50 protein-coding genes, 6 pseudogenes and 2 CRISPR repeat arrays (1 of these 58 running past the window's edge) are annotated in these 56,759 nt (G+C 67.5%); of the genes and pseudogenes, 22 read left to right on the top strand and 34 right to left on the bottom strand.

The features are described 5' to 3' along the window. Positions 1–131 carry the 5' portion of a serine--tRNA ligase gene (serS, locus tag ACO1BR_RS24860; RefSeq protein WP_426797310.1) on the bottom strand. 1,168 nt of this gene lie to the left of the window's left edge, so 131 of the gene's 1,299 nt are visible here — the first part of the coding sequence; the start codon lies at positions 129–131; the stop codon falls past the left edge of the window. A gap of 491 nt (positions 132–622) precedes the next feature. After that, a complete protein-coding gene (locus ACO1BR_RS24855; protein WP_426797309.1) occupies positions 623–1,057 on the bottom strand; it encodes an NUDIX hydrolase in 435 nt (144 codons plus the stop codon). 162 nt (positions 1,058–1,219) lie between these two features. Here ACO1BR_RS24855 and ACO1BR_RS24850 point away from each other — a divergent pair, with 162 nt between their 5' ends. Further along, a complete protein-coding gene (locus ACO1BR_RS24850) occupies positions 1,220–2,317 on the top strand; it encodes a hypothetical protein (RefSeq protein WP_426797308.1) in 1,098 nt (365 codons plus the stop codon). 47 nt (positions 2,318–2,364) lie between these two features. Here ACO1BR_RS24850 and ACO1BR_RS24845 read toward each other — a convergent pair whose 3' ends face one another. Both ACO1BR_RS24845 and ACO1BR_RS24840 read right to left on the bottom strand, forming a co-directional pair. Then, positions 2,365–3,123: a methyltransferase domain-containing protein gene (locus ACO1BR_RS24845; protein WP_426797307.1), complete on the bottom strand. Its 759-nt coding sequence runs from the start codon at positions 3,121–3,123 to the stop codon at positions 2,365–2,367. Positions 3,124–3,209: 86 nt separating this feature from the next. Continuing rightward, positions 3,210–3,590: a transposase gene (locus tag ACO1BR_RS24840; protein ID WP_426797306.1), complete on the bottom strand. Its 381-nt coding sequence runs from the start codon at positions 3,588–3,590 to the stop codon at positions 3,210–3,212. Between the two features lie 185 nt (positions 3,591–3,775). Between ACO1BR_RS24840 and ACO1BR_RS24835 the strand changes: the two genes are divergently transcribed. After that, the gene (locus ACO1BR_RS24835) at positions 3,776–4,291 is read left to right on the top strand and encodes an N-acetyltransferase family protein (protein ID WP_426797305.1); all 516 of its coding nucleotides are present in this window, start codon (positions 3,776–3,778) and stop codon (positions 4,289–4,291) included. A 158-nt stretch (positions 4,292–4,449) separates the two neighbouring features. Next, a complete protein-coding gene (locus tag ACO1BR_RS24830; RefSeq protein ID WP_426797304.1) occupies positions 4,450–4,824 on the top strand; it encodes a hypothetical protein in 375 nt (124 codons plus the stop codon). A gap of 71 nt (positions 4,825–4,895) precedes the next feature. Here the strand turns inward: ACO1BR_RS24830 and ACO1BR_RS24825 are convergent. After that, a pseudogene (locus ACO1BR_RS24825) lies at positions 4,896–5,069 on the bottom strand (hypothetical protein); the annotation flags it as partial. A 500-nt stretch (positions 5,070–5,569) separates the two neighbouring features. Here ACO1BR_RS24825 and ACO1BR_RS24820 point away from each other — a divergent pair. Next, positions 5,570–6,022: a DUF4870 domain-containing protein gene (locus ACO1BR_RS24820; RefSeq protein WP_426797303.1), complete on the top strand. Its 453-nt coding sequence runs from the start codon at positions 5,570–5,572 to the stop codon at positions 6,020–6,022. A gap of 133 nt (positions 6,023–6,155) precedes the next feature. Here the strand turns inward: ACO1BR_RS24820 and ACO1BR_RS24815 are convergent, their stop codons facing one another. Together ACO1BR_RS24815 and ACO1BR_RS24810 are read right to left on the bottom strand one after the other, a co-directional pair. Continuing rightward, the gene (locus ACO1BR_RS24815; protein ID WP_426797302.1) at positions 6,156–6,479 is read right to left on the bottom strand and encodes a histone-like nucleoid-structuring protein Lsr2; all 324 of its coding nucleotides are present in this window, start codon (positions 6,477–6,479) and stop codon (positions 6,156–6,158) included. Between the two features lie 360 nt (positions 6,480–6,839). Beyond that, entirely contained in the window at positions 6,840–7,316 is a 477-nt protein-coding gene (locus ACO1BR_RS24810) for an N-acetyltransferase family protein (protein WP_426797301.1), read from the bottom strand. A gap of 275 nt (positions 7,317–7,591) precedes the next feature. Here ACO1BR_RS24810 and ACO1BR_RS24805 point away from each other — a divergent pair, with 275 nt between their 5' ends. The 9 genes from ACO1BR_RS24805 to cas2e all read left to right on the top strand — a co-directional run bounded on the left by ACO1BR_RS24805 (position 7,592) and on the right by cas2e (position 19,106). Continuing rightward, complete coding sequence (locus tag ACO1BR_RS24805) at positions 7,592–7,798, top strand: DUF397 domain-containing protein (protein ID WP_426797300.1); 207 nt, start codon at positions 7,592–7,594, stop codon at positions 7,796–7,798. 468 nt (positions 7,799–8,266) lie between these two features. Further along, positions 8,267–9,700: direct repeats of the CRISPR family, unit length 29 nt; unit sequence CGGAACACCCCCGCGTCGGCGGGGAGAAC. A gap of 180 nt (positions 9,701–9,880) precedes the next feature. Further along, positions 9,881–12,739 (top strand): CRISPR-associated helicase Cas3', encoded by a 2,859-nt coding sequence (cas3, locus tag ACO1BR_RS24800; RefSeq protein WP_426797299.1) that lies wholly within the window; start codon positions 9,881–9,883, stop codon positions 12,737–12,739. Positions 12,740–12,980: 241 nt separating this feature from the next. After that, positions 12,981–14,564 carry a type I-E CRISPR-associated protein Cse1/CasA gene (gene casA, locus ACO1BR_RS24795; RefSeq protein ID WP_426797298.1) on the top strand — a complete coding sequence of 528 codons (1,584 nt, stop codon included), beginning with the start codon at positions 12,981–12,983 and terminating at the stop codon, positions 14,562–14,564. A gap of 30 nt (positions 14,565–14,594) precedes the next feature. Further along, positions 14,595–15,245 (top strand): type I-E CRISPR-associated protein Cse2/CasB, encoded by a 651-nt coding sequence (gene casB, locus ACO1BR_RS24790; protein WP_426797297.1) that lies wholly within the window; start codon positions 14,595–14,597, stop codon positions 15,243–15,245. Further along, the gene (cas7e, locus tag ACO1BR_RS24785; protein ID WP_426797296.1) at positions 15,245–16,372 is read left to right on the top strand and encodes a type I-E CRISPR-associated protein Cas7/Cse4/CasC; all 1,128 of its coding nucleotides are present in this window, start codon (positions 15,245–15,247) and stop codon (positions 16,370–16,372) included. The genes casB and cas7e overlap by 1 nt, the downstream gene beginning before the upstream one ends. Further along, positions 16,369–17,142, top strand: coding sequence for a type I-E CRISPR-associated protein Cas5/CasD (gene cas5e, locus ACO1BR_RS24780; protein ID WP_426797295.1), 774 nt, complete (start codon positions 16,369–16,371; stop codon positions 17,140–17,142). The genes cas7e and cas5e overlap by 4 nt, the downstream gene beginning before the upstream one ends. Then, on the top strand, positions 17,139–17,789 hold the full coding sequence (gene cas6e, locus ACO1BR_RS24775) for a type I-E CRISPR-associated protein Cas6/Cse3/CasE (RefSeq protein WP_426797294.1): 651 nt from the start codon (positions 17,139–17,141) through the stop codon (positions 17,787–17,789). Before cas5e ends, cas6e begins: the two co-directional genes overlap by 4 nt. 56 nt (positions 17,790–17,845) lie before the next feature. Continuing rightward, the gene (gene cas1e, locus ACO1BR_RS24770) at positions 17,846–18,775 is read left to right on the top strand and encodes a type I-E CRISPR-associated endonuclease Cas1e (protein ID WP_426797379.1); all 930 of its coding nucleotides are present in this window, start codon (positions 17,846–17,848) and stop codon (positions 18,773–18,775) included. Between the two features lies 1 nt (position 18,776). Continuing rightward, positions 18,777–19,106, top strand: coding sequence for a type I-E CRISPR-associated endoribonuclease Cas2e (cas2e, locus tag ACO1BR_RS24765; RefSeq protein ID WP_426797293.1), 330 nt, complete (start codon positions 18,777–18,779; stop codon positions 19,104–19,106). Positions 19,107–19,123: 17 nt separating this feature from the next. Continuing rightward, positions 19,124–20,983: direct repeats of the CRISPR family, unit length 29 nt; unit sequence GTGCTCCCCGCCGACGCGGGGGTGTTCCG. A 450-nt stretch (positions 20,984–21,433) separates the two neighbouring features. Here the strand turns inward: cas2e and ACO1BR_RS24760 are convergent. From ACO1BR_RS24760 to ACO1BR_RS24740, 5 genes are all read right to left on the bottom strand, one after another. Next, positions 21,434–21,754, bottom strand: coding sequence for a hypothetical protein (locus tag ACO1BR_RS24760; protein WP_426797292.1), 321 nt, complete (start codon positions 21,752–21,754; stop codon positions 21,434–21,436). A 55-nt stretch (positions 21,755–21,809) separates the two neighbouring features. Next, positions 21,810–22,019, bottom strand: a complete 210-nt coding sequence (locus ACO1BR_RS24755; protein WP_426797291.1) for a hypothetical protein — start codon at positions 22,017–22,019, stop codon at positions 21,810–21,812. Continuing rightward, a complete protein-coding gene (locus ACO1BR_RS24750; protein ID WP_426797290.1) occupies positions 22,016–23,065 on the bottom strand; it encodes a major capsid protein in 1,050 nt (349 codons plus the stop codon). The genes ACO1BR_RS24755 and ACO1BR_RS24750 overlap by 4 nt, the downstream gene beginning before the upstream one ends. After that, positions 23,062–23,493 (bottom strand): head decoration protein, encoded by a 432-nt coding sequence (locus tag ACO1BR_RS24745; protein WP_426797289.1) that lies wholly within the window; start codon positions 23,491–23,493, stop codon positions 23,062–23,064. Before ACO1BR_RS24745 ends, ACO1BR_RS24750 begins: the two co-directional genes overlap by 4 nt. A 108-nt stretch (positions 23,494–23,601) precedes the next feature. Beyond that, positions 23,602–24,267, bottom strand: coding sequence for a hypothetical protein (locus ACO1BR_RS24740; RefSeq protein ID WP_426797288.1), 666 nt, complete (start codon positions 24,265–24,267; stop codon positions 23,602–23,604). 272 nt (positions 24,268–24,539) lie between these two features. On the opposite strand from ACO1BR_RS24740, the gene ACO1BR_RS24735 reads away from it, so the two are divergent. Beyond that, positions 24,540–24,968 (top strand): YcxB family protein, encoded by a 429-nt coding sequence (locus ACO1BR_RS24735; protein WP_426797287.1) that lies wholly within the window; start codon positions 24,540–24,542, stop codon positions 24,966–24,968. 99 nt (positions 24,969–25,067) lie between these two features. Further along, on the top strand, positions 25,068–25,502 hold the full coding sequence (locus ACO1BR_RS24730; protein WP_426797286.1) for a hypothetical protein: 435 nt from the start codon (positions 25,068–25,070) through the stop codon (positions 25,500–25,502). Here ACO1BR_RS24730 and ACO1BR_RS24725 read toward each other — a convergent pair. The 4 genes from ACO1BR_RS24725 to ACO1BR_RS24710 form a co-directional block, all read right to left on the bottom strand. Further along, entirely contained in the window at positions 25,453–27,108 is a 1,656-nt protein-coding gene (locus ACO1BR_RS24725) for a hypothetical protein (RefSeq protein ID WP_426797285.1), read from the bottom strand. The two genes, ACO1BR_RS24730 and ACO1BR_RS24725, sit on opposite strands and share 50 nt — an antisense overlap. Positions 27,109–27,457: 349 nt before the next feature. Continuing rightward, positions 27,458–27,928, bottom strand: a complete 471-nt coding sequence (locus ACO1BR_RS24720; RefSeq protein WP_426797378.1) for a DIP1984 family protein — start codon at positions 27,926–27,928, stop codon at positions 27,458–27,460. Between the two features lie 208 nt (positions 27,929–28,136). Then, positions 28,137–29,678: a terminase large subunit domain-containing protein gene (locus ACO1BR_RS24715; protein ID WP_426797284.1), complete on the bottom strand. Its 1,542-nt coding sequence runs from the start codon at positions 29,676–29,678 to the stop codon at positions 28,137–28,139. Then, entirely contained in the window at positions 29,665–30,207 is a 543-nt protein-coding gene (locus tag ACO1BR_RS24710; protein ID WP_426797283.1) for a hypothetical protein, read from the bottom strand. Before ACO1BR_RS24710 ends, ACO1BR_RS24715 begins: the two co-directional genes overlap by 14 nt. Before the next feature lie 33 nt (positions 30,208–30,240). Here ACO1BR_RS24710 and ACO1BR_RS24705 point away from each other — a divergent pair, with 33 nt between their 5' ends. Beyond that, the gene (locus tag ACO1BR_RS24705) at positions 30,241–30,564 is read left to right on the top strand and encodes a transposase (protein WP_426797282.1); all 324 of its coding nucleotides are present in this window, start codon (positions 30,241–30,243) and stop codon (positions 30,562–30,564) included. A 383-nt stretch (positions 30,565–30,947) separates the two neighbouring features. On the opposite strand, the gene ACO1BR_RS24700 is transcribed toward ACO1BR_RS24705, so the two are convergent. Both ACO1BR_RS24700 and ACO1BR_RS24695 read right to left on the bottom strand, forming a co-directional pair. Beyond that, positions 30,948–32,285, bottom strand: coding sequence for a sensor histidine kinase (locus tag ACO1BR_RS24700; protein ID WP_426797281.1), 1,338 nt, complete (start codon positions 32,283–32,285; stop codon positions 30,948–30,950). Then, positions 32,282–32,950 (bottom strand): response regulator transcription factor, encoded by a 669-nt coding sequence (locus ACO1BR_RS24695; protein WP_426797280.1) that lies wholly within the window; start codon positions 32,948–32,950, stop codon positions 32,282–32,284. Before ACO1BR_RS24695 ends, ACO1BR_RS24700 begins: the two co-directional genes overlap by 4 nt. A gap of 364 nt (positions 32,951–33,314) precedes the next feature. Between ACO1BR_RS24695 and ACO1BR_RS24690 the strand changes: the two genes are divergently transcribed. Further along, positions 33,315–34,274 carry a polysaccharide lyase gene (locus tag ACO1BR_RS24690; RefSeq protein ID WP_426797279.1) on the top strand — a complete coding sequence of 320 codons (960 nt, stop codon included), beginning with the start codon at positions 33,315–33,317 and terminating at the stop codon, positions 34,272–34,274. 175 nt (positions 34,275–34,449) lie between these two features. After that, a pseudogene (locus ACO1BR_RS24685) lies at positions 34,450–34,692 on the top strand (ISNCY family transposase); the annotation flags it as partial. A gap of 59 nt (positions 34,693–34,751) precedes the next feature. Here ACO1BR_RS24685 and ACO1BR_RS24680 read toward each other — a convergent pair. The 4 genes and pseudogenes from ACO1BR_RS24680 to ACO1BR_RS24665 form a co-directional block, all read right to left on the bottom strand. Beyond that, the gene (locus ACO1BR_RS24680) at positions 34,752–35,081 is read right to left on the bottom strand and encodes a hypothetical protein (protein WP_426797278.1); all 330 of its coding nucleotides are present in this window, start codon (positions 35,079–35,081) and stop codon (positions 34,752–34,754) included. A 104-nt stretch (positions 35,082–35,185) separates the two neighbouring features. After that, positions 35,186–35,924, bottom strand: a pseudogene (locus tag ACO1BR_RS24675) (IS701 family transposase). A 183-nt stretch (positions 35,925–36,107) separates the two neighbouring features. After that, on the bottom strand, positions 36,108–36,485 hold the full coding sequence (locus ACO1BR_RS24670; RefSeq protein WP_426797277.1) for a VOC family protein: 378 nt from the start codon (positions 36,483–36,485) through the stop codon (positions 36,108–36,110). Between the two features lie 234 nt (positions 36,486–36,719). Beyond that, positions 36,720–37,610: pseudogene (locus ACO1BR_RS24665) on the bottom strand (IS701 family transposase); the annotation flags it as partial. A 167-nt stretch (positions 37,611–37,777) separates the two neighbouring features. Here ACO1BR_RS24665 and ACO1BR_RS24660 point away from each other — a divergent pair. After that, positions 37,778–38,958, top strand: a protein-coding gene (locus ACO1BR_RS24660) for an IS3 family transposase (protein ID WP_426797276.1) whose coding sequence is annotated in 2 segments (ribosomal slippage) — positions 37,778–38,045 and positions 38,045–38,958 — 1,182 coding nt in all. Because the reading frame shifts where the segments join, the coding sequence is not laid out codon by codon here. A 187-nt stretch (positions 38,959–39,145) separates the two neighbouring features. Here ACO1BR_RS24660 and ACO1BR_RS24655 read toward each other — a convergent pair. Further along, positions 39,146–40,591: pseudogene (locus ACO1BR_RS24655) on the bottom strand (ISAzo13 family transposase); the annotation flags it as partial. A gap of 52 nt (positions 40,592–40,643) precedes the next feature. After that, a pseudogene (locus tag ACO1BR_RS24650) lies at positions 40,644–40,967 on the bottom strand (transposase); the annotation flags it as partial. A gap of 294 nt (positions 40,968–41,261) precedes the next feature. Here ACO1BR_RS24650 and ACO1BR_RS24645 point away from each other — a divergent pair. Continuing rightward, positions 41,262–41,879, top strand: a complete 618-nt coding sequence (locus ACO1BR_RS24645; RefSeq protein WP_426797275.1) for an SMI1/KNR4 family protein — start codon at positions 41,262–41,264, stop codon at positions 41,877–41,879. Between the two features lie 54 nt (positions 41,880–41,933). Here ACO1BR_RS24645 and ACO1BR_RS24640 read toward each other — a convergent pair whose 3' ends face one another. From ACO1BR_RS24640 to ACO1BR_RS24605, 8 genes are all read right to left on the bottom strand, one after another. Next, positions 41,934–43,331, bottom strand: coding sequence for a NucA/NucB deoxyribonuclease domain-containing protein (locus ACO1BR_RS24640; protein WP_426797274.1), 1,398 nt, complete (start codon positions 43,329–43,331; stop codon positions 41,934–41,936). 472 nt (positions 43,332–43,803) lie between these two features. Further along, complete coding sequence (locus tag ACO1BR_RS24635; protein ID WP_426797273.1) at positions 43,804–44,325, bottom strand: hypothetical protein; 522 nt, start codon at positions 44,323–44,325, stop codon at positions 43,804–43,806. Positions 44,326–44,329: 4 nt separating this feature from the next. After that, entirely contained in the window at positions 44,330–45,769 is a 1,440-nt protein-coding gene (locus ACO1BR_RS24630; protein ID WP_426797272.1) for a ParB N-terminal domain-containing protein, read from the bottom strand. Continuing rightward, on the bottom strand, positions 45,766–46,431 hold the full coding sequence (locus ACO1BR_RS24625) for a ParB/RepB/Spo0J family partition protein (protein WP_426797271.1): 666 nt from the start codon (positions 46,429–46,431) through the stop codon (positions 45,766–45,768). Before ACO1BR_RS24625 ends, ACO1BR_RS24630 begins: the two co-directional genes overlap by 4 nt. 228 nt (positions 46,432–46,659) lie before the next feature. After that, positions 46,660–47,259 (bottom strand): hypothetical protein, encoded by a 600-nt coding sequence (locus ACO1BR_RS24620; RefSeq protein WP_426797270.1) that lies wholly within the window; start codon positions 47,257–47,259, stop codon positions 46,660–46,662. Between the two features lie 333 nt (positions 47,260–47,592). Next, complete coding sequence (locus tag ACO1BR_RS24615) at positions 47,593–49,167, bottom strand: ISKra4 family transposase (protein ID WP_426797269.1); 1,575 nt, start codon at positions 49,165–49,167, stop codon at positions 47,593–47,595. Positions 49,168–49,233: 66 nt separating this feature from the next. Continuing rightward, positions 49,234–49,734: a hypothetical protein gene (locus tag ACO1BR_RS24610; protein ID WP_426797268.1), complete on the bottom strand. Its 501-nt coding sequence runs from the start codon at positions 49,732–49,734 to the stop codon at positions 49,234–49,236. A 245-nt stretch (positions 49,735–49,979) separates the two neighbouring features. Then, positions 49,980–51,599, bottom strand: a complete 1,620-nt coding sequence (locus ACO1BR_RS24605; RefSeq protein ID WP_426797267.1) for an amidohydrolase — start codon at positions 51,597–51,599, stop codon at positions 49,980–49,982. A gap of 143 nt (positions 51,600–51,742) precedes the next feature. Here ACO1BR_RS24605 and ACO1BR_RS24600 point away from each other — a divergent pair, with 143 nt between their 5' ends. Next, positions 51,743–52,702, top strand: coding sequence for an Lrp/AsnC family transcriptional regulator (locus ACO1BR_RS24600; protein ID WP_426797266.1), 960 nt, complete (start codon positions 51,743–51,745; stop codon positions 52,700–52,702). Positions 52,703–52,860: 158 nt separating this feature from the next. Here the strand turns inward: ACO1BR_RS24600 and ACO1BR_RS24595 are convergent, their stop codons facing one another. Further along, complete coding sequence (locus ACO1BR_RS24595) at positions 52,861–53,313, bottom strand: MerR family transcriptional regulator (RefSeq protein WP_426797265.1); 453 nt, start codon at positions 53,311–53,313, stop codon at positions 52,861–52,863. A 98-nt stretch (positions 53,314–53,411) separates the two neighbouring features. Between ACO1BR_RS24595 and ACO1BR_RS24590 the strand changes: the two genes are divergently transcribed. Then, positions 53,412–54,629 carry an MFS transporter gene (locus ACO1BR_RS24590; protein WP_426797264.1) on the top strand — a complete coding sequence of 406 codons (1,218 nt, stop codon included), beginning with the start codon at positions 53,412–53,414 and terminating at the stop codon, positions 54,627–54,629. A 554-nt stretch (positions 54,630–55,183) separates the two neighbouring features. Here ACO1BR_RS24590 and ACO1BR_RS24585 read toward each other — a convergent pair. Further along, entirely contained in the window at positions 55,184–55,945 is a 762-nt protein-coding gene (locus tag ACO1BR_RS24585; protein ID WP_426797263.1) for a hypothetical protein, read from the bottom strand. Positions 55,946–56,759: the final 814 nt, after the last annotated feature.

Here is a 56,759-nt window from a genome sequence, read left to right as displayed (position 1 = left end):
ACCTCGCCTCGGACCTGACGCAGCTCGGTGTCCAAGGCGAGGAACGCGTCGATGTCCACGTGCACGGCACGTTTGGCCAGCGCCTTTTGTACGTACTCGGGGTTGGTGCGGATGAGCGTGATGTCCAGCATCGGCTGGAACTCCAATCGACCAGGCCCACAGGTGGGCGTGATCCCTTGGGGGCGCGGGCGAGAAGGGGCAACTCGCGGTGCCACCGCGCCTTCGCCACCACCAGCGTGGCGGCCTCGTTCGGAACCCTGTGACGGGGGTCGGCCGGCGAGGCATGGGGCCACCCGTTGTGGCCGTTCCTCCTCGCACTCGGGAGGGGATTCACTCCGGGGCGCGAGGCCGCCGTCACAGCATCTGGCGGCTCTCTCGGCTCGCGGGATCCGGGTTACTTGGCTCCGTCATCGCGTTGCAGCCGAGAGTAGGGGGCGGCTCTCACGCGGGCCAGCGATTTATCGGCCGCCACACCTTCGGCCTCTGTGCGATGCAGGACGCGTAAGGTCGGTCAAGGGGTCAGGCGATTCCGCGTCGTCGCACGGCAGCAGGAGGGGGGATCAGCTCGGCGACCCAGCCATGTGGTGCCCGATCTGCATGGTTCAGCGTTCAGCTATAGGGATCAGTCGTACAGGCGTCCCAGCAGGGCGCCCTGACCGGACTGCAGGATGTGAGCGGCCTCCAGGGGGATCCAGAAGCACTCGAAGTGCGTGGGCTCCTGTTCCCCGTCGTGATCCTCCTGGCTCATCCACCGCTCCGGGGTCGGCTCGGTCAGCTTCAGGTGGAAGACGTGGCGGTGCTGGAGCTCGAACCGGTACGGGCTGAGGTCGTACTCGGTCTCGCCGAGCTTCCCCACGATCTTGAAGTCCTTCAGGCCGGTTTCCTCCCTGGCCTCGCGCAGCGCCGCCGCCTCCGGCGTCTCGCCCTCGCGGATGCTGCCGGCCGGTACCTGGATGCCGACCTCCTCGTAGCTGTAGTCGGTGTGCCGGAAGACCAGCAGCTTTTCGTCGCGCACGACGTAGCACAGCACCTTGTCCTTGGTGACCTTCTCGGGCACGGGAACACCCCTCTTCATTCGTCGGAACCGGTCGCGCACTCGGCGGCGCCCGTCACGAGTAGACGCTGATCACTTCAACGGAAGCCAGCAAACCGCATGAACAGGTTCATATAGGCTGCTCGCTCTGCCTCTTGCCACCCGCATTGATCTGGGGAGTTCCCTGTGACCGTAGCGACCGCTGGGTCCGAACCGGCCGTCCCGCCCGTCGACGAGACGTCGGGAGAAGAGAGTTTCTGGGACGAGAGGGTGTCGTCCGGTTATGAGGCCGCGGCGGGTGCTGCAGACGACCTGGTCGTGCGGGATGCCCGCGAGTTCGGGGCGTACGCGCGGACCGGCGGCTGGGCGTTCGCGCTGAAGGTCGCGCGTAGCGTGCGGCCCGGCGGGCAGGCTGCGGGGGAGACTCCGAAGGTCTCCGCGAAGGAGTTCGCCGCGCTGGCCGGGTGCTCGCCGGAGCGCGTGATGCGGTTCTACAAGGCGTGGGACATGGCCGCCGACGACGGTGTCGTCCCCCAGTTCGAGGCGCTGGCCCCTGGTGAGGACGTCGAGCTGCCGGATGCCGATGTGTGGCTCTCGTACTACAGCTCCCGCAACAGCGCCACGTCCGTCCGCGGTACCGCGATCACCGCTGCGGCCGAGGCCGAGGGGATCCGGCCGACCAAGGCCCTGGAGGTCGCGGAGAACCCCACCGCGCTGCGTGCCGCGATCCTCGCCGACCCCTCTACCGCCGAGGCCGCCCGGGCCGCGCTGCTGGACCGGCTCAAGGAGGACCCGGCTCTGCAGGCCGAGCTGGCTCGCGACGTTGTCCGGACCGACGAGTTGAAGAAGGCGGTGGCCACCGAGAGCCGGGCGGCCGACCGCATCGGATACGTGCGCCAGATCGCGGAGAACGGCCAGATCAAAACCCCGGCCGGGCAGACCATCGACGCCCCCGTCGAACTCCGTGCGGAGGCTGAGCGGCACCTGTCCCTCCTCGATGAACTGGACGAGGGCGAGGAGGTCGGTGAGTGGGTCACCGAGGCGTACGACACGGTCAAGGGCCTCGTGGTCCAGGCCGTCGAGGCCGACCCCGAACTGCGCGTCCAGGAACGCCGCACCAAGTTCTATAGCAGTCTGCAGAAGGCGACGAAGGTGTTTGAGGAGCTGACCTTCGACGACGCCGACGACATCTACGAGGACGACATGGTCCAGCGGCTGGAAGAGCTCCAGCAGGCCATCGCCACCTGCATCACCGCCCTCCGCAAGGCGGCCCCCGAACGCTGAGGGGCCGCTTTGTACCCAACGGTTGGGCACAGAGTGGGCCAGAACCGTCAGATACGGCTGGCTGCAACCACCACTGCTGTCTCGGCGAAGAAGAAGCGCCCTTCCACACTGGCCTGCTGGACGGACGTGAACCACTCCTCAACCTCGACAGTGTCCACTCGGCCGCAACCCCGGAGCGCGGTGGAACGCAGTGCGCCCCGTATGTCGCCGACCCGGCGCGCCGCATGGCCCGTGAACTCGGTCGAATGCGTCACCAGTACTTCTACGCTCGTCCGGTTCAGCGGCGACCCTTCCACCAGGCCAGGGAGCTTTCGCCCGATCCGCCCATCTGAACTGTCCATCCACGGCGGCGCATCGTCAGCGAAGGCGTGCAGGATCTTCCTGTCCAGCTCAGCAGGAGGACCGGAGATCATGAGTGAGTCGAAGTCCGAGTGGGAGAACACCGCTCGCCCGCCTGGCCGGAGCACCCGCCACACCTCCTCCAGGAGCAGAGGCGGCGCGGGCAGGCATTCCAGAAGGTTGGAGGAGATGACCACGTCCACACTGGAGTCTTCGAGCGGCAGCGGCTCCCGCAGGTCTGCGGCAGCCAACTTCACTGGCCCAGCGTGGTGCTTCAGCCGCGCCCGAGCCTTCGCCAACGACTCGCCTGCGCGGTCATATCCGATGAGCTGTGCTTGCGGATAGCGTTTGGAGAAGGCGTCAAGGGCCGGGCCGGCGCCACAACCAAGGTCCACGACCGAGCCCTGCTCAGGAATCTCCGCCAAGTTTACGAACCGGTCGTGCAACATGTCGTTCGTCTCGGACATGCACGGCCTCCTCGGGCGCGGCAAGACAGTGAATGCTCACATTAGGGGCCGGGCTCTTTCTTTGCCTCCGCTTATTGATCCGAAACTCAAAGGGTTCTATTCGAGGACGTAGCGGACGTGCGGGCCGCCGAAGTAGCTGCGGACGATGTGTGGCTGACGTTGGCGCCGGTGGAAGAACCGGCGGGTATCGGCAGCGAGTTGGGCCTGGTCGCGGGCCCGGCTGTGTATCGGAAGGCTGCGTTTGAGGTCGCGTTGACCAGTTCGTCGGGGTTCAGCTCCGGCGAGTATGACGGCAGGAAGTGCAGCTCGATCCGGCCGGGGTGGTCAGCCAGCCAGGCGCGGACCTTGCCGGAGCGGTGCGCGGAGTGACCGTCCACGACGAGGTGCACCTTGCGGTCGAAGTGGCCGGCGAGCCGTTCCAGGAAGCGGCACATGACGTCGGCGTCGAAGGTCTCGGTGAACACCATGAGTCTCCGCCAACTTGAATTCGCAGTTCAAGGGGCTGGTGTGACCGGTTCTGGGGGTGCTTACGCTGGTCGTGGGCGGCAGCCTGCGGAGTAGATCGTCCGTCAGGAGGTACTTTCGATCCTGACGGCCCGGCAGTGGGGTAAAGCAGTTCGTTCCGATGTGCCTGTGGCCTTACCGTGGCGCGATGGTGCATGTGCGGGAGATGGACGGGGCTGACATCGAGGTCGTCTCGACGATCCGTGTCCAGGGATGGCAGGCGGCGTACGCCGGCATCGTTCCCCAGGCGTACTTGGATGCAATGACGGTCGAATGTGATGCCAGCCAGCGGCGGCAGTTGTTTTCTCACCCCCGCCGGAAGTCACGAGACCTTGTGGCGCTCGATGATCGTGGCCCGGTGGGGTGGATCTGCTTCGGGCCGTGTCGGAGTGAGATATCTGGCCTGGGGCAGGTAGGTGAGGTCTACGCCCTGTACGTTTCGCCAGATCTGGTCGGCCAAGGCATCGGCCGGAGGCTCCTGGGTGAGGCTCACGCTCAGATGAAGAGGCAGGGCTTCGAGGCGTCGGCTTTGTGGGTTCTCTGTGACAACCAACGAGCCCGGCGCTTCTACGAGCGGGCCGGCTATCAAGCCGACGGTGCGACTCAAGACGACGTCTACGACGAGATCACGCTCTCTGAGCTCCGCTACCAGCGCGTGCTCTGAGTTCAGTGACGATGGGTGCATCCTGGTCAGTTCGAAGTCTCTTGTCCCGGCGGCCGGTGCGGAGTTTGCCGCCGTGGGTGATGCGCCTGGTCATGACTCAGCGGCCGGCTTGCCGGTTCTCGCTCGATGTGGCCGGGCGGCCTTCTACGATCCTGTGCATGCTGGATCCCGAGCTGCTGGCACGGATCACCGCGCGGCGCGCGGAACTGGACGAACTCGAAGAACAGCTGGCCAAGCAGCTGGCGGAGGTACGGGCCGAACGGGACGAGCTCGCCGTCGCCGAACGGGTCCTTGAGCGGATGAGCGAACAGCTCGCCGACGAACGCGCCTCGGCCGCGCCGATGCCCGGGCAGGCGGTGATGCTGATCCCGCACCGCACGTCAGAGGTGGAGGAGGCCGTGCTCCCGCTGGACTACCAGCGCATCCTCGCCGCCGTGCGGCAAGCCGCCGGACCGGTCATGGCCCGACAGGTCGGCGAAGTGCTGGGAGTGGACATCAGCGTGCGGGCCAAGCTGGTCCTATCGAGAACCTGATGCTCGCCGACTCGGCGCCCACGCGACTGGGCCACCAGCGCGGCACGCCCACCGGCCAGCCACTTCGCCCACCAGTTGTCCACCGCCTTGAGCGAGACATGGAACACGGCGGCGACAACCTCGCGAGTCCGGCCCGCCACCAACGCCGCCACCGCCCGCAGCCGAAGGGCCTCCTGCGCCGCCGACGACAACTTCCTTGCATCCCCCGCCAGTTCACTCACACAGGGATCGACGACCCAGAACATCTACCGTTTCGGATCCAATAGGTAGGTGGACGTGGGCCGGGCCGCCGGTACGACAGTGCGGCGCGCAAGGGGGAAGGGTACGTCCCGACGGCGGCGCAGATCGGCGTGGGGCAAGCTCACCCAGGCCACTGCTGCTGACCACATTGGGCTGGGTGTCCGAGGAAGAAGCGAGCCGGGTGCTCAAGACGAAGCGCCCCCCCAGATGGTTCGGGCTCGTCGGGCGGAGCATTGACGGCCTCCGCCCTGCGTCGGGGCGTACAACTCTGCTGTCCACCGGTGATGTCCGACTCATCCCGTAGAGTCACCCTGAGCAGCAAATTCGCACACCCGTACTGCAATGAGAATTATGGGGGGATCGACGCATGGTCGAGTTCCACAAGCCCGACGAGTCGCAGCCTCAGCCTCCCCACGGCGCGACGCCTGGAAATGACGCAGGTCCTGGCCTGTACGGATCAGGACCGGGATGGGGGCCGGGCGGGCATCCCGGCTACCCGTACCCGATGCAGCCGCCGTCGACCGCAGCCATGTGGACCCATCTCTCCGCGCTACTCACCGTCACCGTCGGCGCGGGTTTCTGCTGCGGCCTCGGCGGGATCCTCGGCTGGATCGCCCCGATGACCATCCGCAACAATCCCCGCAACCTGCAGGACCCGCTCGTCCGCCATCACGGCGCCCAGGCGATGAACTTCGGCATCACCCAGGGCATCGTGGTGGTCTTGGGCTTCATCATGTACCTCAGCGGTGTCATGACCCTCTCTTTCGCCACCGTAGACCAGCACTCCGAGCCGGTCGTCCCGCTCGCCCTCCCGATCGTGCTGCTGAGCGTGCTCGCCCTGCTGGGAGCGTTCGTCATCACCGGCATCGTTTTCGCCATCATCGGCACCGTCAAGGCCAGCCGCGGGCAGATGTGGTCCTACCCGAAGTTCGTCGCCTGGCCGATGGTCAAGGCGTAAGGCGAATCCGGGGAGGCTGGTCTTCGGCACGATCGAAGACCAGCCGCTCCGGAGGAAAACCATCCTCGATTTGCCAACCAATGTGAAGAAGCCCCTCATGCGACATGAGGAGCTTCCGTCTTATTTAGGGAGATTAGCGAGCCTTCTGGTACGCCTCGCGAATGTCAGCCGGGACACGACCGCGGTCATTGACCTGGTAGCCATTCTCCTTCGCCCACGCCCTGATCGCCGCGGTGTCGTCACCACCGGCAGCGGCCTTCCGGGGCTTACGAGCCCTTCCGGTCTTGCGGCCGGCCTTAAGGAAGGGGCCAACGGCCTCAAGCAGCTTGTCGTAGCTGTCCGCGCCGAGGTCGATCTCGTACGCCACGCCATCGAGAGCAATGGTGTGCGTTGCAGCCTCTGAGGACTCTTCGCCCGTGAGGTCGTCTGTGTAGATGATGACGGTCTTCTGTGCCATGGCTCAAAGTGTAAAGGGTTCTGTTGTTTTCCATCTCCGCAGTTGATCGCACGGAAACTTTCGGTAGAGGTCAAGTGTCAGTCGGGAGTGTGTTCAGGCGGTCGAGGAACTCGCGTACAGGATGGTGTGATGCGCGTTGATTCGACCCGAGAGGTCCTTCAGCTGTTCCAGGGCGCGCGAGTGAACTCCCCTGACTTTCAGGCCACTCGACCCGTAGTCTGCAGCGCCGAGTTCGCCGCCGATGCCGTGGGCCCGCTACTGATTTTGAACTCGTGTTGTCTGTCGACCGTGCGGTTCTGACAAGGTCCACGAGCCCGATCGCTGTTGCCGGCCCTGACACGGGCTGGGCAAGCCTCGAAGTCAGAGCCGTTGATCCAGGAGCATGTTCATCGGGCTGAAGCCCGCAGCTTGGTAGAACGCACGAGCGCCCTCGTTGAAGTGCCAGACGTCCGTGACGAGGCGTCGGCAGCCTGCCGCGCGTCCCACTTCGCGTACGGCTTCGAGGAGTGCCGCGCCGACACCACTACGGGCAGTATCGGGGGTTACGGCGATTTGATCCAAAGACATAATGAAGTCTGAATGTTTCAGAGCACTGCCGGGCCGGTTTTTGACTCGGGCGAGGGCGTACCCGAGGGCTTTGCCTTCCGTCCCGTCGGCGAGGAGCACGGTGACTGATGGATCGGCTATCTGAGTTCGGAAGAAGGCTTCGACGGCATCCAGTTCCGGGGAGTCACGGAACGGGTCGGGACGGTGTCTCTGGTGCAGGTCATGAACGATGTGGTTGAGGGTCGCGAGCAGGGCAACGTCGTCTGAAGAAGCGGTTCGAATCTGGACCACGTCGCTATCCTGAAGTGTTACCCCCGCCACTGTCACACGATTTGGGCCTAGCGGGCAGGCGGGGTATGGCCTAGCGTTCCGGAGCACCCCCGCGTCGGTGGGGAGGACTACCGCGACGCGTACGCGGAAGACGAACAGGACAGAACACCCCCCGCGTCGGCGGGCACCCTTGGTGATTCCCCCACCTTGGCGACCTGCCTGACTGCGCACTGGTCGCACGGGGCGCGGAATGCCCCCTCCATGGTCTACCAGCGATACGACAGGGAGAATCGGATATGATCAACCACCGGCCGCCGCTGGGCACGTGGCGGAAGAGCCCGTACAGCCTCAACGAGAATTCCTACTGCGTAGAGGTCGCCGACTTCCCGCAGTGCATCGGCGTTTGGGACTCCAAGGACCACTCGGTACCGGCGCTATCGTTCCCCGTGACGTCATGGTCGGGTTTCATCTCGGCGGTGAAGGCAGGGGAGTCCGCTGGCTAGCGGACCCCGCGTCGGCGGGGAGAACGGCACCGCACCCCGTTCGAGATCGCCCGCGTGCGGAACACCCCGCGTCGGCTCGGAGAACGCAGAACGCCTGCGGCACATCGCCAACCCCGGCGGAACACCCCATGTCAGCGGGGAGAACCAGGACCCCAACACCTTCGTCTGGCCACTGAACGGAACACTCCCCCCGCGTCGGCGGGGAGGACGGCGAACGGGGCGGCGACTTCGCCGACGATGCCGGAGCACCCCTGCATCGGCGGGGACAACCACAACAAGGGCGGCCACTCGATCCACAACCACGGAACACCCCCGCGTCGGCAGGGAGACACGGTGCCGGCCACCGCGATGGTGTCCCAGTCCGGAGCACCCCCACGTCGGCGGGTAGGACGGCGACCTGACCGTCTACGGGGCACACAGCAACGGACCACCCCCGCGTCGGCGGGGACACGTGGGGCCCGGACACGGGCGGCACACCCCCGCGTCGGCGGGGAGAACACGGGAAATCCGTCCTGTTCCGCGAGTACCTGCGGAACACCCCCGCGTCGGCGGGGAGAACGCTCGCCACATCTCGTCCATGGGCAGCACCAACGGAACACCCCCGCGTCGGCGGGGAGAACACCAGGCATTGGGTGGAAAGGGCCTGCGTAACCGGAACACCCCCGCGTCGGCGGGGAGAACGCTGCCCTGTCCTCCACATTCGGAGCATGGCACGGAACACCCCCGCGTCGGCGGGGAGAACACGGGAAATCCGTCCTGTTCCGCGAGTACCTGCGCAACACCCCCGCGTCGGCGGGGAGAATGCCGGGTCCGCGTTCGAAAAAATCGTCGGCGACGGAACACCCCCGCGTCGGCGGGGAGAACGGGCGAGCCCTCGACAACTACGAGGCAGAGGACGGAACACCCCCGCGTCGGCGGAGAGAACAGCATGGCGCGGACGTGGGAGGCAGGGGCGGGCGGAACACCCCCGCGTCGGCGGGGAGAACCATTCGGTTTGTACCTCTCCCTGAACACGTCGCGGAACACCCCCGCGTCGGCGGGGAGAACACGAGCGGGCCACCAAGGGCTCCCGGATGCTCACGGAACACCCCCGCGTCGGCGGGGAGAACGCCACGGCGATCAGTCCCGCCGTCAATGACGTTGGAACACCCCCGCGTCGGCGGGGAGAACATGGTCACGGTCACGGAAGGAAAGCCCGTCTCCGGAACACCCCCGCGTCGGCGGGGAGAACCTCACGGTCGGTCAGAGCATCACCCGGATCGACGGAACACCCCCGCGTCGGCGGGGAGAACATGCGGGTGCCGGCCTCGATCAGGCGGCGGAGCGGAACACCCCCGCGTCGGCGGGGAGAACATCAGGCGCGGCGGGATGTGCTTCATGGTCACCGGAACACCCCCGCGTCGGCGGGGAGAACGTGTTCGCGTTCACGTGTCCTCCTTCCGGGGCCGGAACACCCCCGCGTCGGCGGGGAGAACGGACGTCCACGTACTCCAGCCATGCCGGTGATCGGAACACCCCCGCGTCGGCGGGGAGAACAGTGGTTCCCCACCCCTGTCCATCCTCGTCACCGGAACACCCCCGCGTCGGCGGGGAGAACGCGGCTGTACGGACCCATGGGGAGTGGTTCGACGGAACACCCCCGCGTCGGCGGGGAGAACCCCGCCGTGCCACATGCCGGGCCGGAGGATGTCGGAACACCCCCGCGTCGGCGGGGAGAACTCCGGGCCGAGGCGCACATCGGGACCCGCTTGCGGAACACCCCCGCGTCGGCGGGGAGAACCACCAGCCCCTCCCCACCGTAGCCAGCCAATGCGGAACACCCCCGCGTCGGCGGGGAGAACCTACCTCCCGGAGGCACCACCCGGGGTCGGTTCGGAACACCCCCGCGTCGGCGGGGAGAACACTTCGTGACCTGGCCTTCAGCGGTCGCTTTGCGCCTTCTTTGCTGATCTCGACTGCGCTGGGGCTGCCGGTTGCTGTACCACGACAGGACTGTAGCTGGTTGCGTTCTTTGGGAACTGTCAGTGGCTCGTGGTTGGGTCGTCGAGGCATGGGTGTTTGAAGGCGGGAGGGATTGAAGTGATGGCCGAGCCAGCTGTGGAAGTGGATGAGTCGGCATGGGGTAAGGCGCGTGGTCTCGACCCGGCGCTCCCGCCGTATCCGTTGGTGCGACATCTGCTGGACGCTGCGGCCATGGCGTTGTTTTTGTGGGATCGGTACCTCTCGGAGAGCCAACGGCGTTCCATCGCTGCTGGGTTGGGGATGGGAGACGATCTCGGTCGGGCACGGGCGGTGGCAGCGTTGTGCGCTGGGCTGCACGACGTGGGGAAACTGTCGGGCTTCCAGCTGTGTGACGTGCGTGCCCGTGATCGGCTGAGTGACGCACTTCGCCGGGATCAGGGGCGCATTGGAGTAGAGCGGATGCCGCATGAGGTGGCGGGGATGCACGCTGCTGCGGCGGTCCTGGCTGCCTTGGGACTTCAGGACGGCGATGGCTCTGTGAACGGGGCGGTGCGTCGGGTGGCGGAGATCATCGGCGGGCACCATGGCCGGTTCCACGAGTTCGTGGACCTGCACCCAGGGAACGCGGATCTGCTAGGCGGTGTGACCTGGGCGAGGCAGCGGGAGGCGCACGCCGGGGTGGTGTTCGAGACGCTGGGGGCGCCGGAGCTGCCGGAACGGGTGGATGCGCCGGCGGCGGTGTTGGTGACCGGCTTGGTGATTTTGGCGGACTGGCTGGTCAGCCAGGAGAGTTACCTGCGGTCGAGGCAGCGGGATTTGAGCCCGTCGCTGACCACCCATTTCGAGCGGTCCTGTATGGATGCCGAGGGGTTGGTGCGTGAGGCGGGGCTGCTGCCGGTGGAGCTGGAACGCAAGGACTTCGCCGAGGCGTATGGGATCGCGGGGGAACCGAATCCGCTGCAGCGGTCGGTGGCGGAGGAGCTCCCTGTCGGAGTCGACCGTGGACGCCAGGGGGGTGATGGGCGGCGTGGCGGCATTCTGCTGGTGACTGCGGCGCCTGGGGACGGCAAGAGCGAAGCAGCTCTGGAGGCGGAGCGTGTGCTGGCCGACCGGTTCGGGACGCGTGGGTTCGCGTTCTTGCTGCCGACGATGGCGACCAGTGACCAGATGTACTTGCGGGTGGCGGGTGTTGTGGCTCGGCAGGCTGAGGAGGAGGCCGGGCTGACGCTCACGCACAGTATGGCTTGGCTGAACAGCGCCTACGCGGAGGACGAGTCGGGTGGGCTGCGGGTATTGACGTGTGAAGGGGAGGAAGAGGGTGCGGACGGCCGAACGCGGCGCGAGGTGGACATGCGTCCGCGGCGCTGGCTGCGCGGCGCCAAACGGCCGCTGCTGGCCCAGTTCGCGGTAGGCACGGTGGATCAGGCGCTGATGGCGGCGTTGCCGGTACGGCACAACGCGCTGCGGCTGCTGGCATTGTCCGGCAAGACGTTCATCTTGGACGAGGCGCACGCTTACGACCCGTACATGCAGGTGTTGTTGGGCCGGTTGCTGAACTGGCTTGGCTGGTATGGGGTGCCGGTGGTGTTGCTGTCGGCGACGCTGCCCGCGTCGGTGAGCGACCGGTTGATCAAGGAGTACTTGAAGGGGGCCGGGCTGTCGAAGCGGGAACTGAGGGACCGCACCTTCAAAGCCCCGTATCCAGGTTGGCTGTATGTGGACGCGGCGAATGGGGAGTGCACCCGGATTTCGGACGTGCGGCAAAAGGAGCAGGCTGCCGCGCGTCGTATGGAGCTTGCCGTGCAGGTGGAACCGGTCCTCCACGGCACGGCAGGCGGCGAGCGGAACCGGTTGGCGGTGATCGAGCGGCTTCTGGAACCCCTGGCCGGGGACGCCGGCGGATGCGCGCTGGTGGTGTGCAACACCGTGGCAGAAGCCCAGCAGACCTACCACCGACTGCGCACGTTCCTACAAGCCCGCGGGCAGAATGCGGATGAGGTGCAGTTGCTTCACGCCCGTTTCCCCGGCGACGACCGCGAGCAACGCACCCAGAGCGTCACTGCTGGGCTGGGACGTCCCGGACCCCGGCCACTTCGCCGGATCGTGGTGGCGACCCAGGTCGTCGAACAGTCACTCGACCTGGATGCGGACGTGGTGATCAGTGATCTGGCCCCGCTGGCGCTGCTGCTGCAGCGGGCGGGCCGCTGCTGGCGACACGAGGCGTGGTGGGCCGAGCACGGGCGCCCGCATGGCCGCAGCCGGCCAGCTTGGGCGATGCAGCCCCGGCTGATCGTGCTGGACCCGTTGGCCACTGGCCGGGGCGTGCCGGGCCAGTGGGGCGAGGTGTATGACGAGTTCCCACTCCGCGCGACCTCCGAGGTGCTGGCGCGGCGGGGAGCGGAGCCCATCATGATCCCGGAGGATGTGCAGGGTCTTGTCGAAGAGGTGCACGGCGACCGGGCGGACCGGTTCGACTGGGATGACCCGTCGAAGTCCGCGGCCTACACCGCCTACCGGGGCAAGGAGCTGGCGGAGAGGAGTGTCGGGGGCGTCGTCGTCATTCCTCGGACAGGAAGTGTGCCGGGGCTGCACAAGCTGCACCACCTGCACGGTGCTGAGGAGGAGTGGGAAGCGGCGACCCGGCTCGGCGCCGACGCCGTGCGCCTGCTGTGCGTCTACGTGCACGACAACGGCACCACCACCCTGGACCCGGAAGGTATCTGCCCGTTGCCGGGGTTGGATAGTTCCCTTACGCCCACGGATGTGCGGGCAGCGATGGGGCGCACCATCCCGGTCAACGCGGAATGGTTCCAGGGGGAACGGGAGGCGCACCGCACTCCGGACCAGTGGGCCGAACACCCCTTGCTCGGCGACCTGGTGATGCTGCGGCAGTCGATGGTCGACGGCCAGGCGAGGCCCGTCCGAGTCGGCGTCAAAAGCTTGCATCTGGATGCGGAGCTGGGGCTGGTCAGACAATGACGGATTTGCCCCCCCGGGCGACGATCCCCCACCTGTACCGGGCGCCGAATTCTCACCGGCAGACCTCAACACGCCTAATTCGAAGACAATTTCGGGTTTTTGGCTTCGGGTCAGCGTTGTCAGTGGTGCCTGATTCACTGTGCTCAGGGCTTCGCTCTTCACCGCGAGCGTGAAGTACGGGGCTTGGTCATGTCGTCGTGCAGCGAGGCGACCAGGACAGATGACAAATAGGGAGGGACGTATGGCCGATGGGTTCGACCTGCGGGACGAGCCGTGGATCCCGGTCCGGTTAGCGACGGGGGAAGCCACGCGCGTGGGTCTGCGGGGGCTGTTTCATCAGGCGCACGAGATCGTGGACCTGGAGTTACCCGTGCCGCCGGCGGCGTCTGGGCTGCTACGCATCCTCGCGGCGATGACCGCACGCATTGCCCGGGACGATCACGGTGTGCCCCTAGGTGACGAGGATGCGGCGGAAGAGGTTGTCACGTGGCTGGAGGTCCGTGACCGGGTCCTGGACCGCGGCCGGTTCGGCTCTCAGGCTGTGGACGCCTACTTCGATGACGAAGTGCAGCCGGGCCGCTTCGACTTGTTCGATCCGGTACGGCCCTTCTTGCAGGATCCGCGCCTAGCCGTGGAGTGTGTGGATGGGCGCGGTCACCCCAATCCGTCGGGGGTGAACAAACTGGTCTTCGGGCGCCCCACTGGGGTCAACGGTGCTGTGCTGTTCGGGCACTTCACGGACAGTAAGCCAGTGGCATTGCCGGCGGCCGAGGCGGCGTGGCACCTGATTGCCCAGCTCTATTACGGCCCGGCCGGGCAGTGCACCCCGCGCCGGATCACCGAGGTGAAGCCCGGCAACGGCGATGCGGGACCGCTGCGCAAAGCAGTCTCGTATCACCCCTGGGGGCCGGACCTGTTCGCCAGCCTCGTGCTGGGCATCCCGGTGCCGGACGACGCCACCGACGCGGACGAGGGGGACGAGTGTCCCTGGGAAGGAGCGGATCTACCTGATCCGCTCGGGCCGCCCGCTGCACCGACATGGCCGGGACGGCTGCTGACCGGCCGGTTTCGGCACGCCGTGCTGCTGGTGCCGTCGACGGACCGCAGCGAGGTCATCGACGCCTACATCACCTGGTCCACCCACGAGCCCCGGCAGACGGCACGCGACCCGTACCTCGTCCTCGACCGGGACAAAGAAGGGCACTTGCAGGCGCGTGAGGCAGAAGGTGCACGGGCGTTGTGGCGGGACGTGGACGCACTGCTGCTGAAGGACACCAGCCACCGGTCGCTGCGGCCGCACAGCCTCAACAGTCTGCCGCCGCGGCTGCGCCCCCACCTGTCGGTCCGGGCGTACGGGTTCGACCAGGACGGCCAGCAGAAGGACACCACCTGGTTTGAGGCCACCACCCCGCCCATCCTGCAGTGGCAGGAGGAGGCTGATGCCCGGATGGCTCGCCATATGGCCCGCTGCCACCGGGCCGCTGAGGACGTCGGCTCCCGCCTGGAATACGCCGCACGCCTCGCCTGGAAACTTGCCACCGACACCAGCGCCGCTTCTGCGACCAAGGTCAAGCTCGATGGCAAAAAGCCCGGCCCATGGGCCACAGCGGCGATGAGCCGCTACTGGCCCGCAGCTGAGCGGGAGTTCTGGCGTCTGGCAGACCCCGCCCGGTGCGACACACCGCCGCTGGCGCCGTTGGTGAAAGCTGCTCTGGCGGCGCTTGACGACGCCATCGGCCCGGTCAACCGCGCCGACATCCGGGTGGCCCGCGCCCGTACCCGCGCCCGTTCGGCCGTCCGCGCCCTCCTGCGCGCCGCTGCGTAGCCACCACCTCACCGTTTTCAGGGATGTGCCATGACTTCCACCTCCGCGCAAACGGCGGCGGCTGCTCCCATTCAGCCGCGAGCCTCAGACACATTCGTCGCCTACGTCCTGTCGCTGTGCGAGAACAAGCGGGTCCAGTCAGACCTCCGCACTGGTCTGAGCCTGCGCGTCGAACGCTGCAACTACCTGCACCGTTACCTCGTACGGCGCCTTGCGGACCGCCTGCACGCCGACGCCAAGCGTGCCCACTATGCGGTGGCCGCGCTCATCGCTGCCCGTCCCCGATCTGCCCGTGAGGCTGATGCGGAGCGTGCCGGTCAGGTGGAGGCCGTGCGGGAGTGGCGCGCGCGGCCGAATCTGGGAGCCAGTGTGGCCGCCGCGGTGAACGCCGGCGTCATCAAGCCCGATTCGGCCGAAGGCGACCTGCACCTGTTCAGCCGTCAAAGCAGCGACGCCCTCCATGTGCGGCTGCCTGCGCTGACCCGGCACCTGCAATCCGGCGGTATTGCCCTGGACTGGGCGGTCCTGCTGGAGGACCTCACCTGGTGGGACCGCAACCGCGACCGCATCGCGACCCGCTGGCTGGAGAGCTACTTCCGCACCCTCAACCACGCCGATGACGGCGATGGCACCGACGCCGCTTCGACCGCCACAACCGACTTGCACGAGGAGAACATCTGATGTCCCTGTTCCTGGACCTGTCCGCCACCCAGTCGGTGCCGGCCGCCAACCTCAACCGGGATGATCTCGGCTCGCCCAAGACCGTCCGCTACGGCAACGCACCTCGCATTCGGGTCTCCAGCCAGTCCTGGAAGCGGGTGATCCGCCACGGCGTCGAGCAGGACCTCGGTGAGAAAGCCGCCCGTACCCGCCTGGTGCCGGTCAAGGTCCGCGAAGCCCTCAAGCGCGCCGGATGGCCCGCCGACCTCGCCGACTTCGCGGGCGCTCAGGTCGCCGCCAGCGCCGGCAAGAAGGGCATCGGCACGGAGAAGGACGGCCACACCTCGGTCTTGCTCTTCCTGCCCGAAAGCGGACTGGAGGAACTCGTCGCCATCTGTGTCGAGCACCGCGACAGCCTGGAGAAGAACGCCGACAAGAAGAAGCCCGGCCAGGTGCTCCCGGCCGACCGCATCGAGGAGATCCTCAAGCGCCGCACCGCCTCGATCAGTCTGCTGGGCCGCATGCTCGCCGAACTGCCCGGCGCCAACGTCGACGGCGCCGCCCAGGTCGCCCACGCCTTCACCACCCACGCCGCCGAGCCGCAGCGCGACTACTTCACCGCCGTCGACGACTGGCTCGGTGAGGCCGACACCGGCAGCGGCCACCTGGACACCAGCGAGTTCAGCGCCGGCGTCTTCTACCGCTACGCCACCGTCAACATCACCGACCTGCTCACCAACCTCGACGGCGACGACAAGGCGGCCCGCACCGTGCTGGGATCCTTCGCCGAGCACTTCCTGCTATCCCTGCCCCAAGCGAAGAAGAACAGCACCGCCCCGCACACCGTGCCCGACCTCGCCCACCTCGCCGTCCGCACCCAACGCCCCCTCTCCCTGGCCGCAGCCTTCGAAACACCCGTCAAGCACAGCGACGGCGGCTTCGCCCGCGCCTCACGAGCGGCCCTCGCGGCATACGCGCACGACCTCAACCGCCTCACAGGTAACCGCCACCGCCCCTTCCACGGCCACGCCGCCCTCGCCGACGACACCGTGGACCTGACCCCCCTCGGCCCGGCCTACGACTCCTTCTACGACCTCATCGACGCCGCCGTGGACGCCGCCCTGCCCACCACCGGGGAGCAGGCGTGACCGGGCTGCTGCTGCGACTGGCCGGCCCCCTGCAGTCCTGGGGCGAACGCTCGATGTTCACCGCGGACCGGGACACCGCGCCGTTCCCCACCCGCTCCGCGCTCATCGGCATGTTCGCGGCAGCACAGGGCATCACCCGACACGACACGGCAGCCCTGCATCGGTATGCCGCACTGGAGTTCACCGTCCGCATCGACCGGCCCGGCGTCCGCCTCATCGACTACCACACCGTGGGAGGCGGCCAGCCCAAAGAGAAAACCGCCGCCACCAGCGGCGGCAGCCACAAGGGCACCGCGGTCGTAACCCGCCGCCACTACCTGGCCGACGCAGTGTTCGTCATCGCCGTCTCTGGCCCCGACCAGGCCACCGCCGACCTGGCCACAGCCCTACACCAGCCACACTGGGCGCCGTACCTGGGCCGACGCTCCTGCACCCCCGACGAACCCCTCCTGCTGCGCACCAATGTGACAGACCCGGTCGACGAACTGCTCCACCATGTGCCGCTCAGCCCGGACCCGGAACGACCCGCCCCACAAGACGGCACTGTCCCGGTCACCTTCCTGTGGGAGCGCGCGCCCACCTCTCCCGCACCGGGTGCCGACACCCTCACCGTCCACGACGTTCCGCACAGCTTCGCACCCCACGACCGCAGCCACGGGAAACGCCGCCTCCACCGCACGGTGGAAAGGCTCCCCACCTCACTGGCGGTCGGCTCTCACCCCCTGCACCAACGACTGATCGACTACGCCACAAAGAAGGTTCCCGCATGAGTCTTGGCGCGGCACTCGCCCGCATCCACCTCAACCCCCACAGCCGCGACGTCCAGCGAGACCTACGCGACGCCACCCAGATGCACCGCACCCTCATGCGCATGGCCCCCGACGGCCTCGGCCAGAGCCCTCGCCAGACGGCAGGGCTGCTCTACCGCCTCGACGAGACCGACACCACCAGCACCCTCCTCGTACAGGCCACCACCCTTGACCCCGCACGCCTGCCCGACGAATACGGGCACGCCAACGTCAAAGACCTGACCCCGATGTTCAATGCCCTCAAAAAGGGAATCTCGGTCCGCTACCGCATCGTCCTCAACCCAACCAAACGCGAACGCCTCCCCCTGGAACAGAAAAACAAACGCGGCAAGATCATCCCGCTCTCTGGCCAAGACGCCGACCGGTGGTGGACACGCCGCGCCGCCGACGCCGGCCTACACATCCACTCCCTGCTCCCCACCCCAGTCACAGCTGTACGGCCCCGAGCCAAAGAAGCCCCACCCATGCGACACAACCTGCTGCGCTACGACGGAACCGCCACCGTCACCGACCCCGACGCCCTCACGCACGCCGTGCTGACAGGCATCGGACGCGCAAAACCCTACGGTGCCGGCCTGCTCAGTCTCGCCCCGGCGGCCGCTGCGTGAGCACACCCCACGGGGGTGGCGAGGCCCGCAAGCGACTCGCCGCCCCCACCCTCGCCATGCTCCCGCGCATCGCGGACTCCCTGTCCTTCCTCTACCTCGACAAAGTCCGCATCGTCCAAGACGACACCGGCGTCTGCGCCCAGATCCAAACCGACGAAAACCGCACCGACACCGTCTACATCCCCACCGCCGCGCTCACTTGCCTTCTCCTCGGCCCCGGCGTGTCCATCACCACCCGCGCCCTATCCACCCTCGCCCGACACGGAACCAGCGTGGTGTGCACCGGCGCAGGCGGCGTCCGCACCTACGCCGGCATCCTCCCCGACTCCCTCACCACCCACTGGCTCGAACAACAAGTGACCGCCTGGTCCGACCCACACCAGCGACTGGCCACCGCCACCCGCATGTACGAAATGCGCTTCGGCGACGACACCGTCCCCGACGGCACAACCCTCGCCCAACTACGAGGCATGGAAGGCCAACGCATGAAGGCCCTCTACAAACTCCTCGCCCAGCAACACGGAATCGGCCGCTTCCGACGCAACTACCACCCCGACCAATGGCACCAGCAAGACCCAGTCAACCTCGCCCTGTCCGCAGCCAACACCTGCCTGTACGGCATCATCCACGCCGCGCTGCTGGCCCTGGGCTGCTCACCAGCCCTCGGCTTCGTCCACACCGGCAAACAGCACGCCTTCGTCTACGACATCGCCGACCTCTACAAAGCCGAAACAACCCTCCCCGTCGCCTTTTCCCTTCACCAATCAACCAACCCAGAAAAGGAAGCCCGAAGAAAGTTCCGTGAGGAACTCCGCCTCATCCGCCTGCTACCCCGCGTCATCCGCGACATCCAATCGCTTCTCACACCTGGTGCCGTCACCGACGACGACCGCCCTGAGCGCCATGATGTCCAACTGGTCCATCTCTGGGATCCGAAGGCTGGCGTCCTGCCCGCTGGAGTGAACTACGCCCCTGACGGAGGATGACGTGGCCTCCATGCTCGTCATCGCGACTACCGCAGTGCCAGACCATCTCCGTGGTGCCCTCAGCCGATGGACCACTGAAGTCGTACCGGGCATCTTCGTCGGCACCGTCTCCGCCCGCGTCCGCGACCAGCTTTGGGACGCTGTCACAAACGTCGTAGGTGACGGGGCTGCCGTTCTTGTGCACCCGGCACCGACTGAACAGGGCTATGTCATTCTCACCGCCGGCACCCGCCGACGCGTCCCCATCGACTTCGAAGGGCTCACCCTCATGCAGATGACAGGGACTCCGCAGCGGCCAACAAAAGCAAAGAACGAGGAAAGCCGGAGATAATCCGCAGGTCACGAAGTGTGCTCCCCGCCGACGCGGGGGTGTTCCAGCTGTCTTCGGGGCCCCGCAGGAGCGGCTTTGGTGCTCCCCGCCGACGCGGGGGTGTTCCGATCCGCCTATGCCTGAGTGCCGGCCCAGGCTAGTGCTCCCCGCCGACGCGGGGGTGTTCCGTTGGCGCCGGAGCGGGCGGCGGTGTTGGCGGAGTGCTCCCCGCCGACGCGGGGGTGTTCCGTCGACGTGGACGTTCAGGTCGGCCAGGGGCTCGTGCTCCCCGCCGACGCGGGGGTGTTCCGTTGGCGCCGGAGCGGGCGGCGGTGTTGGCGGAGTGCTCCCCGCCGACGCGGGGGTGTTCCGTCGACGTGGACGTTCAGGTCGGCCAGGGGCTCGTGCTCCCCGCCGACGCGGGGGTGTTCCGATCGAGTGCCTTGGCAGTGCCTCCGGGAAGCCGTGCTCCCCGCCGACGCGGGGGTGTTCCGCTGAGCGCGGAGCGGGCGGCGGTGCTGGCGGAGTGCTCCCCGCCGACGCGGGGGTGTTCCGTCCAACGCGAGGACGAACGCGCCACGGAAGGCGTGCTCCCCGCCGACGCGGGGGTGTTCCGTCTGTCGACCACTTGAGGACGGTGGACCCGCTGTGCTCCCCGCCGACGCGGGGGTGTTCCGACGGCCGCATCGGCCCGGGGGAGGGTGAGCAGGTGCTCCCCGCCGACGCGGGGGTGTTCCGAACCCGGACCGGATCGTCATGGTGGACGAGGGGTGCTCCCCGCCGACGCGGGGGTGTTCCGTACGACGAGGACGGCAAACTGGTGCCGGTGTCGTGCTCCCCGCCGACGCGGGGGTGTTCCGCGCTTGGCATTACGGAAACCAATCCGGTAGCGGTGCTCCCCGCCGACGCGGGGGTGTTCCGGAGAGGAACGACCCGTGAACATCATCGTCGCAGTGCTCCCCGCCGACGCGGGGGTGTTCCGCTCGGACTTTAAGGCTCGCCATGATCGCTTGGGTGCTCCCCGCCGACGCGGGGGTGTTCCGGCCAAGGGGTTCGTCGAGCGAAGCGGCATGGTGTGCTCCCCGCCGACGCGGGGGTGTTCCGGCCAGGACGTCGGCCTTGTCGGCGGTGGAGTAGTGCTCCCCGCCGACGCGGGGGTGTTCCGACCGCGACCGAGGGTGAGCGCACCCCGGTCGTGGTGCTCCCCGCCGACGCGGGGGTGTTCCGATGGCGCCGGCCGCGCTGTCCCCGGCTATCCGGTGCTCCCCGCCGACGCGGGGGTGTTCCGGGCGGTGGAGGAGGACTACCGGGCGCTGCGGAGTGCTCCCCGCCGACGCGGGGGTGTTCCGGCCCTCTCTTGGGCCCGCAGCACTGCTCACAAGTGCTCCCCGCCGACGCGGGGGTGTTCCGTGACCCGAGGCGGCCGGAAGAGCACCCATACGGTGCTCCCCGCCGACGCGGGGGTGTTCCTTCACCTGAGCCTTTGCGGATTTCGGCGCGGGCGTGCTCCCCGCCGACGCGGGGGTGTTCCGTGACGTCCATGGGGGTGGGGACGGGGTCGTGAGTGCTCCCCGCCGACGCGGGGGTGTTCCGGCGGCAGGCAAGACGGACAAGCGGCGGATGCTGTGCTCCCCGCCGACGCGGGGGTGTTCCGAATACCGCCCGCCTCATGCCGGCCACCGACGGGTGCTCCCCGCTGACGCGGGGGTGTTCCGATGGCCGTATACGAGGTCACCGGCGACGAGTGGTGCTCCCCGCCGACGCGGGGGTGTTCCGGCATGGCGAACACGACGCCCGTAGACCCGGGTGTGCTCCCCGCCGACGCGGGGGTGTTCCGCCGGGCAACGACCGCGAGCTTGCCCGCACCACGTGCTCCCCGCCGACGCGGGGGTGTTCCGGCGGTCGCCCAGGTGGTGCCGGCCATCCTGCGGTGCTCCCCGCCGACGCGGGTTCCGGAGAGGGCGTCCTTGTCCCGGAGCTGGCGGGCGTGCTCCCCGCCGACGCGGGGGGTGTTCCGGCGACGCCGAGCTGGCCTCCATCGGGGCCGACGTGCTCCCTGCCGACGCGGGGGTGTTCCGCAGGCCGGGATGCGCGCGACGGCCGTGGACACGTGCTCCCCGCCGACGCGGAGGTGTTCCGCCATGGTCGACCACGACGCCGTGTCCGGCCGCGTGCTCCCCGCCGACGCGGGGGTATTCGTCAAGTACCCGCATCTGCCCGTGGCGGAAAGCGTGCTCCCCGCCGGTGCGTTGGTGGTCGCAGCGGGTGCTCAGCCCGACGCGTGCGCATTGAGTGAACCGTCCACCACGCTCTTTAGCGTACGGATTCAGTCTCCTGCGGCCCTCGTTCTATCGGCGCTTCCGGACTTGCAGGGTGATCACTGCCACCGTGTCTGAAGCCATGGCTGGTGGATCGTCGGGCGCGGTGATGGAGTCGAGCCCTGCCAGATGTCGTTCGAGGGCTGCGAGGTTGGCGGAGTTGTCGACAGAGGCGACTCCGTTGACGGTGACTTTGAGCGGGTCGGCGACGAGCCGGGAGATGCGTTCTCGCAGGACCTCGGCCGCCACCGCGCGGGCTGTGCCGAGTCGCTGATACCGGCGGGTTAGGGCGTCGGCGGTGAGTTCGTCACCGAGCTGGGCTTGCAGCCAGCGCAGGACATCGCTGTTCACGTCGTGCTCCAAATCCAGGCGGCGGGGAGTGTCGGCTCCCCGCCGCGTCGGCCGCTCAAGCGACCTTCGGCCTCCGTGTCGTCTTGCTTGGCGGGGCGTCCGAGGTGGGCTGGTTGAGCCAGCACTTCGGATTCGTGATCTGCTCAGCGATTGCCGGATCGGTGACCTCGGCCCCGACGTGGAGCACGAGGGGAACGCGTTCTACGAGATCGAGGATGTGCACCGTGGCGGCGAGGACGCCGAGCGGCTTGCGTGTGGTGCTCACAGGACTGTCGCCGTGATGTGGCAGTCCGGCGAGTACAGGACCGGCATCGCCGCGGCGGCGCCCTTGGTCCAGATCTGCACCGGGTCGTCCTCGACATCGCGGGTGATGACGATGCCGGGTGCCTCCTCCCGCTCGATCTGCGGATTGGTGCCTCGGGCCAGGGCGAGGGACTCGGTGGTGGTGCCGTACTGGGTCTGACCCCACTTCGCGCGGTCCGGCGGCAGCATGATCCAGCGGTCCTCCGGAAGGACCCGCTTGGACACGTCGTCCTGCCACACCTGCGCCTTGTAGAAGGTGACGGGGGGCAGCCCGTAGTTACCGCGGACGGAGTTGACCTGCTGCGGGTTCAGCGTCGCCGTCGGCGTCTGCCCGCCGGCCGGTGTGCCGTAGTACGCCGCCCGGTAGGCCCCGTTCGACGCGAGGTGCGACCACGCCTTGCGGCTGGTGAGCACCATCTCAGGAGCCGGGGCGCCGATGGAGTCCAGGTAGTCGATCCACCGCAGCTCATCCGCGATCGGATCCGCATCCGGATCCGACCAGGGCTTCGGCGCGGTCGGCATGTTTGCGGCCGGCACCCCGTAGTCGACCTCGACCGTGAGGCCGTTCTCCCCGGCGAGGGTGAACTTGCCATCCAACAGGACATCCCCGGCGGCGAGTTCGAGGCGGGAGCGGATCGCTTCGACGTGGCGCTCCACGTCGTCGTACAGCAGCTCCACGAGCCGGTCCTCGTCGGCACCGCGGGAAGCATCGAGGAGGAGTTGCTCCATCTCACCGACGAGGAGCTTCTGGCCGAGTGCGGGAAGCGTGCCCTCGGTCTGGGTGGACTCGGCCTGCCGCTTCGCGAACGGCACACTCGTGTCGTACGCACGGTAGGAAGCGGCGTTGACGCGACGCTTGTTCTGCCGCACCCGCCACTTCACGTCCTGCACCTCGGTCTCGGCGAACACCGTCTTGGTGAGCAGGAAGTCATCCGGGCTGGGCATGGCCCGGGCGTAGACCGTCAGATCGGCGACGGACACGTTCTTCAGGAGATCAGCGACGCTCATGCGCTCACCACCCCAAGGAAGCGGATCTGCGCTCCGGCCGAGTTGGGCGCGATCTTCGCAGGGTCGATGCCGCCGGGGATCTTCGCGGTGTGCACGCTCCCGTGCCACAGCAGCGCCGCCGGCGCCAGGGTGGCGCCAGGGGTGAGCGGGGTCTCGGTGTACACGACGCCCGCAAAGACCTGGCGGCCATCCTCGGCCGTCGGGTCGTAGGCGCCATACAGCCCGGAAGCGGTCACCCGGCCGACCGGGACACCGGAGCGGACATAGCCGTGCGGCTGGACGTGGGTGGGCTCGACGTAATGGGTGTTCTTGGTCAGCTTGGTCAGGTCGAGGGTGATGGTTTCCGTGGAGTCGGTGCCGTGCCGGGAAGCGAGCCAGTCCCGGTTAGCGGTGACCGTCACGGAGGTGGTGTACGGCTGGATGCTCAAGCCGCTTCCTCCAGGTGATGCAGGGTGAGGTCGCGCACTCACCGGGGTGGTGGCGCGGTCCACGAGGAGGAAGCGGGGCGTGGTCCCCACGACTGAGTGGCCCGGGGGCTATCCGGCGTCGGGGAGCAGGCCGCGGCGTCGGGCCATCTCCAGACCGGCAGCGCCGGGCTGGCGGTCGACGTTCCCGGGCCTCGGCGGCGGAACCGAGGCGGGAGCACCGCCGGGTGCGGCCGGGCTCGGGCGCGCAGGCTGGCCGAACAGTTCGGGGCGGCGGCCCTGCAGTTCCTGGACGGCGTCTTCGAGCGCGGCCTCGTCCGCGTCGTCGGCAAAGCGTAGGAGAGCTACAGCATCGTCGAGATCACGGCCAACCGCTCCAGCTCCCACCAGCAGAGCGCGTCGAACTGCCTCCTGCTCCCGTGCGACCGCTGTGGCCTCGCGGGCGAGGACCGCCTTTTCCTGCTCAGCGAGGGCCTGTTCGCGGCGCTGTGTTTCTGTGAGCTGCTCCTGCTCTGTCTGCCGAGCACTGTTGATGAACTCCTCCAATGCTGAGGTGCTGGAGAAGCCCAGCTTGTCGACCAGTCCGCGGATCGCTGCCCGGCCTCCCTGGTCCTTCTCCCGGGCCATCAAGGTGCTCAGGTGCTTCTGGCTGAGATTAACGGTGGCCTCGTCGATGTTCGATGAGTCATCAGAAGACGCACCGAGCACGGGATAGATTGGACGGCCGTCACGGCGGTAGCCGAGCACGGTTGACGGTGTGGGCAGGCTGCGGGTCATCGAAGGGTGCTCTCCCTCTATGGCCCCGCGCCGTGTTCGAGTCTACGGAAGCCAACGCTGCGGGATCCACGGATGCACGGTGAAATCGGCAGCCGACCTGGGCGACCACAACGTTAGGATCCCTTTCCGGTCGCTTCGAATGGAAAGATCACATGGGGGATGCCTTCATGGCACGAATAGAGCTGTCGTATACACCTACCGTTGAGGATTTCCGAGAGGCGTTGGGTGCCCGGGCCAGAGCCTCGAAGTCGGCTCGGCGGACACGCTGGTTGATGGCCGCAGCGGCCGTATGCCTGGCTGGCGCGGTGGTGCTCTCGCTGGGGAAGGACGGCAGCGTCGATCTGCGTCTCGTCGTCGGGTTGGTGGTTTTCTCTCTGCTCGCGCTGGGGCAGTCCCGCCTGCAGGCTCGCAGCTTTCACCGTTTGGCTGCCTCCAAAGGCGAGCAGCACATCGTCGTTGACGAGTCCGGTGTCTCCGTCTCGACCTCCCAGGCAACCAACACCCACACCTGGCAGGCGACACCCCGCTACGTCGAAACCCCGGGGATGTTCCTTTTGCTGAGCGGGGACGAGAATGCTTCCACCATGACGCTGCTGCCCAAGCGGGGACTCAGCGCAGCAGACGACACCGATCGGCTGCGTGCCGTCCTGGACCAGCACGTGATCCGCTTCGGTACGGAGCGGGACCGTCTCCATGTCTGAGCCTCAAGTCACCGACAGTGCAACCCCGCAGGGCCCCTCGCCAAGACACCTCAGCTGGTGAGGTCGCGGAAGCTGTGACGCGTTACGATCGGCTGCGCCGTGACGGCTGGCTTCTTCGCGACACTGTGGGCCTGGCAGCCGTGGGTGGACCGCAGCCCGTTCACCGCCTACGAGGTGAGCGTGGCGCCGGGGAAGTACGCCAGCCCGGGCTCGAAGCCCGGCTCGTGTGTGCCGCACGCCTCGGAAGAAGAGAGCGCCCTGTTCGATGGGGGCGGTAAGAAGATCGCCCAGACGCGTCAGTCCCGGGAAGGCGAGCTGCTCTCCTCGGAGTTCGGGGAGTTTGCCGGGGACTGCATGGTTGTCATGCGCATCGACAATGTCCCCGGTGGCGAAGGTACCTACGTGTACCAGTGGGGTGGCGGCACCAAGCGGCGCATGGCAGAAGAGGAGCTGCGCCGACCGGTCGCTGAGCAGCGTGAAGGGGTCAAGAAGCTGAAGAAGACGCGGGCCGAGCCTCCGGATCTCGGCTCGTAGCCGCGTCTCGGGCCGTGATCCGCGCGACCTCCTCGCGGGCGTCCTCGATGGGGTAGCCGGCATCTTGAAGCATGCGGATGCCGGTCTCCAGCGAGAACACCCCGGCCTCCACGCCCTTGACCACCTCATCCAGGATGGCCTGCCGGTCGGTCGGCATGTGCGGGCCGAACACCAGCCGGGCAGGAAGGGTTGGGCCGGTAGGCCAGCCATCGGCACGGCCCGCTTGGTGAAGCCGCTGCACCATCTTCAGCAGCAGCGCGTACTTATGGGCACGGGCCAGCCGCATCGAATCGACCAGCGAGTCCAGCGGGCCAAGGCTGATCTGGAGCGCATAGCCGCTGGGCACGTCGGTGGGATCGACCGTGCCCAGGCTGACGGCCGGCAGTCGGGCGTTGACGGCCGCACGGTCCCGGATCTCCTCCACCCGCGCCCGCAGCTCTGCCAGCTGACCGGAGGTGTCCAGCACATCCATGCGCCCGCCATCAGCGAGCTGGAAGATCGTGCCCGGCTGCACGGCCAGCGGCTTCGGCCGCCCGGTCACCCGGTCCAGCTCCGCCCGTGCCCCCGCAAGACCGATGATCGGCGCGCCGGTCGTGGCCGAGGCGCGCGCCGAGTCGGTGTCCGTCTCCGCCAGCTCATCCAGGGCCTGCATCACCTTCGCCAGCACCGACTGCCCGAAGTGCTCCCCGTCATCCACCGTGTTGCCGACATGGATCACCGGGATGAAGTCGATCAGCAAGTCCAGTCGGTCGAGGACCTGTCCGTCCCGGCGGGTTCGGAACCGGGCCTTTTCCATGGGGAGTTCATCGAGCGTCTGGCCGTGGCGCAGGTCATCGATGGACCATTCGGCGTCAGAGAGGTAGCACGTGAGCTGCGAAGGACGCTCTGGCGCCCACGGGTAGCGGCGCGTGGCCTCGCGGTCGCCAGGGGCGGAGGTGATGGGACCAAGCTCAAAGGTGATCCGCCGGACCCGGGCTTTGACCCCCCTGCGGGGGTCCTCCGGTATCTCCCATGCCAGGTGAACCCTGGCCGGGTAGTCACCCGGGTCGGCGTCGTCGCCCGTCACTGGGAAGTAGAAGCCGGGATCGTATGTCCGCAGCGTTACCCGGCCCTTGGCCGGATCCCACGCTAGCAGGTACACCGCGTCCCCAAGCAGGACCGCCTTGCGCTCCGCGGCTTGCATCCGCAGCGGCAGCAACTCGGCCTCCGCCCAGTTGCGCAGCCGCTGCTGGACCTCCGCCGCTGCTACGACCTTCGTGGAAGCGTCCTCGTCGCCGGCGTGCTCAGCGCCGGGCACGATGATCTGCTGGGACTTCCCCAGCAGATGTGCGAGCGCCGTATCCACGAAAGTTGACGGATCGCCGAACTCCCGGCGCTCCGCGGCTGCTTCGTTCCCGGTGAGTGAGGCCAGTTCCCCGGCCTGGTTCGAGTCGTAGGCGGCTAGCAGCTTGTAGGCGGCCAGACGGCGGATCGAATCTTCAGGGAGCCAGCTTGCCTGGATCTCCGGGGCCAGCGCCCGGTGCGGGCGACCGTCGAGGGTGGAAGCCATGACGGGCTTGTAGTTCAGCCAGGACCAGGCATCGGTCAGCAGAGTACGCACACCCACAGCAGCAGGAGCCAATCGTCGGCCCCGCGCCGCAATTCAGCGTAGTGCTGCGAAACTCCCGTTCACGTGGCGGAGCGATCACTGCGCCAGAAAGTGCCGTCCGCTGGGTCTGGTTGTTGCGATGTGGGAAACCCCGAGCCCGCCCTCGCCATCCGGATCTGCACGTGGTGATGTGCTGTGCCATGTGCACCATTACCTGTACGCGGTGCTGAGCTGCATTGTTATAGGGGAGTCGAACCCCTGCGTTGCTCTTCACGCGCCAGGAGTGGGCTGGAAAACCGCCAGCCCTCGGTTTGTGCACGCCTCCGGAACGGCTACCTGCTCCACATCGTCTCGTCTGCTGGGACGCTCAGTCCAGCAGATCGACCTCCCAGTTCGTCCGCTGGATCCGCACGTCGATCTCACGGATCTCCCGGGCGAGTTCATCTGCCTGGCGGCGCAGTTCCGCGACCGGGAGCGCAGAGAGCATCAGCAGCTCAGACCGAAGCTGCCGCCCGTACCCTCGCTCGCCCGTACCCGCTGCTGCATCAGCTGCCGCAGTGACAACCGAGTGGCGCATCCGCAGAACATCCCGGCGTGCGAGTGCGTCGGTGAGTGTGCCGCCCGGACCCATCTGCACCGTGGCATTGGTCCGGTTGATTCGCCGGATCAGCGTTTCCAGGGTGTCCAGCACCTCACCAGCCTCGGCCAGCAACTGAGCCGCATCCTCGGCGGGTGTCTCGCCTTCCTGGTACCGCGCACTGCCTACGACGCGCGCTCGCAGCTGCTCCACACGGCGCGTCGCCTCCGCGCGCTCTGCCAGTGCCTCAGCAAGCTTCATCGTCTGCACATCCTGTCCTCCATAAGTTCAGACGAGTATACGGATGCAAACCGGTGGATATGCACCTGGATTTTCGGTCCGCGCAGGTCGAGGCAGGCACGGAAGCCTCCAAGCGCAGGGCGAGGCCGCGTCTCGGCCTCGCTGGCTATGGCAGGAACTGCCCCCGAGCAGTGCATCGGACAATCGGGGAAATTCCCTGATCGCGGGCCTATCGACGGCCATGAAGCCGTCCGTCTGAATACGGCGCAGAGGACAGCCCCGTGCCGTGGACGGGATCGGCGAGCTGCGTGAGCGCGTGCACGGCGGCGTCCATACGGTCCGGAGAGTCCATGCCGGCGACCCAAGTGACCATCTGCTGCTCCAGAGCCGGCCACTCCCCGATGTGGTGGACTCTGCCCTGTTCGTAGAGTTGGGCTATGGGTTCGGCCCTCAGTCTCTTGCCGTGCTTGGCGGTCATGGGCAGTACGGCGGGCATGAGCATGCTCTCGGTGCGCTGCTCGCGCTGGAGTTCCTGCCATGCCTGCTGGAGGATCTGGCGGGACATGTCGCCGCCGTAGTTGCTCTCCACCACGATCGCATCCGCGCGCAGATCGATCGCCAGCAGGCACGCTTCGCGACCCCACGCATCGGCGCCGCGGTTGCCGGAACGATCGTCGAGGACGTAGAGGTGGCCGTTGCGATCGGAGGCTGCGGCCACGATGCCGGTCTCGTCGCCGACGGCGGACCCGCCGCCTGCCGGGTCGACGGCGACGACGATGCGGGCGAGGTCGATGCCGCGGAGTTGGGCTGCGCTGAGGCGGTTGTTGGTGATCCACGGCCACTGCCACACGCCGCCGTCCTGCGGGCGCGGCTGCTGCATGTACAGGCTCCACCACACGCGTTCACCGACGGAGCGGCGGATCTCGGCGAGCGCGGCGGCGTTGTACCGCTCCGGCCACAGGGCCGCGCCCAACGGCCGGCCCAGAGCGTCGTTATCGGATAGCGCCAGGGCGGGCAGGTCGATGACGGTCCAGCGGTCGCTTTCCTCGGCAAGGACGCGTCCGGCAAGGTCGTCCTCGTCCCAGCGGGTCTGGATCAAGATCACCGAGCCGCCGGGCTCGATACGGGTCAGGAGGACGGCCTGCCACCACTCCCACAGACGTTTCCGCATGGTGGGCGAGGACGCTTCGGCCGCGTCCTTGATCGGGTCGTCGACGACCGCGAGGTGTGCGCCCTTGCCGGTGAGGCCGCCACCGACGCCCGCCATGACCGCGCCGCCCTCCGTGCCGACGAGATCGAAGCGGTTCGCGGCGCTGGAACCGGGACGAAGGCTGATCCCGAGCTGCGGGCTGTAGGTGAGGATCGCGTCCCGGATCCACCGGCCGTGATCGTCAGCCAGATCGGAGGAGTAGGAGGCGATCATCACCCGGTGCTCGGGGCGGCGGCGCAGGTACCACAGGGGCGCCCACCTGGCGGCCCTGCGGCTCTTGCCGTGCCGCGGTGGCATCGTCAACAGCAGCCTGGTCGGCTTCCCGGCAGCGACCTGCTCGAAGGCAGCGTCGATCAGGCCCAGGTGCGGGGCCTGCATCTCCCAGCCGCCGGTGAGCACGGCGGCCATCGCGCCCGGTGAGCGGTCCATGGCCAGCTCGCGCTCGATGCGCACAAGGCGGGCGCGCAGTTCAGGGCTGGAGGCGGCTGCTATCTCACGACGGCGCTGGGCAGGAAGCGTCCGGTAGAGAGCGAGGACAGCCGCCTCGTCAGCCCTGCCCACCCTCGCCACCGGCGAGGGTGATCAAACGCTCCAACTCCTCCAGGCCCGTGGTCTCTACTTGGACGGCACCGCCGTCCGGCCCGGACAGTTCAGTGCGAGCAGGCCGGTCCAGACCGAGAAGACGGCTGCTGCGCTCAATGATCCGCACCGCGCGGTCGACGGCCTGATAGTCGCCGTTGCGGATCGCGGCCCGGTAGACACCGAAGAACAGTCGTTCCAGTCGCTCCACCATGAGCTGCCGCAGCTCATCCGCACTCTCGTCGAGAGCGGTGGTGCGCTCAGCGAGGGCCTTGGAGACGTCCTTGCAGGCAAGCTCGATGAGCCGCTTGTCCGTTGGGGGCTCCTGGCCGCGCTTGTACTTGTCGATGCCGTACCCCTGCGGGTACGCGACACCATCAGAATTGATCGCTGGGTCGGCGGCGAGCTTGCGGCCGATCGTCAGCCAATCGACGCCGGCCAGTTTAAGGTCGATGGCGTCGGCGCGGCGCTGGGTGATGGCAGCCCGAGTAGCGCGGTTGGGGCGGCCCATGAACTCAACTCCCGGGCCCCGCGCCTCGTAACCATGATCCCTGACTCAAAGAGCCGACCGCGGCGGCCGCTCGGGCAGACACCCGAGTGGAAGGCCCGCTACGCGGTTTGCTCCGGAGTGGAGGGCACCATCAACGAGTTCGCCCACGGACACGGCATGCGCCACTGCCGCTACCGAGGACAGCCGAAAGCCCACCTGCAAGACGTACTCACGGCCATCGCCGTGAACATCGAGCGCCTCAGCGGCCGGTCAGTGACCGAGGAAGACTCTTCACCGAGACCGTCGACCGCCTTGCAGACCTTCCTGAATCAGAACGACATCCGCCGGCCGAAGTCCTGGCGAACCCTCGGTACCTGAGCCCGACCATCCAAGATCCCCGGCAGAGTCAAGTTAGTACTCCAGTTGCAGTTCGCTATTGCCGCTGGTCAGAGGCGTCTTCTTGAGCATAGTCAGCTGACGTGCCGTCATGTGGCGGTTGTTCGTGACCGGTCGCGCGGCGTCTGTAGTGGCAGCGCCTGGCAGTGGCCTGGTGGTGGCGCCGCCAGCGGGACCATTTCAAGGCATGACTGGCGTGATGCCGGTGGTTGTGACTTGCCCCGGGGCGGCAAGCTGCCAGGAGCCGGCGGACTTCTGCCACGGTGAGCGGAGCCAGGGCGCCGGAAGCGTGAGTCCGGGCAGGCGTCGTGGCGTGATGTCTGGTGCGTGTCCGATGTGGCCCGGGTGTACCCGAAGCCTGGTATTCACTTGGCGGGGAGGCGGATCATGAAGCGCGCGCCGGTCGTGGTGGTGTCGAGGGTGAGGTCGCCGTCGACGGCGCGGGCCAGGCGGCGAGAGAGGGCGAGTCCCAGGCCCGCGCCGTCGTGGCCGTCTTGTGGATCGGCGCGGTAGCCGGGTTCGAAGATCTGCGACGACACGGCGTGGGAGACGCCGGGTCCGTCGTCGGCGACCGTGATCTCGACCCCGTTCTCCCCAGCCGTGTATTCGAGTGTCACTTGGGTCGTGGCGTAGCGGCGGGCGTTGTCCAGCAGCGGTGTCAGGATGCGTTCCAGCAGCGGGGCCGGGACGCCCACCGTCACGGCCGCGCCGTGAACCGTGATCGGGGGTGCGTCGGGGTGTTCGCTGCGGGCGCGCTGTGCGAGGGCTTCGAGGACTTCCCGGGCTTGGCACCGGCCGGGCCCTACGGTGCCGGAGCGGGCCTCGGTCAGCAGGGTTCGGCAGATCTGCCGCATGCGCTCTGCCGCGTCGGCGATCGCTTGGTGGGAGGCTTGTTGCTCGGCGTTGCTGCGGGGGTGGGCGGTGAGCCATTCGGTTTCGGCGCAGATGCGCGCGAGGGGGGTGCGCAGTTCGTGGGAGAGTTCGGCGGTCAGTTGCTTCTCGTGGCGCAGGACTGCGGCCTGTTTCTCCAGGAGCGTGTCGAGGTGGCCACCCACTTCCGCCAGTTCTGCGGGGCGGCTGTGGGTGCTGAAGCGTTTTGTGATGCCGTCTTCGCTGTGCTGGGCGGCGCTGGCGCTCATCGCGGTGACCGGGCGCAGGGCTCGTCCGACGATCATGCGTGCGAGCCAGTAGACGCAGGCGGGGAGCAGCAGCGCGAGCGTTACCGAGCCGGCCAGGACGGTGCGGGTGGTGAAGTTGTAGGATTCCAGGCTCACTTGGGTGACCACGGTGCCGACCTGGTGCCCGCTGTGGTTCAGCGGCAGTGCGAACAGGCGTGAGCCTGCGACGTTCTCGTATCGTCTGCCGGCACCGGCCATGGAGTCGGCGGCACGTTGGAGCGCCGCGGTGGCATGGGGGCGTTCGATGTTGGTGGTGCCCTGGTAAATCCACCCGATGCGGTCCGCGACGGCGTCGTTCGGGGTCTGCCGCACGGTGATGGTCCCGTCTGCATGCGCGGTCACAGTCGAGGCAACGGCGGTGGCTCGCGTGCGCAGCTGCTGCTCGATCTGGTGGCCCAGCTGGCCGTGGAGGACCAGGTTGAAGGTGGCGATGGGGACCGCTATCAAGATCGCGGCGATGGCCAGTGCGAGCAGCGCGAGACGGCCGCGCAGCGTCGATGGCCGGTGAAGGCGGGGTGCGTTCATGTGAAGCGGTAGCCCACACCGCGTACGGTGTCGATGCCGTGCGTGCCGCACGCCCGGCGCAGCTTGCGGCGCAGCCGCAGCAGGTATTGATCGAGCGTGTTGTCGCTCACGTAGGCGCCTTCGGGCCAGCCCGCGCGCACCAGAACCCGTCTGCGCACGGCGGCACCCGGAGCAGACATCAGGCAGGCCAGCAGCCGGAACTCCGTCGGCGTCAACGGCACCTGCGCCCCCTCCGCGGGGCACAGGGCGTGGGTGACCGGGTCCAGCTTCAGCGCCGGCGTCTGCGGCTGGGCGCCGCGGCCGGTGCGCTGCAATGCGGCGCGCAGGCGCGCGGCGAGCTCGGCCACGTGGCAGGGCTTGCCCAGATAGTCGTCACCGCCGGCTGAGAAACCCGCCAGCCGGTCGGTAATGACGTCGTGGGCCGTGAGGAATACCACAGGAGCGGTCACCCCCGCGGCGCGCATGGCCTGACACACATCACGGCCATCCGCATCCGGCAGCCCCACGTCCAGCACCACCGCGTCCACACCCGGATCGATGCTGCGCAGCGCCATGGCGCCGTCGGCTGCGGTGCGCACCGCGAAGGACTCCTCGCGCAGCCCCCGGGCCAGCACCTCGCGCAGCCCGTGGTCGTCCTCGACGACCAGCACCGTCGGTTCGGTCATACCCGCAGTATCACCCGGCTGCCTGTGAAGCCGATATGCGCGAGGGCGGGCCCGGTCGGCTGGTCAGGGTACGTTCAGGTTTCCGCCGAAACACTGCATCCATGACGTGTACGACCGGCCTATCACCGCCGTCGGCGACCGTGGCCGTGCGCCGCATTCAGCCAGGCGCCTTGAAACCACAGCCTGGTCTCGCCTTCCCGCCGACGTGCCGGAGGCATCAGCTGGGTCTGCTTCAGCCGCGATGGCCGCCGGCGTGACACGTGCGCGTCGCCGGTGATCGCCCTCGCGTCGGCCCCGCGAAACGGGCCGTGAGGCAACAGGCCCGCATGGGAGGCACCCAATGAAATCAATGACAGGAAGGCGAATGATGATCTCGACGAAGAGCCGCGTCTGGTCGGTGACCCTGGCCCTGGCCGTGGGGCTGACCGCGTCGGCGTGCACGGGGAAGAACGCCGGCTCCGGCGCCCAGGCCAACACTTCCTCCGCCGCCACAGCCGCAGGCACCTCGGCGGAAGGGGGTTCGAAGGGCTCGACGCAAGGTTCGGGGGTCTTCTACGACGGGTTCGAGCAGCAAGCTGACAACGGTTGGAAGACGGCCATCAACGACAGCACCGACAGCCGACGCAAGCTGTCCCTGACGCAGCTGGAACAGCAGCCGGGCGGGTTGCTCCAGCGCGTCTCCTCGCCGACCCGGGACGGCCACCACGCACTGCAGGCCACGGTCCCGCATCAACTGGGCAGCTTCCGCTCGGAGGTCGCCCGACCGCCCGTGCCGATGGGCTCGGAGGACTGGTACGGCTTCAGCATCTACCTGCCCCCCACCTGGCAGAACGACCCGCAAGGCAACATCCTCGCCCAATGGCACGCCCTCGTCGACACCGCAAGGACCGCGGGTGACGGAACGGGCCAGCCACCTGTCGCCTTGTCCGTCCAAGGAAATCAGTGGCGGCTGAAGATGCACTGGAACACGCAGGGCCCGGACTTCAAGGGGGCTGGTAAGGGCACACGGACCTTCAACCTGGGGTCCATCAAGAAGGGCGTGTGGGTCGACTTCGTGCTGCACGCCAAGTGGTCCCACAACAGTGACGGGCTGGTGCAGCTGTGGCAGGACGGGCACCAGAAGGTCAACTACACCGGTCCGGACGAGTACAACAACAAGCAGGGCCCCTACTTCAAGATCGGCATCTACCACCCGGACTGGAAGTCGTTCAACGCAGCCAAGTACCGCCAGGACACCGCCGCGACCAAGCCGATCACCGTCTACGACGACGCCATCCGCACCGCGCAAGGCCCGGCGAGCTACAAGGACGTCGCCCCCCACTGACCTCCAGAACCCGTACATCGGACCAACAGCCAGCCGTAGATCAAGCAGAGGTAGCAGGGCAATGCCGTATCCAGTGGGGCAATGTCTAACGGGCGTGAGGAAGAGGCAGCGGAGCTGGCCAGGTTGGCGGCCAGCTCGGCAGCGGGCGAAGGACAGGTGGTGTTCGTCGTCGGATGATCCCGATGCCCGGCCGATCCGCAAGGGCAAGCCCCAGCACCCCACCCAGTTCGGCTACACGGCACTGGTGGCCGAAGACGAACGCGGCTTCGTCGTCGACCACCAGGTCCAGCACGGGCCCCCCGACGCACCGCAGCTGGTGTCGTCGGTGGAGCGCATCACCACACTGACCGGCCACCCACCAGGCACGGTCGTCGCCGACCGTGGCTTTGGCACCGCGGCCAACGAACAGGCCACTACACTTCCGACGACGCCTTTGACCAAGCCAGATAGCGATACTCCAGCTGTAGTTTGTGATCTTCATGTCTGGGTTGCGGCTTGTCGGCGGTAGTGGCTGGACTGTGATCGTGCCTGGTGGCGGCGTGGCCAGTCGGACCAGCTGAGTCGGTGTACGAGGTCGTTCAGCGGTCGGACGGTGGCAGCGAGAAACAGGTGCTGGATCTCGTTGCAGGTCAGCGGAGCCAGGTCGTCCGGTCCGGTGCGGCGTGCGTGTTCGTCTGCGCGGACGACAGCGAGGAAGGCATGAGCGAGCATGGCGAGGGTGCCCCAGTGGCTCCAGGACGGGTAGCGGCGGACCTGGTGTTCATCGAGTCCGGCCAGGCCCTTCTTGGTCTGGAAGGTCTCCTCCACCTGCCACCTGGATCCGGCCGTCCGGACCAGTGTGCGCAACGGGACTGGCCTGGTGGAATGGCAACGGTAGTAGGCAAGTTCGCCGGTAGTGCGGTTGCGTCGGATCAGCAGGTGACGGTGGCCCGGTGCCGGGTCGGTGAGGTCGATGACGGCCCAGTCGTAGTAGCGGTGTCCCTTCGCGCCTCGTCCGGCGGATAGTTTCTGCCAGGCCCGCTTCGGGAGTTCCCGGCCAGCGTGTCGGCGCGGAACTTTCCTGCGCCGGTGGGCACTTCAGCTGAACAGGCCACCGCGAGGACGTAGCTCAGACCGCGCTTTTCCAGGACCGCCCTCAGCTTCGGATTGGAGCCGTAGACCTCGTCGCCGGTCACCCAGCCGATGTGATGCCCGGCGTCCAAGAACCGTTCGATCGTCGTGCGGGCCAGCTCCGGCTTGGTCGCGAACACCGTGGCCTCGCTCAGCCCGGCCGCCCGGCATCGATCCGGGTCTGAGGTCCACGAGCGCGGGACGTACAACTCCCGGTCCACCGCCGCGTGCCCTCGCTCGGCTGCATGGACGAGATAGACGGCGACCTGGGAGTTCTCGATCCGGCCGGCAGTGCCGGTGTACTGGCGTTGGACACCGACGGTGCGGGTGCCCTTCTTCGCCGGTCTCGTCCACGACCAGCACCGCCGCATCGTCACGGAGATGCTCGACGACATACTCGCGCACATCGTCGCGCACGGCATCGGCGTCCCAGGACGCCCGGCACAGCAGATGCTGCATGCCATACGGGGTCTTCTCGCCGGCCCACTCCGCAATCGTCCAGCAGTTCTTGCGTGGCAGCTCCGACAGCAGTCCCAGCACCAACCGCCTGGCCCGCAGCCGGGGTTCGACCCGGGCGAACCGGCCCGCGATACGGCCCACGGCCACCTCGAACGTCTTCCGCCAACGGCCCGGATCTATGCTGTGAGCCGCGGCCACCGTCTCTTCGTCAGTCCACACAACTCACGATGATCAACGGTGGCCGCACCCCTGTGGTGCCTCCTGTCAGCCCCGGACGAGACAGAACGGGTGTCCTGCCGGATCCGCGAAGACGCGCCAACTCCGCTTTCCGTCACCCTCATCGAGCAGCGTGGCGCCCAGATTGAGGACATCTTCCTGAGCTTGGTCCAGGTCCTTGACCCCCAGGTCGAGGTGGAACTGCTGGGGCCGAACGGGATCCAGCCACCGCGGTGGCTGATGGTCTTCCACCCGCTGGAAGGCCAGCACGAACCCACCGTCGGTGTGGAGCGTCGCCCAATCGTCGTCAAGCGACCACCGCGGATCCGGCTGGTTCACCACACCGCCGAGAAGCGACTGGTAGAACCGGGACAGCTCAACGACATCGGCACAGTCCAACACCACACACTGCAGCTGGGCGATCATGAAGGGCAGCGTAGAGCAGCACCGCGCACCGGCCTCGAACGAGCCTGATCACGATCTACAGCTGGAGTATTAGTACTCCAGTTGCAGTTCGCTATTGCCGCTGGTCAGAGGCGTCTTCTTGGGCATAGTGAGCTGACGTGCCGTCATGTGGCGGTTGTTCGTGACCGGTCGCGCGGCGTCTGTAGTGGCAGCGCCTGGCAGTGGCCTGGTGGTGGCGACGCCAGCGGGACCATTTCAAGGCGTGACTGGCGTGATGCCGGTGGTTGTGACTTGCCCCGGGGCGGCAAGCTGCCAGCAGCCTGCGGACTTCTGCCAGCGTGAGGGGGATGAGGGATGATCCGTTTCTGCGGCCCCCCTTTCCTCCCCGGCGTGGGCGGCCATCGTTGCGAGGAAGGCGTGGGCGAGCATGGCCAGGGTGATGTGCCGGTACCAGGCGGGATAGCGGCGGACTTCGTACTGGTCCAGGCCGCACTCGTTCTTCGCGCTCTGGAAACACGACTCGATGGCCCAGCGACTGCCGGCTACTCGGACCAGCTTGTCGACGGTGGTGCCAGTGGGCGCGTAGGCAAGGTAGTAGGCGATCTCGTCAGGGCGGGCGATGCTGCGTCGGGCCAACATCCACCGGTGGTGGGAGGGCTCGTCTTCGCCGTAGAACGGGACGGCCGGCAGTTGTGCCCCTGCCCAGTCATAGACGCGCGGGCCCTTCGCGCCGTCACCGCAGGACAGTCGTTCCCAGGCTTCGTCGGGAGCATCGCCGATGAGCTGGTCGATGCGCCAGCACCCAGCCAGGGACTTGACCTGCTGTGATTTCGGGACCGCGACGACGTATCCGAGTCCGGCTTCTTCGAGCATGCGGCGGAAGTGCCCGTCCTGGCCGTAGAGCGCGTCCGCAGTCACCCAGGCAAAGGCCAGCGGCGAGGACAGTGCTCTGGCAACCAGCACCCGGGCCAGCTCAGTCTTGGTGGCGAAACCACGCCCGTCGGGCACCTTCGCCGCCTGGCATCGCTCCCGGTCAGACGTCCACGACTTCGGCAGATACAACTCCCGGTCCACCAACGTCCGGCCCCGCGAAGACGCGTACGCGGCGAAAACCGCTACCTGGCAGTTCTCGGTACGGCCGGGGGTTTGCGCCTGAATAACTGTCAGAGTTGATCTGTGCAGGTGTCGTCGCGTGACGGTAGGCGGGCGTGTAGTTGGGCGAGGGTGCGGGCCGGGGTTCCGGGGGGCGTTTCCCCTTGATCGTGGACACCCTGATCATTGGATCGTGATGATCCATAGGACAGGAGTTCCCGTTGGGGACGTCGAAGTACTCGCCTGAGTTCCGGGCCGATGCCGTCGCGCTGTACCACTCGAGGCCGGGTGGTACGTATGCGTCGGTGGCCAAGGACCTGGGCGTCAACCACGAGACGCTCCGCACCTGGGTGCGGGATGCCGAGCAGGCCGCCCGGCCCGGGGCCGTGGAGGCCACCGCGATGGAGAAGGAGAACCGGCAGCTGCGGGCGCGGGTCAAGGAACTCGAACTCGAGCGGGAGATCCTTCGGAGGGCCGCGAAGTATTTTGCGGCGGAGACCAACTGGTGAGCAGCCGCTTCCAGTTCGTCGACGATCACCGTGACGCCTTCGGCGTCAAGCGGCTGTGCCGGATGCTGCAGGTCTCTCGGTCCGGCTTCTACCAGTGGCTGGCCGGCGCGGAAGCACGGGCCGGCCGGACAAGGGCGGACGCCGAGCTCGCCGAGCGCATCGCCCGGATCCACCGGGAATCGGACGGCACCTACGGGGTCCCGCGCGTCACCGCCGAGCTGAAGGACGCCGGGAGGCCGGTCAACCACAAGCGTGTCGAGCGCGTCATGCGCAAATTCCGCATCGTCGGGCTGCACCTGCGCAAGAAGGTGCGCACCACCATTCCCGAGCCGTCGGCGACGCCGGTGCCGGACCTGCTGCGGCGCGACTTCACCGCCCAGGCGCCGAACACCAAGTACGTGGGAGACATCACCTACCTCCCTGTCGGAAATGGCCAATTCCTTTATCTGGCAACGGTGTTGGACCTGCACTCGAAGAGGCTGGCAGGCTGGTCGATCGCCGACCACATGCGCACCTCCCTGGTCACCGACGCGCTCAGGGCCGCCGCGGCGGCCCGCGGCGCCGGCGGTCTGCGCGGGGCGATTTTCCACAGCGACAACGGGGCGCAATATGTGTCGAAGGAGTTCGCCCTGGTCTGCTCGGAGCTCGGCGTGACCAGGTCACGCGGCGCGGTGGGCACGAGCGCGGACAACGCCGCCGCGGAGAGCCTCAACGCGACCATGAAACGCGAGACGCTCCAGGGACGGAAGCGGTGGAACGGGGCCCGTGAGGCTCGCCTCGCGGTCTTCCGCTGGGCGACCCGCTACAACACCCGGCGACGGCACTCCCGCCTTGGCCAGATCAGCCCGATCGCCTACGAGCAGCGATCAACTACGCTGGCCGCCGCCGCATGACAACCGGTGTCCACGATCAAGGGGAAAGCCCCGTTCCGGGTAGCGGAGTGACTGCGACGCGGTGCAGGTCTAGGAGACGGTGGCCGTCTTGGAACTGGTTGGACAGGTTGGTGCGGCCGACATTCAGGAGCTGGGCCAGAAGTGTGCTGGTGACGGCTCTGCGGCGGCGTAACAAGGCAGTCAGCAGGCGGTGGTAGTGGTTGAGGCTGCTGGTCTGCGGGTGGAGGTAGCTGCGTGGGCGGTGGAAGCGTCGTTGGAATGCCGCCTCGGCCAGGGCGTCCCAGTATGGTTCCGAGATGGCGACCAGGTGGTCGAAGGCGGCGCGTGACATGCCGGTCAGGGCCGGGTCGGTGAGCATCGCGGTCAGGGTGGGATCGATTTGTTGTCGGCTCGGTGTCGGCTCGGGGTGCCGGGGTGCGACCGGTGCCAGGGTGTAGTTCCAGTCGCCGTGGAAGGTGTGGGGTGTGATTGGCAGGGCGTGGAACTCGGCGGAGGGGACTGTGGTGCCCAGGTCATATCGGCCGGTGTCGAGTTCGGCTCCGATTCTGAGCCCGGTGCGAGTGGTCGTGGCGGCGATGGTCTCGATGACGACCTGGTAGCTGGTCAGGGGCCTGCCTCGCCAGTTCGCGGTGATGTGGCAGAACATCCGGTGTTCGATCTTGTTCCATTTCGATGTTCCGGGTGGGAAGTGGCAGACCGTGATCTCCAGTCCGCTTTCCAGGGCGAAGGCGGCGAGGTGCTTCTTCCATGTCCAGCGGCGGGGGTCGTTGGAACCACCGCAGTCGGCGGTGATCAGCAGCCGGCCGGCGTCCGGGTGGTCCTTCCGTCTGCGCTGCTGCCACCAGCGGCGGATGGATTCCACCGCGAACTCGCCCGTGTCGTGGTCGGTCCCGACGTTGACCCAGCCGGTGTTGCGAGCGATGTCGTAGATCCCGTAGGGGATGACGACGGGCTGGTCGCTGGTGGTGAACGTGTGGCAGTCCACACGGATGGGGTTCTTGCCCGGCCGCCAGGTGCGGCCGGGTCGGTCGCGGTTGCCGAGCCACTCTTTGGCCTTGGTGTCCACGCTGATCACCGGCTGGTTGTCTTCGAGGAAGGCCGCGGCAGTGGCGTTGATGTGCGTGAACTGAGCATCCCGGTCCGGATGACTGGCACCTTCTGTGGTCTTGGCGGTGCCCTGCAGGCTGTATCCGAGGGTGTGCAGCAGGCGTCCAACGGTCGCCGCGCTGACCGGGTGGCCCTGAGTGGTCAGCGTTGAGGCGAGGGACCGCAGGGAGAGCGTGGTCCAGCGCAACGGCGAGACCGGATCGCCCCGGGTGTGCGGCTCGATCAGAGCTTCAAGCGCGGGCAGCAGACCGGGGTCGGTGACCGTCACCGGCTTACGGCCGGCTCCTGGAGCCCGAATCCGCCCGGCTGGCAAAGGGTGCCCGGACAGCTCGGCGATCCCGCGTGCGATGGTGGCCGCACTGGCCCCAGAAGCGGCGGCCACCAGCGTGATCCCGCCATGGCCAAGCGCGGCGGCCTCGCTGGCAAGGTAGATCCGACGGCGCCGCTCGTCGAGATGGGGAAGGAACTGATCGAACTTCGCCCTCAAAGCCACAACTGAAGCCCGAGCGGCCGTACGCGCAGTCACACCTCATTATCCTGCCAACACCCGTGCACCGAGCAGTAATTGAAATACAGGCCCCGGCTGTGCCTGAGTACTGCCGTTGCACCCCAGCCGACGTGGTGCCCTTCTTGAGGAATCCCGTCTCATCGATCACGAGGACACCGTCGTCCTCTCCGAGCTGCTCGGCGACGTATGCCTGCACATCATCACGGACCCCGTCCGCGTCCCACCGCGCCCGATTCAGGAGATTCTGAAGCCCATGAGGTGTGCTGTGACCTACGTGTTCAGCGAGCTGCCAGCTGTTCTTCCTGCCCACCGGACCCAACAGGCCATGCACGTACGCGCGCATCCGCCGCCGCAGATCAGCCCGGCCGAACCGATGACCGACCCGCAGCAGCACCTCCTCAAGCTCCCCCGCCCACACATCGGGCCGCACATCGTCTTGCATGATCAGTACAATAGCGATCAAGCGCGACCGGTCACGAACAACCGCCACATGACGGAACGTCAGCTCACTATGCTCAAGAAGACGCCGCTGACCAGCGGCAATAGCGAACTGCAGCTGGAGTATTAGGGGGCCGCTCACATAGTCAGTTGACCGTGTGATACCGCCGATCAGGCCGGCCTCTTGCCGAAATCGGCCAGCGCGTGACAACCGTAGGGCATCGCCGCCAATTAGAGGCAGGATGGAAGCATGACAACGTCAGTGTCCACAACATGGTCAAGGGTGCGCCAGCTACTAGAAGACCGCGCTCCAGCTTCGGCACGCTGCCTCCGGCCACCCGCCTCCCGGGAACAGATTGATTCTGCCCAGCGGACCATGGGCCTGGTTTTCCCTGAATGCCTAGTGGAGTTACTGTCACTTACCGGCGGAGTGGAACCTGATCCACGGGCGGGGCTGTTGCTTCCTCCAATGTATCTTCCGGTGAGCCTGCTGCGTGCAACCGAACTGTGGAGAAGGAAGCTTGAGATATCGGGCGACTCTCCGAGCAACAACGAGTCGACGGCTGGAGCGGCAATCCAGGGGTACAGTAAGTACTTCTTTCCCGTCGGGGATGACACCACAGGTGATTTGCTCGTAGTGGACCTACGTCCTGGAGATCTGCATGGCTGCATCGTTGCGTGGGGTAACGTAGACGGGCATTTCGGAAGCCCAGTATGGGGCTCTGTGGTGGAGATGTGGTCAGACGTCGCAGACGCTCTAGAAACGGGCTCGCCGGCAGGGAGTTACAGAGAATCGGACCCGCACCTGACGCGTAACGGGTGTGCTGCTCTTTTTGCTCCGACAGGAATAGTCGAGTGGGAATTCTAATCCGACCTGTATCCCGATCGAGGCGCCCGCTTTAACGGGCGCCACGGAAGAGTTCTACGGAATAATGATCACGTAGAACTCGTCTTTATCTCCGTCGATTATCCGATTGTTGTTGTAGTACGTCGCTAGCTGAGATCCGCCCTTTCCGTTCTCTGCTGCAGGAATAGCGAGGGCCGAGAAGTTATTTTTCGGCTTGGCCGGTTCGTAGATGGACTGGGCCGACCCCTCGTAAGTGGATGCGAACGGATACTCATCACATTCCAGACCCTTCTTTGCGTAATCGGGGTCCACGCTTGTGCATACCTTGACGGCTTCCCGGCGATTTGCGTTATATCGATTGAGGTTGGTTTGTCCGAGTCCCTTTTGTAGGCGGTGCAGGGGGTCGGACGCGCTTTGCCCGGCTACCTTTTTGGAAGGGTTCTTCGGCATAGTGCTCTGTGGCTGGCTAAACGCCTTCTTGACGTGCAGGGCGACCCCCTTCTCTTCTGAGGTTGCAGCCGTGCTGTATCGCAAAGGCGAAACATCGTAGCTGAACGTTGCTCCTCCCGTGTGGAGCACGTCAGCCGGGTTGTAATTCGGCAGGTAGGCGGAATTATCCCATCGGATACCGAAGGAGGAGAACTTCCAGTCAGCCACAGGATTTGTCTCCGCCCAAGGCGCCGGATACTCTGGCTCGAACTTCATGTTCCATACGGCCCAGATGCCATCATCCGGCGCGATTCCCTGACCGGGATCCGCGCGACGTGAAATCATGAAGTGCGGATCCTTCTTGAGCTTTGCCACGGTCTGAGGGCCAGGGTCGAGGCCACCTTGGTTCAGCTTAATCCCGCTCGGTACAATGACGTAATTCGCGTCCGGGCCGACGAGAGTCTCGTCAATTGCATTGACCCCAGAGGCGTAGAAGTCCGAGAAATGGTAGTCGAACTGTACATCTCGTGAACCTGCGGGAATGGTACCGATCGCGGTGACGGTCATCTGTGAGAAGCCGACAACCTTGTTATTTTTCTTCCACTCTGCAGCAAACCACCGCGATTCGCACATTGCGAACCGTGAAGCAATCCACATGCTGGCGTCATTCGCTGTATGTGCCTTGCACTCGGAGAGCGTCATGGTCCGTTTTACGGGATCTACAACCCGAGGGGATATTCCATGCGAGACCGAGGTGTCTCCGGTTGCCGCATGAACAAATTCGTTGCCCAATGCTGCTGGGCCGGTGCGTCTAACGTCGCCACGCCCGGGGGGCTTGGGGGTCTCTGTGAGTCCCAATGAATTGGGTGGTGCACCTAATTTCAGGCGCTTGAACGTTTCTTCAGGTGACCGTTTGGATGTATCCGATAAATAGGAAGTAACTGACAGTGTTGGCTCGGACTGGGCAACCCCGGGTGGAGCCCCTGCTGCCATGATGCCGAAGGCTATGGCCGTGACGATCAACACATGCCTGAGTCGCTTCATGCGTTCTCCCTGTGCACCGAGGTTGCTGTTCCGTTGCTGGTGGCGGTGTGGGCGATACGCTACGTCAGTTCGATCGTGAAGTTTGTGTGCGTTTCCAGATTCGTGTAACTAAGGGGGTCGTATGTCCGAAAACCCCACCATCGGCTCGAAGTTCGCCCTACCTGTTTCGGCCACGACGCAAGCAAGCTTGCTTGCGGATGGCGTTCCTGCGGGGGGGGGGGGGCTACCTCTCGCTACTCGCTGCAGCGCGTTCCGGAAGACTGTCCCGAGCAAGCGCCAGGGAGTGAAGGGTTGGATGCATCAGGCCCTTCACTCGCCGCTCTGGCCAACTACTTAGTAGTGACAGGCTAGTTGAGCCGCTCAGTCATAGTGGCGCCTGTTGCCCTGTCGCGCGAGAGTCAGCAACCCAGGCCGGCCGCGACGGAAGCGGGGACCCTGGATTCCTCGGCGGCTCCGCTGCTCTGGATGGAGTTCAAGCGAACTGTAGTTGCCCTCCCTCATCGGGCTTTCCGGCGGTCAACGGCGGCGCATCGGGCACATCGCGGTTGTCGCGGAGCCACCAACCGAATTGCCAGTTTCGGCAGGTTCGGTGCAGCCGCGACCGCCGCAGTGGCTCCTTGGCTGGGATGGAGTGTTCGCCCCAGCCGAAGATGGGGTGAGCGTCCGTCAAGTTCACCCGGAGCCCCCGCACCATGGCCTCACCTTCCCAGGTCTCGCCTGGCGCGTACTCGAACGCGAGGTGCGCGTTGCGAGGCCAGTCCCATGGGAACGGAAGGGCGCAGAGATACCAGGCAGGCGGCGGATTCGTTGCCGGTAGCCAGAGCGTCTGATGCCGTTTCCGCCGGTCGATCTGGGGCTTGTCGCAGTCGGCGAAAGTCCTCAGGCAGTGCTGTGTGAGGTCGAGTTCGCGGATGCCAGCCAGCCACATGATGCGGTAGCTGGAACGTGCTTCTATTTCAACGCGGACCCTTTGCGGATCAGCCCCCGACTCCATTCCGTCACCCCTCCATTTTGGAATTCTTATCCTTGATCAATTCTATCAGAATTGCCGAAATTCCCTCATGTTTGTTGTGGCGGAATTCGTTGGGGTAAGGCATGTTGAACTCGTTCCTCAAAGCCTCCTCGTACTCAACCAGAGGGAAGGGACGCGGCTTGCGGCACACGGCCTTGACGGTTGCACGGGTGGTATCGCTGAGCTGTACGTCCTCGAAGTACCGGGACAGCAAGCCACGCAAGGACTCGGGTGTGTGGTAGCGGATGCGCTGCCACTTTCCGCGCACGAAGCGCATGTCCACGTTGTTGGAGTCGAGGAAGGACAGGCGGGTCGAATCGCGGCTGATGGAGTGGTCGGAGTTCTCGTACGCCATCTCCCGGTCGAGATTGCGTGTGCCGATGCACACCTGCCCGTCGGCCGCGCAGAGTGCATTCACCGTGAGCAACACCCAGTGCTGGTAGTCGAGCGACGTCGTGGCGTTGATGACCGAATCGAGGACGACCACCTCGTACAGACCCCGCTCGCGTAGCTCGCGTTCGATGCCTCGGATCTGGCCGACGATCGTGCGGATGTCGAGCGCGTACTTCCCCTTGATCGTCCGGTACGGCTCGTAGTCCTGCACCTGGTAGCCACTGGCCCGTAGATGCCGCGCGTAGTCCCCGTGACCGGCCCCGAAGTCCACGGCGCGATGCGATGTCGTCAGCCACGGCAGGACGAGGCGCTCCCACACCTCGGACTTGTAACGGACCTTGTCCGCCTTGGCTTTCGAGGAGTGCTCGCGTAGCCGGTTGGGCTGGACGATGTGCTGGTTCCATACCGGGGCTTGGTCTTCGAGACCGGTCCAGTCGTATACGCCGTACTCGCCGGTGAGGTCTTGGACGAGGTGGCCAGCGTCGAAGGACGCGACGGTCCAGGCGAGGACATCGAAGCGTTGGGTCTTGGCGACGGCCGCGTACTCGGCGTTGAGGACGATGCGGCCTTGGTCATCGATGACGACGGAGCCCCACGGACCGTGCGAGGCGGTCATGAAGCCGATCGCCTGCTGGAACGGCAGGTTCTTCGACTCCTCGATTTCGATGGTCTGCCACGGGATCCAGCACCACTGGCCGATCGGGCCAGGCTCGGCGTACACGACGGAGGATTCGGTCTCCACCCGGTTATGGAGAAGGTTGAACTTGATCTCGTCCTGCAGCCGCACCTTCTGCGGCAGGATCATCGCCGGCGTCGTGCCCTGCCCGATCGCCTTCAACCCCTTGGTCCTCTGGTGGCCCGCGACCAGCGTCCCATCCGCGTTGAGGATCACTGGCTTAACGACCCCGTGGCGACGCAGCGACCCCTGGAGGCGGACAAAAGCGTCCTCCGACAGACGCCGCGGGTTGTAGTCGGCGGGCCGCAACTTCGCCAGCGGATACGCAGGATCGAAGCGCACATCGAGGCTCCTCACGTCGTCGCACCTTCCTCGGCGCGGTGCTCCTCGTTGAGCACGTGCCAACCGAACCCCATGTCGGAGTCATGGGCGGCAACGAACCGCTTGTACAGGGCGTCCAGCAGCTCGACCTCAGCCTGAGTGATCCGCACCCGCGTGGACGACCATTGCAGGTAGCCCCACTGGAGATAGTCCACCGCCGCCGCTGCGCCTGTACCGGCACCGTCGCTCGGCAGCTCGATCGGAGCGGGCAGTTCCGTCTCGTCCAGGAGCTGGTCGAGCTGCTGCTGGTCGTAGCCGGTGCCCTGCAGATCCGGCAGATCCTGGAGGATGTCCACGAGCAGGGTGGTGTCGTATCCGGCGAGATCGCTGGTGCGGTTGTCGACGATGACGATCTTCGCCGCGGTGTCGTCATCAACGTCCAGCCACGTCACGGCGATTTCGGCCCAGCCGAGCTGCTTGGCGGCCTTGAAGGTGTGGTTGCCGGCCAGGATCTCGTTGGGGCGGCCAGTCAGCGAGCCGCGGTTGACGACGATCGGCCGGTATTGACCGTTGGTGGACAACGATTCGGTGATCGAGTCCAGATCACCCGTGCGCGGGTTGCGGTGGTAGGGGGCCAGCTCATCGACCGGGATGGCCAAGTCCGCGAGCGAGGCCGGTATGCGAGATGCGGTGGACACGAGGCTCCAGCCCCACGCCCACCTCTGAGCCTAGGTGATCAAGGAGCAGTGCAGATGATGTTGCAGGGTGGGCCGAGCAACTGCTCTCGCGACTGGGTGGGCTGTCGTGGGCAAAGTTGACGCCCACGTATATGGCTGCTCCAGCCTGTGCCGGAGACCTTCCACGCACCGAACACTCACTACGGTGTGGCGCCAACCGAGTGGGGGAGCAGCCCTTTGCAGGTTTCCTTATGTGTTGGTTTTGCGGGGCGTCGGGTTGAGACGCAGCCAAGCCGTCAGCGCGGCCTGTAGTTCGGCGACAGTCGTGTGATCAAGCGACTCCTCGACCCGGTCGACGTGAAGGCGAACCGTGTCCGCGCTCACCGTGTACCCCACGGCCGCCCGCTCAGGCGAGGTCACCACACCTCCGTGGGCAAGGGTGCGCAGGTGCGAGGCAACGAGCGGAGGCATCGCAGCTGTCGCCGTGCCGGCACGAGCTAACCGTTTGAAGTGCAACGGACGTACTGGTGAGCCGATCGCCGTGTAGAAGGCTCGGATCGCGTCTTCCAGACTGGTCTCCTCCGAACTGCCGGGGGCGATGCTCAGGAAATCCTGAATGAGTTCCGGGGCCGCTACCTCTCTGCCGTACCGCTCCGTCGGGATCACCTCGTCGAGGCTCAGTCGCACGGCGGCCGGCGCGATGAGCACCCGCCTGTACCCCTGTTTGATCTTTTTGGCGTACAGCTCGCGCAGCGAAGCGATGGAGCGGTGGGCAGGATTTGGAGTGGTGGGGCTATTTGGACGCTCGGTCCGGCCTGGCGAGCCATACACACCGTGATTGATGTGCACTCGGCCAGTCTCGGATGCTATGGCGGTCAGCTGACGCCCCGTCTCGTCCTTACCCAACCGGAACCCTACGACCACCGTCGGCATGAGCCGCTCCCTCTGTTCCTCGCCGGTGGTCACGAAGTCTAGAGAGACACGGAGGGCACGTCCGGCAGTTGCGAAGTAAGGCGCTTCCGGGAGGGACAGTGACGGCCGGCGGCACCGGCGCCCGCCCACTGCACCGGACCAGCGGCATGCGAGCCTGACGGTGTGCTTCGGTGGCAAGCTCCACTTCGCCGCACTCAAGCTGTGCCGGATCAGCCTGGAACGGGTGTAGTTCCCTTTGAGGGACCGTGATCATGCTGCGAGTTTGAGGGCGTCGCGGTAGCGGATCGTATGGACGCGTAGGTGCTCGCGCTGCAGGTGGTACTCCCAGTACGCCTCGAAGTCGCCGTTGCTCAGCACGGCACGCAGCTTGAGGACGGCCTCCGCGCCCTCCAGTCCCCAGCGGGCGCCGGTGATGTCCATCCGGTCCTTGACCAGGTGCCGGCAGGCGCCCTCGATCACGCCGGTGGCGATCGGCCAGCCCTCTTCCAGCGCGGTGTCGTAGCCCAGATACGGCAGCTTCGCCCGCAGGTAGCCGACCGCCTTGCCTACCCCGGCCCGCTTCGACTCGGGCAACTCTGCCTTGTGCGCCCGTTGTTCGAGCGCCACGGCGACCGCCTCCGCCTCGCCTTCCAGGATCCGGTGCGCCAGCTCGCTGACCCACCCCTCGGCATCCGGGTCGCCGGGCGCGTGGAAGCACCATGCCGCACCCCACAGATATTCGAGCACGTGGACGAAGTCGATGAGGATGTGCGCCTCCAGGCCGCGTGCATCGCACTGGGCGTGGATCAGATCGAGCTGGTGGCGGGCGCCGTCGACGAGCACCACCCACTCCCGTCGGCGTTCGGGATCACGCCGCTCGGCCTCGTCGAACACCGCCGTGATCACCTCGTCGGCGCCCGCGGCGACCGAGGCGGTCAGCCACTTCTCCCTCGCGGGCGGGCGTTTGGGGCGCGCGTGGCGGTCGGCGTCGGAGTGCGGGATGACCTCGCACGGCAGCCGGGGGCAGGCCCGCTGCTCGTAGACGGCGCCGACGGCGGCCATGCGCTTGCGCCCGTTCTTCTCCCCACCGGCCAGCCTCGTCTGGTACGGGCCGCCGCCGGAAGCGGCCTTCTTCGCGGCGGCCCGCCTGGTCTCCTCGCGCAGTGCCTCGGGGCGCATCACGATCCCCTTGCCGTCCGCGGACAGCACCACCAGCATCTCCTCGGAGCCGGAGCCGGAGCCGGAGCCGGAGCCGGAGCCGGAGCCGGAGCCGGAGCCGGAGCCGGAGCCGGAGCCGGAGCGGTTGGCGTAGAAGGCGTCGACGTCGGCCGCGGCCCGGCGGACCAGCTCGATCGTCTGCCGCTTGCCCACCCTCGCCCCGGTGGATCGGGCGAGCGCGGCCTGAGCCTGGTCGAACGAGCCGCGCGCCGCCTCGATCGCAGCCAGCTTCTTCAGGCCGTGAGAATGCCGCCCGACGGGAAGGTCCAGCTCGGCGTCGGCCGGATACAGGTTCGCAGCCCCCTTGGCCCGGTAGGCGATCCGCTCCACCTCCACTGTCCCGAACCGGGAGCCCAGCAGCCGTCTGTGCCCAGGCTCGGCGGATCGGCGCACCACCCCGTCGCCGCCGGCCACCTCCTCAAGGCGCTCCTCGTCCGCCGCACGCGCATCCAGCCATTCCTGCAGCATCAGCCGCTGCACCTCCCGGCCGCGCGTCGCGATGAACTCCTCGATCCCGGCGTGGTCGGCGGGACGGGAGGGGCCAAGGAGGTCGGCCAGCAGGGCCTCGAAGGCGGCGGACGCGGCGGGAAACACCCCGGTGATCTCCGAACGGTCATAGGCTGGCATCGGGCTCTTCCTCTGCTCGTGTCAGGCTTGTCACCAGCCACGACGGGGGAAGAGCCCGCTTGTTGTCTACGACTGCACCGGTGTGCGAACGCCGTCGGCCAGGGTGAACAGCCCGCGGTCCGGCTCATCGAGCCACCCGCGGCGCACCATGCGCTTCAGCCGCATGCGCAGCGTCTCGATGTGCCGGTGGTCGACGGTCTCCTCGACGGCCTCGCAGAGCTCCTTCGCCCGCAGTGGCCCGTTCGCGCCGGCCAGAAAGGCCAGCACCGGCCAGTCGCCTTCGGCGGGCACCTCGCCGGTCGCGGTGTTGACCACCGGCGGGGCCGGATCGGACGGATCGTCCGGATCCGGTTGCGCAGCACGCACCGGGTCGAACGCCCCTTCTTCGGCGTCGAGTTCGGCACGGAGCACGTCCAGGGTCCGACGGGTGATCACCAGGTGAGACAGCTCATCCTCGGCGCCCTCGATGCGCTCGTTCAGCGCGGCCAGCTCGGCGCGCAGTTCCTCCACGCGCTCCCGGACCGCCTCCTCGCGCTCCTTCAGCAACGTCAGCAACTCATCGTCCATCGTGCCTCCCGGCGATACCGCCGACGCCGACGCACCGGCCCCAACCCCCACACCACCTCAAGGACTTACCGGACTACCGGAAGGTGAAACCCCAGGTCACCCGCTCCCACAAGCCGAACCGCACCCATCAGGGACGGGCGTGTTCTTCGCGCAGTGGTCCAGGGCAAGCCGTTTGCGGTCGGCTACCGCAGGCGCTTGCGTTTGCGGTAGCCACGCATTCGGTCCCGGCACCCGCCACGTCCCGCTTACCGCGTGCCAGGGGGTGTGACCAGGAGGCCGCCGACGAAAGTGTGGGTGGGGTTGAGGTCGCGCAGGGTGTCGTCGGGGCAGTGGGCGGGGTCCCGGTCCCAGACGGTGAGGTCGGCGAGGCGGCCGGGGGTGAGGGTGCCGCGCAGGTTCTCCTCGCCGGTCAGCCGAGCGGCGTTGGTGGTGTGCAGGGTGAGGGCTTCGCCGTAGGTGATGGCGTGTTCGGGGCCCTTGATGCCGATGACGGTCTGCCGGGTGGTCATGCCCCAGACGGAGCGCATGGCACCGAACTGGCCGACGGGGAAGTCGGATCCGGCGCTGACCTGGGCGTCCAGGTCGACCCAGCTGCGGGCGGGGAAGAGTCGGGCGACGCGCTCCGGGCCCCAGAAGCCCTCCTCCACCTCGGCGGTGTCGTGCAGCAGCGGCTGCTGGATGGTGACGGGGATGCCCAACGCGACGGCGCGGGCCCGCTGTTCGGGGTCGGCCAGGCCCCCGTGCTCCATCACCAGCGTGTCGGCGGGCAGGCCGGGGTTGCGCTGAAGGACGCGTTCGTAGACGTTCAGGAGGATGCGGACCGCACGGTCGCCGTAGGCGTGGGTGCCGACCCGCCAGCCGCGCCGGACCACGGCCTCGACCGCCTCGACCAGCGCGTCGGGCTCCCAGGTCAGCGTTCCGGAGAAGGTGTGGTCGCAGGCGTACGGCTCTTCGGTGGCCCCGGCCTCCAGGCCGCCGTCGAGGCCGAACTTCACGCCCCACACCCGCAGCCACGGGTCGGAGCCGTAGCGCCACTCCTCCATGGTGTCGAGCAGGTCCTCCACCTGCGCCTTGCTGGTCAGGCCGAGCGCCGAGATCAGGGCTCGCACCCGGGTGCTCAGCGCACCGGCCTGGCGGGCGGCCAGGAGCACCCGGTAGTCCTCGGTGCTGACCGCGCAGTCGCGCACGGTGCCGATGCCGGTGGCGGCGTACTGGCCGCTGGCCAGGCGCAGTCCGTCGATGCGCTGGGACAGGTTCGGGGTGGGGAGGAGGCGCTGCACCAGGGGCAGGGCGTTGTCGATCAGTCGTCCGTTGAGGCGGCCGTCGGCGTCGCGGCCGATGACGCCGCCCGGCGGCACGGGGGTGTCCTCGGTGATGTCCGCCAGGCGCAGCGCGTAGGTGTTGACGACGTTGTTGTGGCCGCCGCGCCTGACCAGGACCGGGTGCCGGTCGGTGGCCCCGTCCAGTTCGGCCGCGGTGGGCAGGCGGCGCTCGGCCAGGTTGAGCTCCTGCCAGTTGGCGGTGGTGACGATCCACTCGCCCTCGGGCGTGGTCCTGGCCCGCTGCCGGATCAGGTCCAGGAACTCGCCGATGGTGCGGGCCTGGTGGACGGGAACGTCGTGCGCGCCGTGTGCGGCGTAGATCAGGTGGGTGTGGGTGTCGTCGAACGCGGGCAGCACCGTGGTGTGGGGCAAGTCGTGCACTATGGTGCGCGAACTCACCAGGCCGTCAAGGCCGTTCGGGTCCGTTGACACGGCGGCGATACGGTCGCCCCGCACCGCCAGCGCCCGCTGAGGGGCCTGTCCGGGCACCAGCGTGTGCACCGCACCGGCCCGGATCAGCAGATCGGCTCCGTGATCGGTCATCGTCTTCTCCCATCGCCGTCTCGACGCGGCCGTTCACCACGTCCACTGACAGGGACAGGTGTACAGCCGATCAACCGATCCACGGACATTGAGCGGCAGGAGAAACAGGAAAGACGCCACAGAGGCGCCATATGATGCAGATCATGCGCCAGACACTCGATGAGATCGACCGCCGGATCGCAGCCGCCCTCGTCGCCTCACCGCGCGCCTCCTGGCGCGAGTTGGCCCACTGCCTGGGCCTGTCGGAGCGCACCGTCGTACGCCGCGTCACACCCCTGTACGCCGACGGCACCCTGCGCGCCACGGCCGTCCGCAACCCGGCATACTTCCCGCACTTGATCCCCATCGCCCTGCGCATCCGCTGCCGCCCCAACAAGATCCATGAGGTCGCCCGCGCACTCGCCCGACGCACCGACACCGTCTGGGTCGACATCCTCGGCGGCGGCGACGAGATCTCCACGGTCTTCTTTCTCGCCGGCCCCGACGCCCGCAACACCCTCCTGCTGCGCGACCTGCCCGCCACCGACGCCGTCGGCTCCTGGGCCTCGCACACCCTGCTGCGGGTCTTCCCCACCGCGTTCCGTTGGACCGCCGGTCTCCTCTCCCCCGAGGAACTGGACCGGCTCACCCCAGACCCGGCACGACGAACGGCGCCACCCGCGCCCCTCGACATCGACAGCGCCCTGATCGCGGCGCTGGCCGAGGACGGCCGGGCCACCTACACGGACCTCGCCCGCCGCGCCGGCACCACCGCGCTCACCGCCCGCCGGCGGCTGGACACGCTCCTGCGCGGCCAGGTCCTGCGCCTGGCGACCGAGCTCGACCTGGCGCTGTTGGGCGCGCACGCCGAAGCCCTGCTGTGGATCGCCGTACGTCCCGGCGCCCTCCAGGAGACCGCGCAGACCCTCGGCGCCCACCCGCACGTCCGCTTCTGCGCCGCCACCACCGGCCCCGCCAACCTGCTCGTCGCTCTCGCCGCCGCGGACCTCGATTCCCTGTACGCCTTCCTCACCGACACGCTCGGCCCCCTCGACGGGGTCACCGCCGTCGACACCACCCCGCTGCTGGCGACCGTCAAACGCACGGGTCTGATCCGCCACTGACGAAGGCGACGACGTCCGCGCATGCGGCGTGAACTCTACGCCTGCCGAATATGTCATCCGCCCAGGTCAGGCAGCACGCCGGTACTCGTGGACCGCCCCGACCGGCCGAACCTGTTCACGCCCGGTCCGGCGTGACCGGCCGGGCCTCGTCGGGCGCGCTACGGCTTGTCGGGGTGGTCGGGCAGGAAGTCGTCGAGGAACTCTTCACCGGTGAGGGCGGCGTCGACCCGGGCGCGGATGTAGGCGCCGGTGACCGGGCAGTCCAGCGGGCGGTCGTTGGGACACTCCAGTAGGTGTTCCAGCACGGCGGCGGCCCGGGTGAGCCTGCGGATGCGTTGCAGCATGGCATCGCGCTGCTCGGCGATCAGGGCGCGCCGGTCCTCGACGTGTTCGCTCTCCACCACGGCGGTGGTGTCGGCGAGGGGCATCATGCCGTCGTCGTGCCACAGCTGGGCGTACGCGAGCTGCTCCAGGGCGGCGTGGTCGTAGTAGCGCACCCGCCCGCGCCGGGCGACGGGGCGGATCAGGCCGCGCTCCTCGTAGTAGCGCAGGGCGGGCACGGACAGGCCGAACGCCTTGGCCACCTCACTGATCGAGAACAGCCGCTCCATCAATCCTCCGGGCCGAGTTCCGGGAGTTGCGCTCAAGCGCACTTGAGCGTGAACGCTGAGGTCATCTTAACGTCCACGTCGAAGGGCAGGACCGTCCCATGCCGACCTCCTCCGCCGCCGGAACAACCGCACCACCCGCACCCTCCGACACCGCCCGCCAGATCCCCGCGGCGGGCGCTCTGCTTGTCGTCGGCTTCGTGCTGCTGAGCCTGAACACCCGGGTCGCGTTCGGGCAGATCGGGCCACTGGCCCCCATCGCCCACTTCGGCTCCGCCACGGTGACCGTGCTGGGCCTGCTCCCGCCGCTGTGCATGGGCCTGTTCGCACCGCTCGCCCCCATGGTGCGGCGCCGGCTCGGCGAGGAGCGCGGCCTGCTGTGGGCCAGCGTCATCCTGGTCGCCGGCGCGATCCTGCGCATGCTCGGGATGCCGGGCCTGTACGCCGGCACCATCGTCGTCAGCCTCGCCACCGCGGTCGTCAACGTGCTCGTACCGGTCTTCGTCCGGGCCCGCTTCTCCCACCGGCACGTCGGCACCATGATGGGCGTCTACGCGCTGTCGATGGGCGTCGGCTCGGCGATCGTCGCGGCCCTGGTCGCGCCCGTCGCCCAGGCATCCGGAGGGTCCTGGCAGCTCGCGATCGGCCTCGCCGTCGTGCCCGCCGTGCTCGCCGCGGCGGGAATCGCCCCGCAGGCCCGCGTCCACCGGCCCCGGCCCGCCACCCCGGCAACCGATGCGGCCACGCCGCGGCGGCACGTGGCCCGCACCGCGCTCGCGTGGAGCCTGACGGCCTTCTTCGGCATCCAGACTCTCGCGTTCTACACGGCACTCGCCTGGCTGCCGTCCGCCCTCATCGCCGCCGGCACCAGCCGGACGGCCGCCGGCACCTGCCAGGCGGTCCTGATCCTCGGCGTGGCCGCAGGCGGCTTCCTCGCCCCCGTCCTCGCCGCACCCCGCAACGACCAGCGCCCGCACATCCTGGGCACCGCCCTGGTCAGCGCCGCCGGGTTCGCCGGACTGCTGCTCGCCCCGAACGGACCCTCGGCACTGTGGGCTGCCGTCCTCGGCATCGGCCTGGGCGCCGGACAGGCCCTCCCGGGCGTGCTCTACGCCCGCCGGGGCACCGACCACGACCACGTCGCCGCCCTGTCGACCATGGCCCAGACCTGCGGCTACCTCATCGCCGCCACCGGCCCCGCCCTCGCCGCCGGCCTCCACAGCGCAACCGGCTCCTGGACCATCCCACTCGCGGCAGTCACTGCAGCCCTGCTGCTCGGCGCCGCACTGAGCATGCGAGCAGGCCACGACCCCCGCTGACCAACGCGACCGGCGTCCTCAACCAGACGAACCCAACTACCGCCACGCTGAGCAGTCCGCCGAGGGCCACCGTGGTGGCGAGGCCGGGATGGGCATGGGGTTCGAACTGGTCGTGCGCCGAGGTTCTCGACCGGCACTTCCCGTCGCAGGATCTGGCCTGACAGGACCTGGTCTGAGGACCCCGGCCCATCGGCCCCGGGGTCCTCACTTCGGTGGCGCCGTCCCGGGACAGGCCGTCGGGGAGGACAAGCCCTGCGCCGGCGCCCGCTGGTCACCCGCCGGAGCCGAAGCCGTCCTGAAACTGCAGGCCCTGATCAGCAATGGCAACTTCGCCCCCTACTTCGCCTGGCACCTCAAGCAGGAACACCGTCGTGTCCACCAAGCCCGCTACCGGGACAGACTCCGGCTCGCAGCCTGAGGCACCACTCACTCAGGACGAACTGCACCCGCCTGGAACTCCCGGTCGGGCCCGTTTTGCGCGTCGCATTACAGCCCCACCCCGCCGCACCGTACGGCCGGACTGAACGTCCCTTGCTCGCAAGGCCATGCCCGTTCTACCCACCGACTCGTCCGAGCCGCAGGTCTCGGTGGAGGAACCACGCCGTAACTGCGACGACCGTGCCGCATAGCGTGGGCACGAGCAACCACGGGAGGCTCATCCACACGGCCGACAGACCCACGACGGCGCAGGTGGCCCCGGTGACGATGAACAACCACTTGCCGTACGGGCGCCAAGTGAAGAATCCGGGGTCACGCGGCCTCGCCAGGTGCATCGCACCGAACATCAGCGCCAACACAGCCAGCAGCCCCGCGAACGTGCCGACGGCGGCTGCCATCTGGGGTTCGTCGCGAGGCGCGTCGGCGGAACTCTGCCGGAAGTCCCCCTCGGCGACCACCACGACAACGCCGTGCCACACGGTACCGGTGACTCGGTCCCCCCGCTGAAGCCCGCTCAGCACCGGCCCCGGGTCGCCGAACGGCACGACCATCCTCGGGAAGGGGGCCGGGCCGCGCAGGGTCGCTCGCATGTCCTTGGCGGTATTCCGGGTGCCCTCGACGGTGAAGTCGACCTCCCGCAGGCAGTCCTCCGACCTCGGTATCACCCTGCGGGCGGGGCACACCTCGGCCGCCTTGTAATCCCGGTACAGGGCGCGATCCGTGGGCAGCCAGGTGGTGAAGACGAAAGAGCAGGTCAGCGCGGAGGCCAGGGACAGAACGATCAGCGCCGCACCCACCAGGCGGTTCCGGCCGGCCCTCGGCAGGGGCAGCGGCGGTTCGTCCGCCCCCCGGACGGTGCCGATTCTCGTCGTGGTCATCGCCTTGTCCCCCCGCCGTTTCCCACCGAAAGGACACCAGTCTCTTCCAGCCTTGATCACCCAGGCAAGGAGATCGACCGGAAGCCGGAGGCCACTGGTCCTTGCCGCATCCAGACAGTGTGATCCTCAGAAACGCTTGGCCGCCCGGCGCTGCGCTGCTCGTCGCACGCGCAACTGGCCAACTGGGATCTGTCCGGCGGCTCTTCGCGGATCCGCGGCGCCCGGCACCGCACCTCGCTGCGTTGCCGGAGTCGCCCGAGTACATCCAGTACCAGGGCGATCCCCCCCTGCGATCTACGGCACCGAACATTGCGGCCTGATCCACGAAGATTCACCAGACAGGTCCCAGCCAGGTGTGGTGTCCGCTGGACCAGAGCGGTGCCGGGCAACCCTTGCGGGCGGTCGAACGTCATCGACGATGACATGCGTCAACGTGTTCGCCACCGGCACGAGGCGCGTGCCGCACCGTCACCGCCGGTTGGAGACCCGACCCCACAAGGAGCCCGCCGTGTTCCCTCCCCCATCCCTGCGCCGGTGGGCCCCGGGCCTGGCCGCGGCCGGTGCGCTCCTCCTGTCGGCGGCGCCGGGAGCAGCCGCGGCCAGAGGTCCTCACCTGTCGTATACCGGCGCTGGGCCCGGGGTCAGGATCGAGGTGAACGGGCCGGTCGCGTTCAACGTCGCCGGGATGCCCGCCGGAACGGACGAGGTGACCGTCACTTCGCCGGCCCTCGTCGCACCTATTCCGCTTACCCCGCTGGAAAAAGGGTCCGTTCAGTTCGTCCAGACCGACGCGCCGGGAACCCGGCACCGCATC

It is taken from the genome of Streptomyces sp. YGL11-2 (genome assembly GCF_050054615.1).
Lineage (GTDB): Bacteria > Actinomycetota > Actinomycetes > Streptomycetales > Streptomycetaceae > Streptomyces.
Note: the sequence above shows the minus strand (reverse complement) of the source record. Positions and strands in the feature narration are given on the sequence as shown.

Coding starts and splice junctions, on each gene's coding strand:
- ACO1BR_RS24845 (WP_426797307.1), bottom strand. CDS start 3,123: ATGTCCGAGACGAACGACATGTTGCACGACCGGTTCGTAAACTTGGCG.
- ACO1BR_RS24840 (WP_426797306.1), bottom strand. CDS start 3,590: ATGGTGTTCACCGAGACCTTCGACGCCGACGTCATGTGCCGCTTCCTG.
- ACO1BR_RS24835 (WP_426797305.1), top strand. CDS start 3,776: ATGGTGCATGTGCGGGAGATGGACGGGGCTGACATCGAGGTCGTCTCG.
- ACO1BR_RS24830 (WP_426797304.1), top strand. CDS start 4,450: ATGCTGGATCCCGAGCTGCTGGCACGGATCACCGCGCGGCGCGCGGAA.
- ACO1BR_RS24820 (WP_426797303.1), top strand. CDS start 5,570: ATGCAGCCGCCGTCGACCGCAGCCATGTGGACCCATCTCTCCGCGCTA.
- ACO1BR_RS24815 (WP_426797302.1), bottom strand. CDS start 6,479: ATGGCACAGAAGACCGTCATCATCTACACAGACGACCTCACGGGCGAA.
- ACO1BR_RS24805 (WP_426797300.1), top strand. CDS start 7,592: ATGATCAACCACCGGCCGCCGCTGGGCACGTGGCGGAAGAGCCCGTAC.
- cas3 (WP_426797299.1), top strand. CDS start 9,881: ATGGCCGAGCCAGCTGTGGAAGTGGATGAGTCGGCATGGGGTAAGGCG.
- casA (WP_426797298.1), top strand. CDS start 12,981: ATGGCCGATGGGTTCGACCTGCGGGACGAGCCGTGGATCCCGGTCCGG.
- casB (WP_426797297.1), top strand. CDS start 14,595: ATGACTTCCACCTCCGCGCAAACGGCGGCGGCTGCTCCCATTCAGCCG.
- cas7e (WP_426797296.1), top strand. CDS start 15,245: ATGTCCCTGTTCCTGGACCTGTCCGCCACCCAGTCGGTGCCGGCCGCC.
- cas6e (WP_426797294.1), top strand. CDS start 17,139: ATGAGTCTTGGCGCGGCACTCGCCCGCATCCACCTCAACCCCCACAGC.
- cas1e (WP_426797379.1), top strand. CDS start 17,846: ATGCTCCCGCGCATCGCGGACTCCCTGTCCTTCCTCTACCTCGACAAA.
- ACO1BR_RS24750 (WP_426797290.1), bottom strand. CDS start 23,065: ATGAGCGTCGCTGATCTCCTGAAGAACGTGTCCGTCGCCGATCTGACG.
- ACO1BR_RS24740 (WP_426797288.1), bottom strand. CDS start 24,267: ATGACCCGCAGCCTGCCCACACCGTCAACCGTGCTCGGCTACCGCCGT.
- ACO1BR_RS24735 (WP_426797287.1), top strand. CDS start 24,540: ATGGCCGCAGCGGCCGTATGCCTGGCTGGCGCGGTGGTGCTCTCGCTG.
- ACO1BR_RS24720 (WP_426797378.1), bottom strand. CDS start 27,928: ATGAAGCTTGCTGAGGCACTGGCAGAGCGCGCGGAGGCGACGCGCCGT.
- ACO1BR_RS24710 (WP_426797283.1), bottom strand. CDS start 30,207: ATGGGCCGCCCCAACCGCGCTACTCGGGCTGCCATCACCCAGCGCCGC.
- ACO1BR_RS24705 (WP_426797282.1), top strand. CDS start 30,241: ATGATCCCTGACTCAAAGAGCCGACCGCGGCGGCCGCTCGGGCAGACA.
- ACO1BR_RS24700 (WP_426797281.1), bottom strand. CDS start 32,285: ATGAACGCACCCCGCCTTCACCGGCCATCGACGCTGCGCGGCCGTCTC.
- ACO1BR_RS24695 (WP_426797280.1), bottom strand. CDS start 32,950: ATGACCGAACCGACGGTGCTGGTCGTCGAGGACGACCACGGGCTGCGC.
- ACO1BR_RS24690 (WP_426797279.1), top strand. CDS start 33,315: ATGATGATCTCGACGAAGAGCCGCGTCTGGTCGGTGACCCTGGCCCTG.
- ACO1BR_RS24670 (WP_426797277.1), bottom strand. CDS start 36,485: ATGATCGCCCAGCTGCAGTGTGTGGTGTTGGACTGTGCCGATGTCGTT.
- ACO1BR_RS24645 (WP_426797275.1), top strand. CDS start 41,262: ATGACAACGTCAGTGTCCACAACATGGTCAAGGGTGCGCCAGCTACTA.
- ACO1BR_RS24640 (WP_426797274.1), bottom strand. CDS start 43,331: ATGAAGCGACTCAGGCATGTGTTGATCGTCACGGCCATAGCCTTCGGC.
- ACO1BR_RS24635 (WP_426797273.1), bottom strand. CDS start 44,325: ATGGAGTCGGGGGCTGATCCGCAAAGGGTCCGCGTTGAAATAGAAGCA.
- ACO1BR_RS24615 (WP_426797269.1), bottom strand. CDS start 49,167: ATGCCAGCCTATGACCGTTCGGAGATCACCGGGGTGTTTCCCGCCGCG.
- ACO1BR_RS24610 (WP_426797268.1), bottom strand. CDS start 49,734: ATGGACGATGAGTTGCTGACGTTGCTGAAGGAGCGCGAGGAGGCGGTC.
- ACO1BR_RS24605 (WP_426797267.1), bottom strand. CDS start 51,599: ATGACCGATCACGGAGCCGATCTGCTGATCCGGGCCGGTGCGGTGCAC.
- ACO1BR_RS24600 (WP_426797266.1), top strand. CDS start 51,743: ATGCGCCAGACACTCGATGAGATCGACCGCCGGATCGCAGCCGCCCTC.
- ACO1BR_RS24595 (WP_426797265.1), bottom strand. CDS start 53,313: ATGGAGCGGCTGTTCTCGATCAGTGAGGTGGCCAAGGCGTTCGGCCTG.
- ACO1BR_RS24590 (WP_426797264.1), top strand. CDS start 53,412: ATGCCGACCTCCTCCGCCGCCGGAACAACCGCACCACCCGCACCCTCC.
- ACO1BR_RS24585 (WP_426797263.1), bottom strand. CDS start 55,945: ATGACCACGACGAGAATCGGCACCGTCCGGGGGGCGGACGAACCGCCG.